The organism is Salegentibacter flavus, assembly GCF_900115145.1.
Taxonomy (GTDB): domain Bacteria; phylum Bacteroidota; class Bacteroidia; order Flavobacteriales; family Flavobacteriaceae; genus Salegentibacter; species Salegentibacter flavus.
Genome location: NZ_FOVL01000013.1, coordinates 1 through 57671, shown reverse-complemented (window position 1 = coordinate 57671; position 57671 = coordinate 1). Strand labels below are relative to the sequence as shown.

Here is a 57671-nt window from a genome sequence, read left to right as displayed (position 1 = left end):
CTTCAGCATTGATGATCTCCTCTTCCTTCATCAGAATATCCAAATCCAGGCTACGATTCTGGTAATCTTTGGAATCACTACGCAATCTCCCTGCTTCGGTTTCAATTTTTAGCAGTTTTTGTAGCACTTTTTTTGCAGAAAAACGGGTGGAAACAGCGATACAGGCATTAAGAAAGTCTTCCCCTTCAAAACCCCAGGCAGGAGTTCGGTAAATTTTCGAGATCTGGTGTACGTCACCAATCTCTTCATAAATTCTGTTTACCGCTTGTTGAAGCAGGCCTAAACGGTCGCCAAGATTGCTTCCCAGCGCTATATATACTAACTTAGGGGATTTCAAACTGAATTAAGAAAAATTTAATAAGGGTTTAGCTGTAAATTTCACAGCAAATTAAGCAAAACAAAACCACATACCCGTAAATTTGTTAGAAGACTTAACAAAAAAATTTGGCAGAACTTTATCCCAAAAACAGGCTTGCAGCACAACGTATTTATTTGATTTTGGGGGGATTGTTTATCGCATCCCTGGTGGTTTCCAACCTGATTTTCCAGAAATTTTTTTCCTGGGATTTTTTCGGGTTGTACACATTTGAGATCTCTGTAGGAATTCTGTCCTATCCCCTCATCATCGATATCATCAGTCATCAGTGAGGTTTATGGGAAAGCAAGGGCAAACCGGGTGGTAACTACAGGCATTTTCGCATCGTTCTTTTCATTATTGATAATCTATACGGCTGATGCAGTATCCGCCACCGAGTGGTCTCCTATAGGCGACGCTCTTTTCAGCCAAGTTTTTGGAGCCACAGCAATCGCATTCCTGGCGTCTATGATCGACTACCTGTTGGCCCAGTATATAGACTGGAAGCGGTTGACCAAAGGCAGGTATTTATGGCTTCGGAATAACTTTTTGACATTTCTGTCTCAGTTTGTAGATACATTTGCGGTCCTGTTTTTGCTTAGCAGCTTTGGAAAGATCGAATGGGAACTATTTGACGCTCTGCTCCTTAGCGGATTTCTTTTTAAGGTGATTATAGCTTTACTTGACACTCCGCTGCTCTATGCCTCCGTATATTTGCTTAGAAGACGTTTTGGGATGAAGTGGAGAGAAGAATTTAAAGAATTAGAATTTTAGTTTAGATAAATATTCAACTATGAAAAAAGTATTCAAAATAATCGGGATAGTCATTTTGGTTCTCCTGGTGATCCTTATCGCTGCGCCTTTTGTATTTGAGGCACAGATCAAGGATTACGTGAAAAAGACCATTAATCAGAATGTTGATGCACAGGTGGAATTCTCTGACATCAACCTCAGCCTGTTGCGGAGTTTTCCCCAGGCCACGGTTGTGATCAAAGATATCAGTGTGATTAACAACGAACCTTTTGAGGGCGACACGCTTGCCTTAGGAGAAGAATTACTGCTGGAAATGTCTATTAATGAATTATTCAAAGGCAGTGGAGAAGCCAAACGCCTCGAGCAGCTTAAACTGAATGAGGGTTATATCAACATCCTGATAGATTCACTGGGCAATAACAATTACGATATCGCTATAGAAGATACCACCGGCACTTCAGATTCTAGTGCGGATTTCAGCTTTGACCTGCAACATTACGAGATCAATAACAGCCGCATCAAATACTGGGATGAAGGGCAAAACCTGCTGCTGGATATAGAAGATCTTAATCACGAAGGAACGGGAGATTTTTCTCTTGCTGAAAGCGAGCTGGACACTAAATCTGATGCCCTGGTCTCGCTCGATTATGACGGGGTGAATTATTTAAACCGAAACAAAGTTGCCCTGGATGCGGTGATCCAAATGGACCTGGAGAATATGCGCTATACTTTTCTGGAAAATGAAGCCACCGTGAATCAGTTGCCTCTAAGCCTTGACGGTTGGGTGCAGGTAAACGAAGACTATAACGAGATGGATATCAGTTTCAAGACCCCATCTTCAGACTTTAAAAACTTCCTGGCGGTAATGCCTGAAAGCTACGCAAAGAATATAGAAGACGTAGAAACCTCGGGGGATTTTATAGTTAACGGAAGGATAAATGGAATCGTTGATGATACTTATATTCCAAAAATAGACATCAGAGCCCAATCCAATAACGCTGGATTTAAATATCCCGACCTACCAAAGAGCGTAGACGACATCAACATAGACCTGAAGGTATTAAATGAAACCGGCCTGGTTGACGACACTTATCTCACTTTCGATAATGTAACCTTTAGAATAGACCAGGACAGGTTCAGCACAAATGGGAGCATAAAAAACCTGATGGGCAATATGTTGGTAGATATGGCCCTAAAAGGAACGATCAACCTGGCCAATCTGGAACAGGCTTATCCGTTAGATTTGGAACAGGACCTTAACGGAATCCTTACAACCGATCTGACCACCCAATTTGATATGAATTCCATAGAAAAAGAACAGTATCAGAATGTGAACAGTCAGGGTACCGCCAATATCAGGGAATTCAGTTATAAATCTCCAGAAATCCCCAACGAAGTGAAGATCGCCAATGCCAATATGAACTTCAACCAGGGAAATGTAAATGTACCTGAACTGAAGCTCACCACCGGTCGCACCGATCTTACGGCATCGGGAGAGATCCAAAATTTGATGGGCTTTCTATTTACCGAGCAAAACCTTAAGGGTAATTTCAGGGTGAACTCAAACACCTTTGCGATCAACGATTTTGTAGTGGCAGAGACTGAGGAAGTCCAAACCGAAGATCCGGAAACCTCAGCCAAAAAAACTCAAAAAGTCCAGACAGGCCGGGAAGCTGTAAAGATCCCCTCATTTTTGGATACCGAGCTTGCCTTTAATATAGGCACGCTTATCTATGACGATCTGGAGTTGAAAAATGCAAAAGGAAAGATCATCCTGAGAGATGAAACAGCCACCCTTCAGAATATTTCTACGGAAATCTTTGACGGAACTATTGGTCTTAACGGAAATGTTTCCACCAGAGAAGCCACGCCTAGCTTCGAGATGGACCTGGATTTAAATGCACTTAATATAGCCGAATCTTTTGCCAGCCTGGATATGTTGCAGGCCCTGGCTCCGGTAGCCCAGGCCTTGCAGGGAAAACTACAAACCAATTTGAAATTGAAAGGTAATCTATACGACGATCTCACCCCGCAGTTACAAACAATTGCCGGAAACGCTCTTGCAGAAATACTAACCGCCGATGTTGATCCAGAAAAATTACCGCTGCTTTCCAGGCTCGACCAGCAACTGGAATTCATTGACCTGGATAACATCGATCTGAGCAAACTGAAAACCTATCTAACCTTTAAAGACGGAATGGTAGAAATTCAACCTTTCGATTTTGATATTAAAGGGATAAATGTTCGGGTTGATGGAAGTCACGGATTTGATATGAGTATGAACTATAACCTCAACCTGGATATTCCTGCCCAACTACTTGGCGGTCAAATAAGCCAAAGCCTGAGCAGTTTAAGCGGAGAGGAACTTAGGGATATGGTAGTAGCCCTGCCAATCGGGTTAAAGGGAACATTCCAGAATCCGCAAATCAATATTAATATGGAACAGGCTGTTAGTCAGTTGACCCAACGCATAGTAGAAAAACAGAAAGACGATCTAAGACAACGCGGAGAGCAGGCGATTAGGGATGTAATTAGCGGTAAAACCGGACAGGAAAAACAAACCGACACCACGACCACCGGGGACACCACGACAACTCCTACAGAAACACCAAGAACGAGGGACACCACGGCCACTCAGGAGCAAAAAGTGAAAGATGCCGCAAGAGACATCCTCGGCGGAATCCTGAAGAAAAAGGACACTAAAAAGGACACTACTAATCAGTAGTATTTAGTTGCACAACCTAAACAGGCCGGCATTTCATTGCCGGCCTGTTTGTTTTTATAAAAAATTATTGGTGTCCGGTAAAAATTAAAATAGTTGCCTGAATCCTTGCAATCACCTGACTTATATATTTCGTCCCGACGGGGCTTCTCTTTTCGATGACAAATTTTTCTATCCAAATATCCTCCCGATGGGACTAAAAACAGCCCCGTTAGGGGCGAAATATGATAGGCATTCTATTTTTATCGGACAATAGTAATATAAAATAAAGGCTATTTCACCTGCAGCTCTATCACAAAACCTTCATGGCCGCGAACATTGAAAACGGTACCATCCTCAAAAAGCAAGTACTGCCCCTTAATCCCCTTAAGCACCCCTTCATAAAACGGAGTTTTACCAAGATTCAGGGTCTTTATTTTTTTAGGAAATTCCAGAACCGGAAATTCAATTTCGGTTTCCTTATTGTTGGCCAGGTAGTATTCCCGGGCTTCTTCAGGGATATATTGTTTCAGGTTTTCACGAATCTCTGCCAGATCAAGGTCCAGCACATCATTGGTGAGCATTTTGCGCCAGTTAGTCTTATCGGAAACATGGCTTTTTAAGGCAACTTCTGTGATTCCTGCAAGGTAACGGTTAGGAACTTCCACGATCTCAATAGCCTCGTGAGCTCCCTGGTCTATCCACCTTGTTGGGATTTGAGACCTACGGGTTACACCTACTTTCACATCGCTGGAATTTGCCAGGTAAACCACGTGAGGCTGCAATTGCGCCCTCTTCTCAAATTCGAGGTCGCGATCTTCTTCGTCGAGATGGGCTTTACTCAGTTCCGGACTTATTACCCAGTCCCCCGCCTGCGGAATGGAGTTAAAACAATCGTAGCAATACCCCTGGCGGAAGATCTTTTTTTGCAGACCACAGTTAAGGCACTGATACCTAAGAAAATTAATGCTTAAGGTCTTCCCGAGTAGTTGATTCATATTGATAAAATCGTCTTCAAAAATGAGGTAATACTGTACCTTATCGGTAATTTCTGTTCTCATTTTTGTAAGCACACCTTCGTATCTCATATATTTTTCTGTATTTTTAACCGAAGTTGATTTGCAGGCTACTCAGTTTAGACTAAATTTAGCCGGCCAACCCCCGCTGATGCTTTGTTCAGCGTATAAAGATATAAAGAATAATGCCAATCCCATTAGTAAACTCCGTTGCTTCCTGGTTTTTAAAGAAGCGTATCCATCAGATGGAGTTATTCATAAAGTACCCTAACGAGGTACAGGAGGAGCTCCTTAAAAACCTTATTTACAAAGCTAAGAATACCGAATTTGGAAAAAAATATGATTTCAGCAGTATTAAAAGCTACGCGGAATTTGCCAGCAGGGTACCTATTCAGCAGTATGAAGATTACCAAGCCTGCATAGAACGCAGCCGGCAGGGAGAAAATAATATCTTCTGGCCTACACCTATTAAATGGTTTGCCAAGTCCAGCGGCACAACCAATGCTAAAAGCAAATTCATCCCGGTAAGTGAAGATTCTCTGGAACTCTGCCATTATAATGCGGGGAAGGACCTGCTTTGCATATACCTCAGTAATAATCCGCAGTCACAGCTATTCACAGGAAAGAGTCTGCGGTTGGGGGGTAGTAAGAAAATTTACCGGACTAACGGCACTTCCTACGGCGATCTTTCAGCCATTTTGATAGACAATATGCCGTTTTGGGCAGAATACAGCAGCACCCCCAGTAACGATGTATCCTTGTTACACGACTGGGAAGTAAAAATGCCCGCTATAGTGAACGAAACTAAAAAAGAAAAGGTTACCAGCCTTGCAGGAGTTCCCAGCTGGATGCTGGTTTTACTTAACAATGTCCTGGAGGCAACCGGAAAGCAAAGTCTTTTTGAGGTGTGGCCAAACCTTGAGGTTTACTTCCATGGGGGGGTTAGTTTTGAACCCTATGGACCTCAATACAACAAGATTCTTCCCAGGGAAGATTTCAGGTTCTATGAGATCTATAACGCTTCGGAAGGATTCTTCGCCTGCCAGGACCGGAATGATTCTAAAGATTTACTCTTAATGCTGGATTACGGCATTTTTTATGAGTTTATTACTATGGACACCTACGGAAGCGAGAGCGAAAAAGTGGTTCCTCTTTCTGAAGTTGAAACAGGAAAAAACTACGCCGTTGTGATCACCACCAATGCCGGGCTTTGGCGTTATAAAATTGGAGACACCGTGCGTTTTACTTCCACAAGCCCCTACCGCATAAAAGTTTCTGGCAGGACCAAACATCATATAAACGTTTTTGGGGAAGAACTCATCATAGAAAACGCTGAAGAAGCCCTGAAAAAAGTTTCTCTGGTTACCAATTGCGAGATCGTGGATTATACCGTAGCCCCTATCTTTATGGAAGGCAGGGAAAAAGGCGCTCACGAATGGATTATCGAGTTCAAGAATGAACCCCGGGACTTTGAGCAGTTTAAGACCGAACTGGATTTGGCCCTGCAAAGCGTAAACAGCGATTACGAGGCCAAACGCTACAACAATATGACCCTGAATATGCCTAGAATTCACCAGGCCCGTGAAAAACTTTTTTACGACTGGCTGAAGAAAAATGGGAAACTTGGCGGCCAGCATAAAATCCCGAGACTTTCTAATTCCAGGTGTTATCTTGAAGAGTTACTTGAGATGAATAAATAAAAAAACCGCCATTTTAGACGGTTTGATTGGTTAAATAAAGAAATAATTTTCTATAAAGAAGTCAATTCTTCTATATTAACGGGAGTACTACGTTTCTCACTACCACCTAAATCTATACTCAGAGAAAGTTTCCAACCTTTATCTTGCCTAAAACTTACATTATTGGCAATTGGGGATTGATAAGCAAAATCAAATATAAACCTATCATAAACTGCACCGGCACCAACGGTAATATGGTTGAGATAACCTTTATCTCTATGTTGGGTAATATAACCTGCTCGAAGTTTAAAATTATCATTAAAATTAAATTCGGACCCCAGAGATAAAATCACTTCCTTCATTTCTTCTGAAAATCCATCGGGAGCATCTCCAAAAGAATTAAACCAGCCTCCTACTACACTTTTCTCAGGAATATTTTTTTGATCATCAGTTGCTGGAACAAGAAACTTTAGCGCTTCAAGATAAAAAGAGATAACATCATTCTGCCCACTCGCTATATGATAACCTCCCCCAATCTCAAGGGAAGTTGGTAACGGATAATCATAATCTTCATTGTCTGCATACTTCAGTTTAGAACCAAGGTTCTTTAAGTTGAAACCTAAAGTCCACTTATTGACTCTTTTATACAGTGGTTCTGAAATATAATAACCAGAAACATCTGCGCTAATGGCATTTCCTGTTCGTAACTGTACTCCGGTTTGATTTTGATTATCGGTAATATCAGATCTAATATATCTTCCCGAAACCGCCATTCCAAAGTTTTCATTCAGTTTTAATCCATAAGAAAGATCAAATGCAAGTTCGTTGGGAACAAAGCTTCCCTGGTTTATAATTTCATTCCCCATTTGCTCTTCAACTTCAACATTCCCAAAGCTAAAATAAGTGAGTGATCCACTTATAGCCGATCTCTCATTGAGACTTTGGTAATAAGCTACATTTGCGTGAAAAATGTCATTAGCATATCCCACAAATCGTGGAATATAAGATAAGCCTACTCCTGCACTTTCTTCTGCTTGAAAAAGAAATTTGGCAGGATTATGAAATTGAGAAAAAGCATCGGGTAATGTTGACACTCCGGTTTCTCCCATCGCTCCAGACCTGGCATCTGGTGTAACCTGCAGGAAAGGCGCACCGGTTATTACCGGTCGCACTAATTCCTGGCTATCTACTGTAAAACCTACAAAAACTAAAATTAGACTTATGAATATATTCTTTGTTATCATTATGTTTTAATTTAAAGCGCTATTAATTTTTTCAGGTAAACATTACCTTCCTGATCGATAATTCTTACCAGAAGAGTTCCTTTAAAAGGAGCTACTTCAATCTCTTGTTCATTGCTTTGATTACCTTTTATAATTTTATACTTGCCGGTTTCACTTTCTAATATTTGAATTTCAACAATTTTAGTTCTAAAAGGAACAATGACTTTCGCTGAAGTACTTTGTTTTAAAATTGTAGGCACTACGTGCGCTTCTAAAGTTTCAGGGTGATTAGTAATCACATCTACCTGGGCCATAGCTTGAGCGGTATTACCATTAGTATCTGTAACTGTCAAAATAACTTCATAGACACCTGGTTCGGTAAAGGTATCCTGATCTAAACTTAGGCTAACTTCACCGCATTCGTCGTAACTACCATCATTTATATCCTCCACAGAAATACTCACATTTTCTTCGGGATCTAAAACAACGGTAATATCCTTGGTAGATACAATAGGTGCAGTAATATCATTTACAATTACCTGTTGTTCCTGTGTAGCGATGTTTCCATTACCATCATCAAAAACCCAGGTAATCATATAATTACCCTGTGTACTATACTCCAATTCATCTGAGCTAGTTCCAACTATAGTTCCTTTACAATCATCGGTAGCAGTTGGAGCTGATATGTTTGCTACATTACAGTCTACGGTTATAGTTTCAAGTTCTGTTATATCAGGAACCGGAGCTGTTGTATCTTCAATTATTAATTTCTGTTGCTGATAAGCTATATTTCCACTCGCATCTTTATATTTCCAGGTTATTATGGTAGTGCCCTGCGCTGTTATTGGGAAGGCAACATCTGCTACCGCAACAATTTCGGTATCGCAATTATCTATAGCAAGCGGTTTAACCAAATCTGTCTCCTCAATTATACATTCAGCATATACCACATCTAATACATCCATAACCGGCATTGGGGCTGTAACATCCTGTATTGTCACCACAGCAGTTGCTGAAGATTCATTGCCGCTATCATCAACAACAGTTAATGTTAGCGTGCTTTCACCTACATCTTCACAGGTGAAATCCGTAACATCCAGACTTAGGCTTGCAATTCCACAGGCATCGTTTGATCCATTATCGATCATTTCCGGGGTAATGGAAGTCATTCCCATTTCATCCAATTGTACGGTGATGTTTTGAGTCAATACCTCGGCAGCGATATTATCTTCTACGGTTACTATTGCAGTAGCTGAAGATTCATTGCCGTTTACATCGGTAGCGGTTAATGTTAGCGTGTTTTCACCTACATCTTCACAGGTGAAATCCGTAACATCTAAAATCAGACTTTCAATTCCACAGGCATCGTTTGATCCATTATCGATCATCGCTGGAGTAATGGAAGTCATTCCCATTTCATCCAATTGAACCGTAATATTTTGAGTCAATACTTCGGCAGCGATATTATCTTCTACAGTAACCACAGTAGTTGCTGAAGATTCATTGCCGTTAACATCAATAGCGGTTAATGTTAGCGTGTTTTCACCTACATCTTCACAGGTGAAATCCGTAACATCCAGACTTAGGCTTGCAATTCCACAGGCATCGTTTGATCCATTATCGATCATTTCCGGGGTAATGGAAGTCATTCCCATTTCATCCAATTGTACGGTGATGTTTTGAGTCAATACTTCGGTAGCGATATTATCTTCTACGGTCACCACAGAAGTTGCTGAAGATTCATTGCCATTTACATCGGTAGCTGTTAGCGTTACAGTATTCCCACCTATATTTTCACAGGTGAAATCTGTAACATCTAATCCCAGGCTTTCAATTCCACAGGCATCGTTTGACCCGTTATCGATCATCTCCGGGGTAATGGAAGTCATTCCAAGTTCATCCAGTTGAACGGTGATGTTTTGAGTCAATACTTCGGCAGCGATATTATCTTCTACGGTCACCACAGCAGTTGCTGAAGATTCATTGCCATTTACATCGGTAGCTGTTAGCGTTACAGTATTCTCACCTATATTTTCACAGGTAAAATCCGTAACATCTAAAATCAGACTTTCAATTCCACAGGCATCGTTTGACCCGTTATCGATCATCTCCGGAGTAATAGAAGCCATTCCAAGTTCATCCAGTTGAACGGTGATGTTTTGAGTCAATACTTCGGCAGCGATATTATCTTCTACCGTTACTATTGCAGTAGCTACAGAGGAATTCCCGTTTTGATCGGTAACTGTAAGTGTTACCTGGGTTTGCTTTGTTATACCTTCAACAAAATTGTCTCCATTAGAGCCAAAAAGAGTTCCATTGTTATTTCCTTCTTCGTCATCTATATCTGTTCCATTTGTATCATCAAAAGTATAGTTACTAACCACTCCATTTAAGGGGGCTTGACTTGCTTTATCCTCTTCAACTTCTAACTCCTTTAATGCTCTATTGTAAATTCTGATCTCATCTATTTGTCCATCAAAATTACTTCTAAAACTAGCACCGTTATTTACTGTTTCCCTACCTACGAACAATTTGCTGCTTGTGGTATTTATATTGGGCTTAGAAAATGATTCAGACTCTCCGTTTGCGTATAGAGTAACCAATCCATTTTTAAAGGTAACTGCAATGTAAGTCCAGGTATCATTTGGAATGGATAAATTAGAAATATAATCATCACATCCACCCCAGAAAACCAATTTATTATTTTCACTCATTCCCAGTCCAAACATTTTACTGGTGCAATCACCATTACCTTGCTGAATTAAACATCCCCAACAAAATTTAGAAACGTCTGGGTTAACCCATAAACTTATGGTTCTTTCTTGAGCACCTATAGGAATATTAGCTGTTGCATCTGTAGAAAAGTAGGAGTTATTTTCAGTGGAAAAATCAATAGCCGAAGGGTTATTCGATTCAATATTTTCACAATTAAATTCAGTCTTATCTAAACTAAAGCTAAGAGCATCAGGATCAGTACAATTATCACTACTCCCAAAATCGATCATTTCCGGAGTAATAGAAGCCATCCCATACTCATCTAATTGAACAGTTATGTCTTTAGCAATTGCCGTGGGAGCAGTATTATCTTCTACGGTTACTATAGCAGTAGAAGAAGATTCATTACCATTAATATCGGTCACTGTTAGCGTTACGGTGTTTGCACCAATATCTTCGCAGGTAAAATCGTAAACATCTGCGGAGATAGAGGCGATTTCACAATTATCAGATGATGCATTATTTATGCTTAACAAAGCATTTATTGGGGCGTACTTAAAACTTACCGATGACGAATATCCGGAAGTTTGATTTACAGACATCCCAACAATGGCCTGACCAGCTGGAGCAAATTTAGTAGTAGTATTTAAGTTTGATGTTGCTGTTCCGGAACCACTTATGGCCCCTAAAACAGTATTTTCAATATCATTAAGGCTTCCTCTTGCTACTTCATTTAAAGACTTAGCATATCCCTGAATACTTACGTGAGTTCTCGACGATTGCTGGTATTGATAATCTCCATCTATAACCTGGAATCCAACCAGAATTTCATTCCCATTTAAAACTTTAGTGTTTCCTAAACTGGTTTGAGAGCCACTGAAACAGGTTTCAATTATCTCTGTTCCCAGGCTACCATCTGCCAATACTTCTTTACACATCAACCTGAAATCATCTAAAATCCAACCTGAAGAGCCTTCGTAACCAACGGTCACATAACCTTCGGGGCAATCACAATCAACAGTAGTAGTTGTACTAAGACTATTTTGAGGCTCAAGTTGACCAGCAACAGGTCCCACAGTATAATCACCGCTAATTGAAGCCTTGCCATTCTCATCTAATACCAGACTTACATCCTGGGTATTAACGATAGGAGCGATATTATCTTCTACGGTTACCGTTGTGGTACAGGTATCTTTTACCCCATCTGAATCGGTTATTGTTAATTCTACCGTATTCTCTCCTATATTAGAACAATCAAAAGTTTCTTGATCTATTGATAAAATAAACCCGGTTTTATCATCACTGGATCCGCCATCAACATCATTTGGAGAAATAGTAACATTGCCAGAAGAATCTAACTGAGCAGTAAATGCTTTACATACTGCAACAGGAGCTTGATTAACTTTTGTCCCCAATAATTGAGTTTCAGCAATTTGCAAACTATTATCTGGGCCACATTGAGTAGTAAATATTATTCTATAATATTTATAGGCATTTGTATTGGAAAAAGAAAATGACCTCTTTGTAAATCTTGAAGAGATACAAGGAATACTTCCCGAAGCAACGCTTGTAAAGGCACTCCCATCATTAGATCCCGAAATTTGAAAATTACGGGGATCTCGATTGGGCGAATCATTGGCGGTTGTAATCTCTATACTGGTCGCTACGTAAGCAGCTCCTCCCATAAAAACCGTAAAACCCATGCCATCTGAATAGTTAAAATCCAGAAACTTTGTATAGTTATTAGCATCAATTATTTTACTAACGTCTTCTCCGTTAGGCGAATTCACACTACCAGTAGTGGAAATATTCATGCCGGGAGTAAAAATGGGCGACTGTCCCATCGCTTCGCCAAAAGCTACACTAATAAAGATTAACAATAAAAATTTAAAGGAGTAATTTTGTTTCATTTAGAACGGTTTGGTTAAAATTAGGATACCCGATATGCTACGCTATTAAACAGCGATTGACAATACATTTGAGTAATCCCGTAATTTGAAAATTGGATAATTCCAGACTGGTACGCCTGATAGGAATTTGTAGGGGGCATTAAGAAAGTTTAATTAAACAGTTTTTAGTATTTATCTTAAAATAAGAGCAAATATATATTTTTTTAATGTTTCCTTAACTGTTTTCCAATAGGGGAAAAATCCCCCTTTTTTGCATAGAAAAGTATTATAACAGAATGCTATAAGGGATGATGGATAATTTTAAAATAATTCAGCTCCTCTAAAATTCGACGAAAAACACTTTTAATCGTCAAAATGAAGTTTATTTCTGAATTATGCCCCAATTACTTGTATTTATAAAAGAGATTTCCTGGCCCCAACTTTAATAGGCTTCAGTTTGGCCCATAAAAAAAGCCCTGGAAATTTCCGGGGCTTTTTTTATTTAATTGGCCTTTCTAAAATTCCTTAGTGACTTTTGCTACTGTCTCAATAGTTTTATCAAGATCTTCATACGAAAGCGCCTCGCTGATAAACCAGGTTTCATAGGCACTGGGGGCAATGTATATGCCATTTTCCAGCATTCCGTGGAAAAATTTATTGAAAACACCAAGATTTGCAGATCTGGCTGCAGAATCAAAATCGGTTACGGGTTCTTTCCCAAAATGAACCGAGATCATAGAGCCTACACGATTAATCGTATGTGGCACCTTATTGTTTTTTAGCACTTTTTCGATGCCTTCATGCAGGTATTCTGTTTTCTTGTCTATGCTTTGAAATATCTCCCGGTTCTGGTCGAGCTCGTTCAGCATAGCCAGGCCAGCAGCCATAGCTAACGGGTTTCCGCTAAGAGTTCCCGCCTGATAAACAGGACCTACCGGCGCCAGATAATCCATGATTTCGTTTCGCGCGGCAAAGGCCCCTACCGGAAGTCCGCCTCCTATCACCTTTCCGAAGCAAAGGATATCGGCTTTAACCCCAAGTCTTTCCTGCACTCCCCCGGGCGCAAGTCTGAAACCGCTCATCACCTCATCGAAGATCAGCAGGATATCATTGGCATCACATAAATCCCTTAAGCCTTCCAGGAAACCATCTTTTGGTGGGATACATCCCATATTCCCGGGAACGGGCTCAATGATAAGGCAGGCGATCTCATCCCTATTAGCTTCGATCACCTCTTTAACATTCTCCAGGTCGTTATAATTAGCAAGCAAGGTATCTTTCGCAGTACCCTGGGTAACTCCGGGACTGTTTGGCGTTCCGAAAGTAACCGCACCACTGCCCGCCTGGATCAGAAAGGAATCGCTGTGCCCATGGTAGCAACCGGCAAATTTGATGATCTTTTCCTTTCCGGTAAATCCGCGGGCCAGGCGCACTGCACTCATCGTAGCCTCGGTGCCCGAATTCACAAATCTTATTTTATCGATATTCGGGACCATCTTTACAGCCAGTTCTGCGATTTTTGTCTCAATTTCTGTAGGGGTACCAAAAGAGGTTCCGCTTTGAGCTTTTTCAACCACGGCATCAACTACCGGTTTATGAGCGTGGCCAAGGATAAGTGGTCCCCAGGAATTGATGTAATCTATAAGTTTATTTCCGTCTTCATCAAAGAGGTAGGCCCCTTCGGCTTTTTTAACGAAAATCGGGTCGCCTCCAACAGCTTTAAAAGCTCGTACAGGGGAATTAACCCCACCGGGGATTACTTTTTGGGCGGCGGCAAAGAGCTCACTGCTTCTTTTATAAATCATATTTTTAAAATTCTGAAGATGAAATTATATATAATATCTGCCCTACAGCAAGGCTTTCGTCTTTTAAGTCGTTGTAACGCTGTAAATCTTCCACTGAAATATTGTGTCGTTTTGCGATCCCGTAAAGGGTGTCCCCCTTTTCAACACGGTAAGTTAATTCTGAAGGTTCCGGATTATGGGTATAGCTGGGCGAAGGTCTTTTTAGAACATCGGCATCGTAGCGATATAGCTCGTAGCGCTCAATGATACCGATCAGTTTTTCAGGATATTTCCTATCAGTTGCATACCCGGCCTTTCTGAGACCGCGGGCCCAGGCCTTATAATCATCGGTACTCAGATCAAAGAGTGTAGCATAACGAGCTCTTTCAGTAAGAAACAACGAATGATCCCTATAGGAATACCTTGCATCTTTATATTTTCTAAAACATTCCCCACGGGCGTCATCGTCGTGATAAACCCTGGGACCATCCCAGTCATGACATTTTATTCCGAAGTGATTATTAGCGCGGCGGGAGAGATCCCCTTGTCCTGCACCAGATTCCAGTATCCCCTGAGCCAGAGTGATACTGGCAGGAATATTATACAAGCGCATTTCCTCCTGAGCGATACCCGAAAAATCCTTGATATAGTCTTCTACGCTATAACGTCGCGGTGAGGGCTCCAGGGTTTCTATTTTCTGAATACGGGAATCCTGGTTAGTATTTTCGCGAGGTGACGGAAGCTCTACGCGCGGTCCGGAATCATTCTTCTTTTTAGTTATCACTTTTTTCTTGCTCCCGCAGGAAACAGCAAAAGCCGAAGCTAAAATCAATAAAAGTATGTACTTTATCCTCATCTTATTAATTGATTAGGGGCAGATTCTTTTTCCTTAAGACTTTATTAACACCTTCAATTCCCTGGAGTCCGCCTGTATGAATAGCAAGGATCTTAGACCCGGCAGGGAATTTCCCTCTTTTTATTTGGTCAAAAATACCAAAAACTAATTTTCCCGTATATATAGGATCGAGTTGAATTTGATATTTTTTTTTGAATTTATTAATAAAATTTATCAATTCCGAATTCACCTTAGCATAACCGCTAAAATGATAGTTTAGTATTAGCTCCCAATTGTTTTTTTCGCTGTATTTACGTATTTCTTCAGCAAGAAAATCACCTTTCAGGGCCGGGAATCCCAAAATAAGTTGATGTATGCCCGAGGCATTAATTATTCCGGAAATTGTTCCCCCGGTTCCGACTGCGCAACAGATATAGTTGAATTCTTCGTCGCCGGGCCCTAGAATTTCCTTACAGCCATTTACAGCCAGGTCATTTGTTCCTCCTTCGGGAAGCAGATAAAAGTCACCAAATTCTTCCCGTAATTTTTGCTGAAAAACAAGGGTAGTTTTTTCACGGTATTCTTTCCGGCTTATGAAATGAAGTCGCATTCCGCAGGAATGTGCGAATTTAAGGCTGGGATTCCCATCGAGGGTTTTTAAAAGATCTTCCCCAAGTTCTTCACCGCGAATCACCCCGATGGTTTTTATACCGGCAATTTTTCCGGCAGCAGCCGTGGCTGTGATATGATTCGAAAAAGCGCCTCCAAAAGTGAGCAATGTTCCTTTGTTTTGGCGAAGAGCCTCCTTCAGGTTATATTTTATCTTTCTGAACTTATTGCCGGAGACCTCTGGATGCAATAAATCTTCGCGTTTCAGGTAGAGAGATATGTTCTGAGGAAATTCAGCAATAAACTGATTTTCAGAAGATACAGAAATATCAAAATTCAGTGGTTCCGGCATTCTGCAAATATCTCAAAATCTGAATCGCCCTGCTATAAAAACTGCAAAAAAGCCCAGAATTTTCGTTCAGAAAGATAATCCTCTTTCATTTCCTGGGTATAGGCTTCCCGCTCAAAACTAATATTTTTATATGCCAGAAAAGTATCCTTGTATTGAAAAAGTCTGTAGAAATATTCTAATAGATACCAGATATAAAAAGGGAGGATAAAAAGTTCAATCTGTTGCCGGAGGTGAATTTTTTCGTGATTTATAAAATATTGATCATCTTTAAGCTCCCTGGTTCTGAGGATTACAAAAGGCCAGATGCTTACCCCTTTAAACTGCTTCCCGAGCAGATATTTGTTGACGATCAAAATCACGCATTCAAGTTAAGAAATTGTATTTTTGTGGTATGAGTTTTTTAAAGAAAAGAATTCCGTTGGAAGAAGGGGATTACTATCTTACCCCAGAAGGTTACCGCTGCTTTACCGAACAATATCATCTTAAACGTGGTTATTGTTGCGAAAGCGGTTGCCGTCACTGCCCTTACGGATACAATAAAAAAACCAACACCCAAAAATGACAAAGCTAAGTTTCAAAGAGCAAATACTACAGGGAATACCCGAAATCTTACCGGCAAAGAAAGCCTATAATAACACCGTGAACCACGCACCAAAGCGCAAGGAAATACTCACGGAAGAAGAAAAGAAGCTGGCCTTAAAAAATGCGCTCCGGTATTTTAAACCAAGGCATCACGAGGAGCTTTTAGCCGAGTTCAAGGAAGAACTGGAAAAATACGGGCGCATTTATATGCACAGGTTTAAACCTGATTATGAAATTTACGCCCGTTCTATTGAAGATTATCCCGGAAAAACCCCTCAGGCAAGAGGGATCATGCTGATGATACAAAACAATTTGGACCCAAAGGTAGCTCAGCACCCCGAAGAGCTTATCACCTATGGCGGAAACGGAGCTGTTTTTCAGAATTGGGCTCAATACCTGCTTACTATGCAGTACCTGGCGCAAATGGATGATGAACAGACTTTGGTAATGTACAGCGGACATCCAATGGGCTTATTTCCTTCACATAATAAAGCACCCAGGGTGGTAGTCACCAACGGTATGATGATTCCGAACTATTCTAAACCTGATGACTGGGAGAAATTTAATGCGCTGGGCGTTACCCAGTATGGGCAAATGACTGCGGGAAGCTATATGTATATAGGGCCGCAAGGGATTGTGCACGGCACCACCATCACAGTTCTGAATGCCGGCAGGAAGATCGCCAAATCGGGAGAAGACCTGGAAGGAAAATTATTCGTCACCTCCGGCCTTGGAGGTATGAGTGGAGCGCAACCCAAGGCTGGAAACATAGCCGGTTGCATAACAGTTTGTGCAGAAGTAAATCCTAAAGCAACGCAAACCCGTCACAGTCAGGGGTGGGTTGATGAAGTGATTAGTGATCTTTCGGAATTAGGGATAAGAGTAAAGCAGGCAAAAGAAAACAAAGAAATAGTTTCCATCGCCTATCAGGGGAATATCGTGGAGGTATGGGAACATTTCGACAGGGAAAACATTTATATTGATTTGGGTAGCGATCAAACTTCCTTACATAATCCCTGGGCCGGAGGTTACTATCCTGCAGACCTGAGCCTGGAAGAGGCCAATAAAATGATGGCGGAAGATCCGGAGGAATTCAAAAAGAAAGTTCAGGAGAGTCTGCGCAGGCAGGTGAAAGCCATCAACGCCCACACGGCGAAAGGCACCTACTTTTTCGATTACGGAAACGCCTTTTTGCTGGAAGCAGGTCGTGCCGGAGCCGATATCTTTGCTGATAACGGCAGGGATTTTAAATACTCCAGTTATGTACAGGATATCATGGGGCCAATGTGTTTCGATTTTGGATTCGGTCCTTTTCGCTGGGTTTGTGCCAGCGGTAATGAAAAAGATCTGGAAAAAACCGATGCCATAGCCGCAAAGGTGCTGGAGGAACTCAAAGAAAATTCTCCCCAGGAAATCCAACAGCAAATGGCCGACAATATTAAATGGATTAAAGGAGCGAGAGAAAATAAACTGGTAGTTGGGTCCCAGGCCAGGATCCTTTATGCTGATGCTGAAGGAAGAATAAAAATTGCTAAAGCCTTTAACGATGCCATAGCCCGGGGAGAGATCGGGCCGGTGATTTTAGGACGAGACCATCACGATGTTTCGGGAACCGATTCGCCGTACCGGGAGACCTCCAATATCTATGATGGCTCCCAATTCACAGCCGATATGGCTATACAAAATGTTATTGGAGATAGCTTTAGAGGCGCCACCTGGGTAAGCATTCATAATGGCGGTGGTGTAGGTTGGGGAGAGGTTATTAACGGTGGATTTGGTATGATTCTTGAGGGTAATAAGGAGTCGGAAGAGCGCTTAAAATCTATGCTTTTCTGGGATGTGAATAACGGAATTGCAAGACGAAGCTGGGCCAGAAATGAGGGTGCGGTTTTTACTGCAAAACGCGCTATGGAAATGGAGCCCCGTTTACAACTCAGCATCCCGAATATGGTAGACTCCCGCTTATTAGACTAAATTTAAAAACTACACCTATGAGATTCTTAAAAATTACTCCGATTTTACTGCTACTTGCAGTTTTTCTTACCTCCTGTAGCAGCGTAAGGGTTGCTTCAGATTACGATCGTGAAGCCGATTTCAATTCTTACCAGACCTACGCCTTTTTTAAGCCCGGAATCGATAAAGCTGAAATTTCAGATCTTGACAAAAAGCGTATTTTAAGAGCCATTGAATCAGAAATGCAGGCGAAAGGTTTTACCAAATCTGATAATCCTGATATGCTGGTAAGTATTTTCACCAAAACCAACGAGAACATTAACATCTACCAGAACAATATGATGGGCTGGGGATACGGTTGGGGATGGCATCCGTGGTACTGGGGTTCAGGCTATAACACCGTAAGCCGTACCAGCGAAGGCACTCTTTATATTGACCTAATTGATGCTGAAGACAAAGAACTCGTATGGCAGGGAATGGGTACCGCCGCTCTTGCCCGCGAAGTGAATAAAAAACAGGAAAGAATTAACGAAATTGTTCAAAAGATCCTGGAGAAATACCCTCCCGGCTCAGACCGATAGAACTGGAAATAATATCATAAATGCCCCTCCAAAAGGGGCATTTATAATTTACAGGGGTTTTCATTGACTTATTCTTAATTTCAGGCATAATTCTTTATATTTAGATCAAAATTAAGGCTTGCGATTATGTTAGATAAAATTGAATCCAATGAAATTCTGGACAGGCTTCCTGCCCATCTTCAGCAATACATAAAACCACAAAACCATGAAGATTACACCCCTGTAAATCAGGCGGTATGGCGCTATGTAATGCGGAAAAATGTAGACTACCTGAGCAAGGTGGCCCACGAATCTTACCTGGAGGGACTTCGGCAAACTGGGATTTCTATAGACAGCATTCCGAATATGTACGGAATGAACCGTATTTTAAAGGAAATTGGTTGGGCAGCAGTGGCGGTAGACGGATTTATTCCGCCGGCGGCTTTTATGGAATTTCAGGCCTATAATGTGCTGGTTATTGCCAGCGAAATCCGCCAACTGGAACATATAGAATACACCCCGGCCCCCGATATTATTCACGAAGGCGCCGGCCACGCTCCTATCATAGCTAACCCTGAATACGCAGAGTACCTAAGACGTTTTGGAGAGATTGGCTGCAAGGCCATTTCCAGCGCGAAAGATTATGAGATGTATGAGGCGATAAGACATTTATCGATTATAAAAGAAGCCGAAGATACTCCCCAGGAGGAAATCGAGGCAGCAGAGAAAAAAGTGGATGAGCTGCAAAATAATATGGAAAAACCCAGTGAAATGGCCCAGATAAGGAACCTGCATTGGTGGACCGTTGAATACGGCCTGATAGGAACCCCGGAAGACCCCAAGATCTACGGCGCCGGCCTGCTGTCTTCTATAGGAGAGAGCACCTGGTGTATGACCGATAAAGTGAAGAAGATCCCTTATACTCTTGAAGCCAGCAAACAGGACTTCGATATTACCAAACCTCAACCTCAGCTTTACGTCACTCCCGATTTTGCCCATTTAAGTTCGGTGCTGGAAGAGTTTGCCAATAAAATGGCACTTAGACGTGGAGGCCTTTCAGGGATCCAGAAATTAATAGAATCAAAAAACATAGGCACTGTAGAGCTAAGTACAGGACTTCAGATCTCCGGTGATTTCTCAAGGGTCATTGAATTTGAGGGGAAACCGATTTATGTACAAACAACCGGAAAAACCGCCCTTTCACACCGGGAAAAAGAATTGGTTGGCCACGGCACGAGCAATCACCCCGATGGTTTCGGCTCCCCGGTAGGAAGCCTTAAAGGCATCAACCTGGCTATTGAAGATATGAGCCCAAGAGATCTTCGGGCCTATGATATTTACGAAGGGGAAGAAATTGAACTCGAATTTGAAGGCGGGATAAAAGTTTCAGGAGAGATAATTACCGGAACCCGTAATTTGCAAGGAAAAATAATCCTGATAAGCTTTAAAAACTGCACCGTCAATTATGGAAAGGAAATTCTCTTTAAACCCGAGTGGGGAAAATTCGATATGGCGGTAGGAAAAGAAATAATCTCGGCATTTGCTGGCCCGGCCGATGCAGAGTCTTTTGATCTCATAACCCACACCCCGTCGAGCACCACGATTAAAAGCAAGAAAACCCCTGAACGCCAGGAATTAGAAGAACTCTATGCTTCGGTTAGAAACATAAGAGAAGGGAAAAATGCAAAATTCTCTTTACAGGCCGTGCTGGACCTTTTGGTTAAATACCATCCAAACGACTGGCTGCTGAGTGTGGAAATCTATGAACTCACCGCAGGAAAAGACGAAGATTTGGCCAAAGAAGCATTACAGAACCTGGAAAAAGTCAAAATAAGACGTCCGGACATAAGCCATCTCATCGAAGGCGGTTTGGAGCTTATCGACGAAAAACTTGTTAGCGGATAGCTTAAAGTTTTATTTCTTCTAGATCTTCAGAGTTTGAAAAGCGCTGGTCTTTATATTCCAGAGTCCAGCCCATAGTGTTGGTGAGAATATAAATCTTTTGAAGCTCGCTAATCAGGCGGTTTTGCGCATTGGATTTCAGCGTAGAGCTATCTACTTTTTTCCTGATGGAGGCTTCAATACGTTTTCTGATCTTATTATGATCTTCAGCCTTAAACTGGTTCAGGTAATCCTGGGTAACATCATAATATTTTATCTCTGGATTTATCGTGATCTCTTCTTCAGGAATACTCAGAATACGTACGATTTTATTTTCTTCATCGATTTCGGTCTCCAGTTTGCTTAGATCGTAAGCAACCGTGGCCGTAGCGTTAACCACAATCAAAGCTTTTTTCCGTGCTGAAAAGATATCAAGATAGAATTTACGGGAATCCTTATAGCTATAAACCTGGGAGAAAGTCCCTTCGGTAACCACCAGTTTTCCCACATTTTTTATCTGTTCCTGAAGCAAGCTGGTATCGGCTTCGAGCCGGTCCTGCTCATCATCGCGATTTTCACAATACCTTACCCCAAATACGACAAGGAGCACTAAAATTGCACCGATAAGAAAATTTCTCATAAAGCCTTAATTAGAAGAAAGAAGGGATTGTTTTCGCAGGATCGCACAAAATTGAAAGTTTAGGTGGTTCTATAAAATACTTATGGACGGCCCCACCCGTCCATAAGCTAAAACTTCTAAAATCTACCCCAACAAATTTTAGAAAACAAATCTTAATTCCAGCACCTTAAACCGGAAACCGGTTTAAAATTCTGAAGTTTAAAATCTTATATAAAAATACAAAATAAAATCTCACTCAAAAGATTTTATGATGAATTTAAAGTTTGTAGAAAGTAAATAAAATATTAAAATTTTAGGTGAGGATGCTTCTCACGGAGTCTGGCTTCCTGAATCTTCAGTTTTTTAAGAAAACTGCTATGGGCCTCAGATTCCGGATTGAAAGGACGATGAGCAAGACCTTTTTGTATATTTTCTACTTCAGCAAGCGTAATCATCGCATCTTCAGAAAACCAGGTTTCAATGAATCTTTTCCAGATATAGTCTATAGCAACCGGAGATGGATGCAACATATCTTCAGCATAAAACCGGTAATCCCGAAGCTCATCCATCATGATCTCGTAAGATGGAAAATATGTCCCCTTTCCAGCAGAATGCACAGCACTGATGAGATTAGATTTACTATGCTGGTTCTCTACAAAACCATCCCTGAGATGCCTGATAGGCGAGATGGTAAAGATTAGCTCTGCTTTGGAATTCAGTTGCTCAAGATGGCCTGAGATCTTTTTCAGATCATGAATAATACTTGCGACAGAAGATAATTCCTTTCTAAAGTTTTTCTGTGGAAGTTTATGACAATTAGCCACTGACAATCCGGTTTCAAGAAAAGTATAATTCCAGGCAGTACCCAGAGTAATCACTACGTGACTGGTTTCCTTTAAAAAACCCCGGGTTTCGTCAAGCTTCTGATTCAATGTATCAAGGATTCTATCCTTATCAGGATCACTCAGGGCAGAGTGCGCCTCGAAACAGTGCCAGCGCTCGTTATAAAAGAAAACATCCTCCTCGAAATATCGATAGCCAGAAACCACACGTTCAAGAAAAGTTTCGATAGCCTGTGGATGGAAAAAGATCCCAAAAGGATTCTGAAATTTTCTGATCTTATGGTACTCCAGTTTTGCTCCTATATTTTCCACAAAACAAGATCCCAACAGCAGCAACTTCGAATCGTAACCGATCTTTGGCTGTTCTTCCTTTATCGGAATGCTGGTTCTGAATTCCATAGTATTTTTTAATAACTCCCTGGATTCCTAAAATAATCCGGAAATAAGCTTATTCGATATAGGATTTTGCCTTCTGAAGAGCTTCATTAAGTCCGGCTGGGTTTTTACCACCTGCGGTAGCGAAAAACGGCTGGCCGCCTCCGCCTCCCTGTATGTATTTCCCAAGTTCTCTAACAATTTGTCCTGCATTCAGGTCTTTTTTCTTTACCAGGTTCTTGGAAATATAACAACTTAGAAGTGCTTTCCCATTTTGCTCTGTTCCAAATAACAGGAACAGATTGTCCTTCTCGTCCCCCAGCTGATAAGCCAGGTCCTTAAGGCCACCGGCATCAAGATCCACCATTTTGGCGAGGAAATTCACCCCGTTGATTTCTTCTATTTCAGCCTTAAATTCAGTTTTGAGATTTTTGGCTTTATCTTTCAGCAAGGCTTCCACCTGTTTCTTCAAGGCTGAATTCTCTTCCTGCAAACCACTTACCGCTTTAACAGGATCATTTGCATTTTTCAGCTCATTTTTAATTTGCTCCAGCACTTGGGTCTGTTCAGCAAAATAATCGCGAACAGCATCGCCGGTTATCGCTTCTATCCTTCTTATTCCACTGGCCACAGCAGTTTCAGAAGTAATCTTGAAATGCCAGATATCTCCCGTATTCATCACGTGAGTTCCCCCGCAAAGCTCCATAGACTCCCCAAAACCGATGGCTCTAACAGATTCGCCGTATTTTTCTCCGAAAAGTGCTATGGCACCCTGGTCTAAGGCTTCCTGAAAGGCAATATTTCGTTGCTCGTTTAAGGCAATTCTTTCGGCAATCCTTTTATTTACAAATTCCTCTACCTGCTCCAGTTCCTCCTTACTCAGCTTACTGAAATGAGAAAAATCAAAGCGCAGATAATCGCTTTTTACCAGCGACCCTTTCTGTTCTACGTGAGTACCCAAAACATAACGAAGCGCCTGGTGCAACAGGTGAGTGGCAGAATGGTTTGCAGCAGTAGCCTCACGCTGAGTTTTACTCACCACTGCCATTAAACTCCCTTGCGGATTCTTTGGAAGGTTCTTAGCAAAATGAACGATAAGGTTATTTTCCTTTTTGGTGTCGAAGATGGAGATCTTATTTCCATCGGCCTCTTCCAGGTAACCCTTATCCCCTACCTGGCCACCCCCTTCAGGATAGAATGGGGTTCGTGTTAGCACGAGCTGATAGACCTCGCCCTGTTTCTTTGTTTCCACCTTGCGGTATCTGGCAAGCTGAACATCGGCTTCAAGTGCATCATAACCTATGAAGGCTTCCTCGGCAACGGGATTTAATTCATGCCAGTCGCCGGCGGTGATTTGCGTCGCCGCCCGGGAACGGTCTTTTTGCTGCTTGAGTTCGGCTTCAAATTCCTTTTCATCCAGGTCAAAGCCGCGCTCCCTTAAGATAAGGGCGGTAAGGTCTATCGGAAAACCGAAAGTGTCGTAAAGTTCAAAAGCTTTTTTTCCTGAAACCTTTTTGCCTCCGGTTTCAGCGATAATATTTTCCAGGCGAACCAAGCCTTGATCCAGGGTATGAAGAAAAGACTGCTCTTCTTCCCTAATTACATTCTCAATAAGCTTTTTTTGCGAGACAAGCTCGGGAAAAGCCTCTCCCATCTGCTTGCTCAATGTTGAAATCAGTTTATAGATAAAGGGTTCTTTGGTGTCGAGAAAGGTAAAACCGTAACGAATTGCTCTTCTTAAGATTCGACGTATAACATAACCAGCACCGGTGTTTGAGGGCAACTGGCCATCGGCAATTGAAAAAGCAACGGCCCGAACGTGATCGGCGATCACCCTGATGGCGATATCAGATTTTTCAGAAGTCCCATAAGGGGTATTGGTGATTTTCTCTATCTCACTGATAAGCGGAGTAAAAACATCGGTATCGTAGTTAGATTGTTTTCCCTGTAAAACCATACAGAGGCGTTCAAAGCCCATCCCGGTATCGATGTGTTTTGCCGGTAATTCTTCCAGAGAACCATCAGCTTTGCGGTTATATTGCATAAAAACCAGGTTCCAGATCTCTACAACCTGTGGGTGATCTTCATTTACAAGTTCACGGCCGGGTTGCTTCGCTTTATCGGCCTCAGAACGGATATCAATATGGATTTCAGAACAGGGCCCGCAGGGTCCCTGATCGCCCATTTCCCAGAAATTATCCTTTTTATCTCCGTAGATAATGCGGTCTTCAGAAATGATCTTCTTCCATATTTCCAGGGCTTCAGTATCGAGTCCCAGACCATCTTCCTCACTGCCTTCAAAAACCGAAATATACAGGTTCTCCTTATTGATTTTGAATACATCGGTAAGCAGTTCCCAGGCCCAATTAATAGCTTCTTCCTTGAAATAATCACCAAAACTCCAGTTCCCCAGCATCTCGAACATAGTATGGTGGTAAGTATCCATCCCTACTTCTTCCAGATCATTGTGTTTTCCGCTTACGCGAAGGCATTTTTGGGTATCGGTAACCCGGGTATATTTTGGCACGGTATTGCCCAGAAAGTATTCCTTAAACTGGTTCATCCCCGCGTTGGTAAACATAAGGGTGGGATCGTCTTTTATCACCATTGGTGCTGAGGGCACTATCTGGTGAGATTTCGACTTAAAAAATTCTAAGAATTGGTTGCGTATTTCCTGAGATTTCATCAAAACGTTCTAATCTAAAATTTATTAAATTGTGACGGCGTTGAAACAATTTTTATATTTGCTCGTTAAGCCTTTACAGTTTGCACGGTAATTGCTCGTATTGAAGGCAAAAATAGCATAAATTTGACTCATGTCGAAGGTTAAATATTATTACGATAGCGAGACGCTTTCCTATAAAAAAATCGAAAGCCGAAAAGGCAGGCGCATAGGCATTCTATTTCTAAGCATTTTGGGTTCTTTCCTGGCCGGTTTTCTGCTTTTGGTGTTATATCTCAATATCCCTCAGATTGAAACCCCAAAGGAGAAGGCTTTAAAACGAGAGCTCCAGAATATGCAATTGCAATACAGCCTGCTAAATAAAAAAATGGACCAGATACAAGATGTGCTGGCCAATGTGGAAGACCGCGACAACAATATTTACAGAATGTATTTTGAGGCCAACCCTATTCCCGAGGAACAGCGACGGGCAGGTTTTGGTGGTATTAACCGGTACCGCAACCTGGAAGGTTTTGATAATTCCAGGCTCATAATTGAAACCAATAAACGAATGGATATCCTCACCAAGCAGATTGTGGTTCAATCTAAATCTTTAGATGAGATCGCAGAGCTTGCCAGGGAAAAAGAGGAACTTCTTTCTGCTGTACCGGCAATCCAGCCTGTAAAGAATGAAGACCTAAGCAGGATTGCTTCGGGTTACGGATGGAGAACAGATCCCTTTACCAAGGTTAGAAAATTCCATTATGGAATGGATTTTACCGCCCCACGAGGAACGCCCATTTATGCCACAGGAAACGGGAGAATAGAGCGCGCAGACAATCGCTCTACGGGTTACGGGAATCACATAAGAATAGATCACGGGTATGGGTACACCAGCCTATATGCCCACCTGCACAAATACAATGTTAGAGTAGGCCAACGCGTATTGCGCGGGGATGTTATAGGCTATGTTGGAAGCACAGGAAGATCACAGGCCCCGCATCTGCATTACGAGATCTTTAAAGACGACAGACGAATAAATCCCATTAATTTCTACTATGGACATCTGTCTCCGGAAGAATTTGACGAGGTACTGAAAAAAGCACAACAGGAAAACCAATCTCTGGATTAATGCACCTTAACCTACCCGACAAAAGATATTATAGTATTGGTGAAGTAGCCACCGCATTTAAGGTGAACACCTCGCTAATTCGTTTTTGGGAAAAGGAATTTGATGTTATCAAGCCAAAGAAAAATGCCAAGGGGAACCGAAAGTTCACTCCTGAAGACATCAAAAATCTGGAACTTATCTTTCATCTTGTCAAGGAAAGAGGGTTTACCCTGGAGGGAGCTAAGATCCACCTGAAAGAAGAAGGGCATAAAACCCTTAATAATTTTGAAATAATCCGTAAGTTGGAAGGAATAAAAGCAAGACTAACCGACCTTAAAAACCAAATGTAAATATGAAAAAGTGGCTTATCCCGGCAATTATTATTGCCATTGTAGTTTTTGTTATTTATAGTTTTACTGCGGGTGTTAACAACACCTCCGTAGAAAAAGAGGAAAACGCCAAGATGGCCTGGGCCAATGTAGAGAGTTCATACCAACGCCGGAATGACCTTATTGGAAACCTGGTGCAAACCGTAGAAGGTGCTGCCGATTTTGAAAGAGGAACGCTAACCGATGTTATCGAAGCCCGTTCCCGAGCCACTTCTGTGAATGTTGATGCCGACAATCTTAGTGCAGAACAGATTCAGCAATTCCAACAGGCGCAAAGCGGAGTAAGTTCAGCTTTATCACGATTATTGGTAACCGTGGAGCGTTATCCAGACATCAAAGCCAACCAGAATTTTCTGCAGTTACAATCGCAGCTGGAAGGCACCGAAAACAGGATTAATGTTGCCCGGGACAGGTATAATGAAGCAGTAGCCGATTACAATACTTATATCAGGGTTTTCCCGAACAATATTTTTGCGGGAATGTTCGGTTTTGAAAGAATGGAACGTTTCCAGGCAGATGCAGGAGCAGAAGACGCACCGGATGTAGAATTTGATTTTTAGAAAATGAGCAAGGTAGAAGATTTCTTAAGCAAAAAGGACGAAGAGGAGATAGTTGAAGCTATTAGGACCGCCGAGGGTCATACCTCTGGTGAAATCAGGGTTCATCTGGAAAAATCCTGTGGGGAGAAAGATATCTTCGAGCGGGCCATGGAGGTCTTTCACCAACTGAAGATGGATAACACAAAAGAAGAAAACGGAGTACTTATCTATGTAGCGGTGGAAGATCATAAATTCGTTATCTATGGAGATCGCGGTATCAATGATGTAGTCCCATCTGATTTTTGGGAAAGCACAAAAGATGCCATCGTAAATCAGTTCAAAGAAGGAAAGTTTAAACAAGGTCTGGTAGACGGAATCCTCAAAGCCGGAAAACAGCTGGAAGAACACTTCCCCTGGTCACCCGATAACACGAATGAACTTTCCAACACCATTTCAAAAGAATAAATGTTACAAACCCAACTCAAGTCCATATTCACTGTTTTTTTTTCACTGGCTCTGGTATTTACGGGATACAGCCAACGCGATATTCCACCAAAACCATCTCAGGAGACCAGTGTTTATGATGATGCAGATGTTTTAAGCAGCACAGAAGAACAGCAACTTGAACAAAAACTCATCAATTACGCCGATACTACTTCTACCCAGATAGTAGTGGTTACCATTGAATCTTTACAGGGTGAATATGAGGGCACCTATGCTGCCCACTGGGCTGAGGAATGGGGAATAGGACAATCCAAGGAAGATAACGGACTTTTAATTCTACTGGCTGAAAATGACAGGAAGATCTGGATCACTACCGGCTACGGCCTGGAGGAATATCTCACCGATGCCCGAACCAAACAAATTATAGAACAGATCATCCTTCCTGAATTCAGACAAAATAATTATTACGGAGGTCTTGATAAAGGAACTACGGCCATCTTTCAGGTCCTGGAAGGCTCTTTCCAGGGGACACCTCAAACCAAAGAAAAATCTGGAGGCATCCCGGTGCAGCTTCTAATTCTGGGAATTATCTTCCTTATCATTATAGTCTCGCTTGTTAATAAGAACAAGGGCGGCCGCAATGGTGGCCGAAGAAGTACAGGAGGCACCTTATTGGATGCTATTATCCTAAGCTCCCTGGGGCGCGGCACTTTTGGAGGTGGAAGTTCTTCGGGTGGTGGCTTTGGAGGCGGCGGTGGCTTCGGTGGAGGTTTTGGAGGCGGAGGCTTTGGCGGCGGAGGCGCCGGCGGAAGCTGGTAGTTTCTTCGGGAAACATTCTTCCATCGACTTTAATTTCAGCAAAAAAATAGCCCGGCAAAATTACTGCCGGGCTTCTTTATAAATAATTTTTTAATCCTAAAATCTTCTTCTGTTCCGGTTGGGATCTTTGCCCCCAAATTTACTGATCTTGTAAGTGAAGCTTAGCATTGCGTAGCGCCTTAGGATAAGATTGCTGGTATCCTGGATAAAATCGTCTCCAATCATTCTTCTGGTATCAACATTTTGATTCAGCATATCATAGACTTTCACTTTTATGGTAGCGTCATCATCAAGGAACTGATATCCCAGACTTATATTCCAGAGCAAGGCCGAGTTATCAAAACCCGGGGCAACATTTCCGAAGTAATTATAGGAAATATCGTTACCCAACACAATATTTTCAGGCCAGTAGGTAGTAGCATCAAGAGAGACCGTATGATTCATAAAATTTTCGTTACGGGCAGGGTTGATATCGTATTTTGATTCATTATAACTCAGGTTATAAGATGGGTTGATATCCACCAAATCTTCTATGGTATAAGTTAGCCGCACACTAGGTCTTATCCCGTAGTTCTTAGAATTGAACTTTACGGCATTGGTAAATCCAACATTTTTGCTGTAGCTCCCGTTTAATCCAAATCGATATCCCAGGGTTCTGGCTTCCTTTTTAAAGGTTTTGCTGTAATTCATTCCCGCATTGGCATTCATAGCACCATCAACATTAGTATAAGTGGTTGTTCGCACGAGATCATCATCGGTTGTGGTATAAGCCACTACATTGTTATCGGTAAAACTGGCCGAAAAATGGCCGAAGAATCCGCTGCGAGTTGCAAAATCGAAATTTCGATAGTACAGGCGGAAATCCTGGCTGAAGGCGGGATCGAGACTTGGGTTTCCTACCAATATATTCAAAGGGTTGGTGCGATCGGCCACCGGCTGCAGCTGCCGGATTGAAGGTACATTGGCATCGGTGCGGTAATTGAAATAAATATTTTGAGACTTACTTATCTCATAACGAACATTCGCCCGTAGATAAAGATTATTGAATGTGTTGTCAAATGAGACATCATCCCTGAAATTATTTGTTTTCAGCCTGGTGTTTAAGAGTCCGGCCTCTGTGCTCCATCGCAGCGATTCCCCTTCATAATTCAATCCAAGATTAGGTATATTCTTCTGACTGTTCACCTCAAAATCGTTGCTAAGCTGTTCATTAATATTGGTGTAGGCATTGTTTTCAGCATCAAATACATTTCTGACATTAGTAGATTTGGCGGTAGAAAAATCATAGGAAAGGTCAAGAAATAAATTATCGGTAAGTACGCTGCGCTGACTTATCCCTGCTGAAAAGCTATTTTCTTTCTGCTCTTCATCAATATACTGGTCCTGGATCTGTGTTTCCCCGGCCTGATCCCCTCGGAAAATATTGGTTTCAGAATAATAAACATTTTCATTTTTCTGATCGTTGTGGCTCTGGGAAAGATCTACCTGCAAATAAGCTCCCCTGCTCCCAAAACGCCTGATAAAATCTATGTTATTGCTGAAATAATTGCTTTCTATCTCCTCATTATTAGAGGTTTGGGTATTGTTGATCAATTCCCGATCTTCATTAAGGGACTCAGAAGTATTTGTTCTGGCTGAAAATCCGCGGTTGGCATTTAATCTTGGTCTAATCGATAAACGGGTAAGCGTATCGAATTCTATCTCAAACCTGGCATTGGCCCGGTGACTATCGTTTACAAGATTTCCGGTATTTTCGGAATTGGAATAATAGCGCGAATCGGGCAGGATATTCTCTCTTTCGGTGATGGTCATGGTTTCGGTGTCATTTCTTCCGAAGAAATAATCGGTGCTTAGTTCAAGCTTATCATTCCATTCATTCACAAAGTTGAAACCGGCAGTTTCAGATTTGGTGATCCCACCGCTGCTCCCAAAGCTGTTCCCGTTAATGCTAAAGCCACCTCCGCGGTTAAAGCTCATCATCCTGGCATTACGCCCCATCATATCAAAAACCTCATCAAAGCTAAAGCCCGAGCTGTTGATATTATTGGAACTGGCCAGCGCACTTATACGCATATCATCTTTAAAATAGTTGCCAATTCCGCTAAGTTCATAGCGATCGTCTGTTCCGCCGCCGGCAGTGGCCCTGGCGAAATAGCCTTTATTTTTATCTTCCTGAAGTTTAATGTTTATGGTCTGGTTTTCAGAATCGCCTGCCTTTCCGGTAAATTCCTCCGACTTGGTCTTAGTATCGGTCACCTGGATCTTATCTATGATCTCCTTCGGAAGATTCTTGGTCGCGATCTTGGGGTCGTCCCCGAAGAATTCTTTTCCGTTGACCAGAATTCGTTGAACTGGCTTGCCGTTTACCGTAATATTGCCTTCGGTGTCCACTTCTACCCCCGGAATGTTTTTGAGCAATTCCTCCAGGTTGGCATCGGGCCTGGTGGCGAAAGAAGCCGCATTGAACTCCAAGGTATCTCTCTTTACCGAAATTGGTGCACGGGTTCCGGTTACCAAAATCTCATCCAGGGCATCCTGAATTTCCATTTCTATAGTCCCAAGATTTGTATTCTCCTTAAGCTTTATATTTTGCTTATAAGGTCTAAACCCGGCGAAGGAAATCAGAAAATTTAAATTTTCAGCGGAAGTGTTTCCCTTCAATAGAAAACTCCCGTCTCTTTCTGAAATAGTATAGGTTACCAGACTGCTGTCTGAAGGTTTTTCGGTATATATAGTAGCAGATTCCAACGGAGATCCGTCGGGTGCGACAACTTTTCCTGAAATTTCAAAATTTTGCGCGGCTAAGGTCCCGGCAAAACAAAAGAAAGCCAGGAATAAGAAAATTCTCATTAAGGGAGGTCGTTAAAATTGATGAATAAGGACATTACGTCCTATCTGACTACATTGGTAGTTAGACCTCCTAAATGTTACATAGGTTAACGCCTTTTTATTTTTTCCTGAAATAAACAGCTACCGGAACACCATTAAAATCAAAGTTCTCACGCAGTTTATTCTCTACGAACCTCTTATAAGGATCGCGCACATACTGCGGCAGGTTACAGAAAAAAGCGAACTGAGGCTGCGGCGTTGGCAATTGTGTACAAAATTTTATCTTAACATATTTACCTTTATAGGCAGGGGGCGGAGTATGTTCCAGGATAGGCAACATGACATCGTTAAGTTCGCGGGTTTTTATCTTTTTACTTCGGTTTTCATAAACCTTTACGGCGGTTTCTATAGCTTTAAAGATACGTTGTTTGGTTAGCACCGAAATAAATACGATCGGCACATCGGTAAAAGGCTCTATTTCTTTTCTTATCATGGCCTCGTATTCCTTCATCGTATTGGTTTCCTTGTCCTCTACCAGGTCCCATTTATTTACGAGGATCACTATTCCTTTACGGTTTCTTTCTGCCAGCCAGAAGATATTCTGTACCTGCCCGTCAAATCCGCGGGTTGCATCCAGCACGATCAAACAAACATCACAGTTCTCTATGGCACGCACCGAGCGCATCACCGAATAAAACTCAAGGTTTTCTTTAACCTTGGATTTTCGCCTGATTCCGGCGGTGTCCACCAGGTTAAATTCAAAACCGAAACGATTATATTTTGTATCCATAGAATCGCGGGTAGTCCCGGCGATATCGGTTACTATGTAGCGTTCTTCCCCGATAAGGGCATTAATAAAGGAAGACTTTCCGGCATTGGGACGTCCCACCACGGCAAAGCGCGGAAGTTCAGACTCCTCATCGGCTTCCTGTTCGGGCAGGGCCTCGATTAAAGCATCCAGCAGATCTCCCGTACCACTACCATTAGTACTGGCAATTGGGAAATATTCTCCCAGTCCCAGGGAATAAAATTCTACGGCGTTCTCAAGGCGTTTATTGTTATCTACCTTGTTTACGGCAAGAAGTATGGGTTTATCAACTTTTCTAAGCAATTTGGCAACATCTTCATCCATTGGAGTTACCCCACTTTCAACATCTACCATAAAAATAATGGCATCGGCTTCGTCTATGGCAAGTTCCACTTGCTTATCGATCTCGGACTCAAAGATATCGTCGCTACCTATTACATAACCACCGGTATCGATGAGTGAAAATTTCCTTCCATTCCAGTCAGATTTCCCGTAATGACGGTCACGGGTCACCCCGCTTACCGAATCAACGATCGCCTCCCGGCGTTGAATGAGTCGGTTGAAAAAGGTTGATTTCCCTACATTTGGCCTTCCCACGATAGCAACAATATTGCTCATAGCTTATTCTTTTATTAAAATGCAAAATTAGTGTAAAAAATCGGGTTTGACTGAAAAGTCTAAACCGCATATTTTTTAGTCTGAAAAACGGCCTTTAGGACAAACTGGGTTCTGATTTAATCGTTATATCCAAAACGTTTAAGCTGTCTCTGGTCGCTGCGCCAGTTTTTGTTAACCTTTACATATAGTTCAAGATGCACCTGTTTCCCGAAGAATTTCTCCAGGTCTTTTCGGGCTTCCACTCCTACCCTTTTCAAGGCCGCACCTTTATGGCCAATGATAATTCCCTTCTGAGTATCACGCTCAACCATTATCACGCTGCGCATCCTGATGATTTTCTCTTCCTCAAAGAATTCCTGGGTATCGATTTCTACGGAATAAGGTATCTCCTTTTTATAATGCATTAAAATTTTCTCGCGAATGATCTCATTTACGAAAAAACGCTCTGGTTTATCGGTAAGCGTGTCCTTTGGGTAAAATGGCGGAGCTTCAGGTAATAGTTCTATAATACGGTTAAAGACCTCGGCAACATTAAAACCTTCCAGAGCAGAGATCGGGAATATTTCAGCATTAGGCACTTTTTCTGTCCATAATGCTACCTGGGATTCCAATTCTTCCTGATTGGATTTATCGATCTTATTCAGCAGTAATAAAACAGGAATTTTAGCCTGGATGATCTGATCGAAAAAAGCTTCATCTTTAAGTTCCTGTTCGCCAATTTCAACCATATAGATCAACACATCGGCATCCTCGAAGGCCGATTTCACAAAACTCATCATCGATTCCTGAAGCTGATAAGCCGGTTTTATTATTCCCGGGGTATCGCTAAGGATCATCTGGAAATCCTCCCCGTTTACGATCCCAAGAATACGGTGTCGGGTGGTTTGTGCTTTGGAGGTGATGATAGAGAGTTTCTCGCCCACAAAAGCATTCATCAGCGTTGATTTTCCCACATTGGGGTTTCCTATAATATTTACAAATCCTGCTTTATGTGCCATTTTACTAGAAATTTCTTTTTGCAAAAATAGCAAGAGTTGTGGCAACCACATCGCAATAAAGTGGTTTAAATTTTAAAATATCCTGAAAATCAGTTAAATTTAAGTTAGTAAACCTCAGTATTTAAGGAGTTTAAACCTCGAAAACATAGTTTATATGGCAAAAACAGACTACAAAACCGCCGTACAAAATTTATTGCAGGAGGCCGGAATAGAGATCAACGGCAAGCAGTCCTGGGACATTTTGGTGAAAAATGAAAATTTTTATCAAGCTGTTTTTAGCCGTGGCTCCCTGGGATTTGGAGAATCCTACATGGAAGGCTGGTGGGAATGCCGGGCATTAGATAAAATGTTTCACCGCCTCTTCAGGGCTAATCTGGAGGAAAAGATCAAATCAAATTTCCGGCTAAAATTACTGTGGCTAAAATCAAAGATTTTCAATCAGCAAACCAAGAGCAAAGCACTTAGATCTGTTGGGAGCCACTATAATATCGGCAATGATCTTTATAAGAAAATGCTGGACCCCCTTATGGTTTACTCCTGTGGTTATTGGAAAGATGCCAAAGACCTGGCAGAAGCCCAGCGCCACAAACTGGAACTCATTTGCCAAAAACTTAAATTAAAAAAAGGACAAACATTACTGGATATTGGTTGTGGCTGGGGAGGTTTTGCCAAATATGCCGCTGAAAATTACGGCGTAACAGTTACCGGAATCACGATCTCTGAAGAACAACAAAAACTAGCTACTGAGCGTTGCCAGGGATTACCGGTAGAGATTAGATTTCAGGATTACCGGGATGTGGATGAAAAATATGACCGCATAGTTTCTATAGGAATGCTGGAGCATGTAGGGCATAAAAATTTTGAAAGTTTTATGCAGGTAATTAAAAGAGCTTTAAAAACAGACGGCATCAGCCTGGTGCATTTTATCGGCGGGAATTTCACAAAATACCATACCGATCCCTGGATCAACAAATACATTTTTCCGCAGGGTTTAATTCCTTCAGTCAGACAGATAGGACAGGCAATGGAGCGCAAACTCATTCTTGAAGATTGGCATAATTTCGGTTTATACTACGACCACACCCTTATGGCCTGGATGGAAAACTTTAAACAAGCCTGGCCGGAGCTAAAACCAGATTACAGCGATATTTTTTACAGGATGTGGGAATTTTACCTGAATTCCAGTGCGGCAGCTTTCCGGGCAAAAAAATTAAATTTATGGCAGCTGGTACTCACCCATCCTCATTCTTCAGAAATATATCAATCTTTACGCCCGGAAACATTTTCAGCTTCCCCGAAGGTTTTCAGCAATGAACGTTTAAATTGAATTATTGTCGATCTCGCATTTTAACCCACTATAAATTAAGAGTATAACAAAAAGCAGAAGTTAATCGGGCCGGAGCTTTTCTGTTAAAAATAATTAACTAATTTTGCCGGCTCTTATGACACACGGAAGAAACATACAATCATCTCCGATTACTCCGCCCTAAACAGGTCTTAGCTTCCCCATTTTGCAATTATTCTGCGAGAAAAAACTTTCGCCAATCACTATATACTAAATTTCTATTCTGATGAAAAAGATTTTCAACCTTTTTGATTTTTCACAAAAAGTAGATTACAAAACAGAAGTCCTGGCCGGATTAACCGTTGCCCTGGCTTTAATTCCCGAAGCGGTTGCTTTTGCGCTTATCGCTGGCTTATCACCCCTTACCGGTTTATATGCGGCTTTTGTAATGGGCCTTATCACTTCAATCTTTGGGGGACGCCCCGGTATGATTTCCGGAGCAACCGGCGCCGTAGCTGTGGTTATTGTAGCCCTGTCTATTTCTCATGGTCCCGAATATGTTTTCGCTACGGTAATTTTGGCCGGTTTGATCCAGATTCTGGCAGGAGTACTGCGTCTCGGTAAGCTTATCAGGCTGGTACCGCATTCGGTAATCTTCGGATTTGTTAATGGTTTGGCAATTATTATTTTCATGTCTCAGCTCGACCAGTTTAAAACGCCCAATGCGGCCGGCGAACTGGAATGGATGACCGGTGCCCCACTTTACACCTACCTAGGTCTTGTGATTACCGCTATTTTGATCATCTGGCTATTACCAAAATTAACCAAAGTAGTACCGGCCACCCTGGTAGCTATCCTGGTGGTATTTGGTATAGTTGCTGCCATGGGCATAGACACCAAGACCGTAGGAGATATCGCCTCAATTAAAGGTGGGTTTCCTCCATTCCACATCCCGATGGTTCCCTTCACTTTAGACAGCATCATGTTAATATTTCCTTACGCCGCAATTATGGCGGGAGTAGGTTTGATAGAGAGTTTACTTACCCTTAATATTATCGACGAGATTACTGAAACCCGTGGTAGTGGTAATAAGGAATGTGTAGCACAGGGCGGGGCCAACATTCTATCCGGTTTCTTTTCCGGAATGGGAGGTTGTGCCATGCTAGGACAAAGTCTTATTAACGTATCATCAGGCGCACGAGCCCGGTTATCAGGGATTGTTGCGGCGGTGAGCTTGCTTATCTTTATTATGTTTGGTTCAAGTGTGATTGAACTTCTGCCGATGGCAGCGCTTACCGGACTTATGATTATGGTTGCCGTGGGTACTTTTGAATGGGCCAGCTTAAGAACTTTCAGAAGAATGCCAAAATCTGATATTCTGGTAATGGTACTGGTTACCGGAGTAACTGTTGTGCTCCACAATCTGGCATTGGCGGTATTAATCGGGGTTATTATTTCAGCACTTGTTTTTGCCTGGGATAACGCCAAACGAATTAGAGCCAGAAAAAGAGTAGACGAAGAAGGTGTTAAACATTACGAGATCTACGGGCCTCTTTTCTTCGGATCGGTGCAGGCGTTTAACGATAAATTTGATGTTTTAAATGACCCCGAACATGTGGTTATTGACTTTTCAGAAAGCCGTATCGTAGATATGAGTGGGATTGAAGCGGTTAACAAACTAACCGAAAGATACCACAAACAAGGTAAGAAACTTCATTTAAGACACTTAAGCAGTGACTGCCGGGCACTTTTAAATAAAGCCGATGCCATTATTGAAGTTAACATTCTTGAAGATCCAACCTATAAAGTAGTAGCAGATAAGATTTAAGTTTAGTAAATTTATGGGGCAACTATAAATCTAAGGATATGTCTGTAATTGATGAGGGAGACCTGGAATTTGAGAACATTACTTCAATAGAGAATAAGACCCTAAGAATAAATCTAAACAAGAATATCTATGGCACCTTTGCTGAAATTGGCGCTGGCCAGGAAACTGTGCGAAACTTTTTCCGGGCCGGGAGTCCCTCCGGTACTATTGCCAAAACCATTAGCGCCTACGATAAGGATTTTAGTGACGCGATATATGGTTTGGAATCAACTGGAAGATATGTAACCGAATCCAGGTTGAAGAGCATGCTTGATTATGAAAGCAAGCTCATAGAAGAACGCATATCCCGGGAAAAACATCCGGACAAATTATTCTTCAGTTACGCTAATACAGTGGCTACCATTGACTGGGCAAAAAAATATAAGGGTCACGGATGGCTTGGAATAAATTTCCAAACAAAACCCAGGGAGGAATACAGCAGTATAATCCTGCATGTCCAGTTTCACGAAAACAGCGCGGTTCACCAGCAAATAAGTCTGGGAATCCTGGGTGTAAATCTAATTTACGGTGCTTTTTATCAATATGATGATCCCAAGGAATTGCTCAAGCATCTTTTTGATCACCTTTCTAATGACAAGATAGAGATAGATGCCGTAAATTTTACAGGACCTGTCTTTAAAGAGGTTGACAACCGCCTGATGAGCCTCCAACTTATTAAGAATGGTATTACCGAGGCCGTAATGTTCAACCCTGAAGGAAATAATATTCTCCCGGCGAATGTCTTGTATAAGAAGAATATTCTAACCCTGCGCGGAAGTTTCCGTCCGGTGACCAATGTGAATATGAACATGTACGAGAAAGCGCTGGAATTATTCAGAAAAGAAAAGAGAGTAGATCCGGAAAAAACCGTAGTTATTTTCGAAATAACGCTTTCCAACTTGAAGTCTGAAGGAGAAATAGACGAAAAAGATTTCCTTGACCGTGCCGACCTGCTCTGCAGTCTTGGACACTTTGTCATGATCTCCAATTTCCAGGAATATTACAAGGTAGTAGAATATTTCTCCCAGCACACCAAGGAACAGATGGGGCTTTCTATGGGTGTTAACACCCTGATCGACATTTTTGACGAGAAATACTACCGGCATTTAAGCGGGGGAATTCTGGAAGCCTTTGGAAAACTCTTCTTTAAAAACCTGAAGATCTATCTCTATCCGCTTAAAAATCAGGAAACCGGGGAGATCGTCACCAGCAAAAATCTGAAAGTGCATCCTCGTATCAAGGAGCTATATAAGTTCTTCCTGGATAACAACCGGGTGGTAGACATCACAGACTATGAGCCAAAAGTTTTGGACATCCATTCCCGAGAGGTGCATCAAATGATAGTAGATGGCGAAGAAGGATGGGAAAAAATGATTCCAGAGAAAACCGCCAAAATGATCAAGGAGAAAAATCTTTTCAGAGATAAGGAGTCTTAAAACCTGGAAATATTTTATAAAAAATCCCGGCAGGAAATTGCCGGGATTTTTTACTGTAGAGACTGTTCCAGAGCTGTAAAAGCTTTTATGGCAGCATTGGGTTCAATAATATCATAGCCATCCCAGAACCCGGCATTATAGGTTTTGAAGGTTTCATACTCAAAATTGCTTGTTGGTTTTAGTCCCTCAAAATCTTTAGCTGTTAATGGCCGGTTCTCATAGACCAGCATCTGGTATTTTCTTAGCTGGCCCGAATGTATCTTTATATCCAGATCAAGTTCATTTTGCTTTCTTCGGCCGGCCACAAATTTATTTTTTTCAATTACCTTAAGTGGGCGCTCTATTCCAAAGCTTTCTCCTTGTTCCTGTTCTATATATTTTGGTTGATATTTTCCGGTTTCATCCTTAGAGAAAATCATCATGCCCCGGTAAACATCCTCCAGCGTGCTAATTCCGAAAAGGCGGAATTTCTTTAAGGGCTTTACATTCTCATATTCCAACCGGTAGACACCATAATCTACCGTATTCACGTATATTTTTCCTTTAAAATCGGCACCGCGTTTAGGTTCGAAAGAAATTATATAAACCACGGCATCTTCCATTTGAGCATATCCCTCGAGCTTAAAATTATATTTCCTGGATTTTTCGAAAAAGTCTAATGTTATATCCTCTTTCCAGAATATATTCTGGAGCAGCCTTTCTATTCTGGAGTCAGCGAAAGTTCCCAGGTCCTTCTGTTTCTGAAAGCGTGCCTTTTGTAATTCATCTGCGCTTTTCTCACTATCCGGTTTTTCCTCTTTCATATCCTCAGCAAACTCTTCGGCATCTACTTTCACCCCTACTATCCCCGATTTGATCTTGAGAAACGAATTGCTTTTTATGTTTTGCTGAAAAATATTTTCCAATTTACCGCTCAATTCCTTAAGATCAGCCAGATTCTGTGGGTTATGAAGATTTGCAGCCTTAATCAGCTGAATTTTCTGAGTATCGTAATTCCCGTAAAAATCGCCTAAAACCTCTTTATAAGAATCTGTTACTCTGGGAATACTGGAGGTGATCTTATTCATCAATTCCTGGTTAAGCTCAGGTATAGTGCTTTCTTCAACTTTAAGATCAAATTGCCGGATCTTATTGATCTGGGATTCCCTGAAAAAGAATCTTTTTTGGGTCAGGTTAAGATTATAATTATTACTGATATTGCTTTTCACCCGCTCCATGATCTCTTCACCCGAAAGGTTTTTATTGCTAAGAAAAACATCACTCAGTTTTATACTCTGTGGTTTTAAAAAAATTACCGAGTCCTTAAAATGGAGTGCCACAGTTTCAAAAGCTTCATAGCCCAGGGAAGAAATTTTAATTGTATCAGTTTCTTCCAGCTTAGCGGTAAAAGCAAACTTGCCTTCCTCATTTGTGATCACTCCTTTATGAGCGGCATATTGCACGGTAGCAAAGGGAATAGCTTCCCGAGACTTTTCATCCAGAACCCGCGCGGTATATTGCTGTGCGATTACTGTTGAAACCGGGGCAATGATCAAAATTGCTAAAACAAATAATAAACGCATAGGTTCTTTCTTATAGAAGACGAAAACAGCAAGGTATTGTTACACCAATTGCTAAACAGAATACGATTTATGCAGCGCAATTCACACAAAGCAGACTTTCCGGCCTTATCATAAGCCTTCCAACCGGAATTGGTTTTTTGCATTTCACACATATTCCAAAATCCTTACTCCCGGCCTTCTCCAGGACCCTGTTAAGATCTTTAAGCTTTTGTTCTACCTGACGTAAAGCCGATTCATTTACGCTTTTATTATTTATAGCATCCATCCGGGAAACACGCCCAATAGCGTTTTCCGGAGAGATTGGTTTGGTGAGTTCCCTGTATTTGATAATCCGGGCTTCGGTTTTAGCGATCTCTTCCTTAATCTTATTTATTAATTCTGAATTATCCATTTTGGTGAATTTTCAGTTTAAATATCGGGAATTACAGATTAATTTCCGAAGTAATAATTTTAAAATAAAAAAGGCTGCCCCAAACACAGGGCAGCCTTATAGCAAAATTTATTTACTCTTTAATTCCTATAAAATGGCTGTGGCCAGGCATCATTAGAGAAATTGACGTCCGGTAACAATTTGTCGGGATCAAGTTCAATACTTTTCACAGTTTTATCGGTTCTGTGAAGGTAATTCCAGGTATCCCCGCGCTGCCAGATTTCTACCGGAAGCTTTATTTCTTCTGAAGAATTATCTTCGTAGGTTATTACCATCAAAACCGGCATTGGTATCTCTCCCCGATTAGCCAGGCTCACCACATAATTCCCCTGATATTCCTGAACGCCGGTTAGAGCGATATCTATATTTCCGGTGCCGTAGAACCAGCCTTTAAAGAACCAGGACAAATTCTCCCCGGCTACATTTTCCATATGGTTAAAGAAATCGGCGGGTTGTGGGTGTTTGTAGGCCCAGGTCTCAATGTAGGATTTGAAAGCATTGTCAAAACGCTCTTCACCAAGAATGTATTCGCGCATCAGCAGTAAACCTATCGCCGGCTTGTAGTATGCCGTCATACCAAGATTTCTCAGGTTGGTAACATCGGGATAAGTGTCTATGCCTTCTCTTTGTTCACTATTAAACCAGCCGGTCATATTCCTGGTCTGGTTTAATCTCGAAGGGTATTCCCCATCATTGAATTCCAGAGTACTGTAATGGTTTATAAAAGTATTGAAACCTTCATCCATCCACGCGTAGCGTCTCTCGTTAGAACCAACGATCATCGGGAACCAGTTATGCCCGAATTCGTGATCGGTTACCCCCCACAGGGATGCTCCTTCGCTTTGCCAGCTACAGAAATTTAGTCCCGGATATTCCATTCCGCCAATATGTGCGGCCACATTTACTGCGCCTCCGTAAGGATATTCAAACCATCTTTCAGAATAATATTCTATCGAAGCTTTTGAATATTCAGTAGAACGGGACCAGGCTCCTTCCCCATCGCTTTCTTTAGGATAAGCCGACTGTGCCAAAGCTTTCTTTCCGTCAGACAAATTGATTCTTGCTGCATCCCAGATAAAGGCTTTAGAAGACCCAAAAGCCACATCGCGGGCGTTTTCAATCTTATAATGCCAGGTAAGCGTACCTTCCTGTTTTGCTCTTAAAGACATATCGTTCACCTCTTCAGGCTTAATCAGGTAAACCGTAGAATCGCTTTTCGCGGCGTGATCCCATCTGTCTTTCACGGTTGAAGAAAGCACTTGTCGCGGGTTTTGTAAGGTACCCGAACCTACCACTATATGGCTGGCCGGGGCGGTGATTTTATAATCGTAGTCTCCATAGTCGAGGTAAAACTCTCCCGCACCAAGGTAAGGCTCTATATTCCAACCTTCCACATCATCTAATACTGCTGCCCTTGGAAACCACTGTGCCAGGGCGTAAATCGTCCCGTCTTCCACATCAAGGCGGCCCATCCGGTCCATGCCTTCAACAGGAATTTTGTATTTAAAGTTCATAGAAACCGTAGCTTTTCCTCCTTTTGCCGGGATTGGCTCTTCAAAGAAAACCTGCATCCTGGTATCGTTGATTAAGTATTCATTCGAGCTACTTCTTCTCACCTTCGCTTCCAGATTGGAGATGGTATAGCCACCATCGGTATCGCCATTATAACGATTTCCCTGGATAGGAGTGGTTAAAGTTCCGCGGGAATCTTCGGTGAAACGGTTTTGCTCCAGGTGCATCCAGATAAAATCCAGAGGCTCGGGGCTGTTATTGGTATAGGTAAGCGTAATCTTACCGGTAATGGTGTGTTCCTGGTCGTCAAGGGTAGCTTCTATATCATAATCGGCTTCATTTTGCCAGTAATCGGGGCCAGGTTTCCCGGTAGCCGACCTGTAGCGGTTACCGCTACGATCCATAAATTCATCAAAATCGGCCTGGTTGTTTTCCACAACCTCCTGGGCCGTAGCCGTAATACCGAACATTCCAGCAACAGCAAAAGACAACATCAGTCTTGAAAAGATCTTCATTATTTTTAGTTTAGTTTTAAATCCCTGCTAATTTAATGAAAGCTCTAAAATTTCCAATTTTAACTTAAGAAAAGACTTCAAGGATCAGGTAGAAAATTCGGTTTTCATTCCGCGGTCATACATCACGATGCTGCCTGCCACAGAAACATTCAGGCTAAGCCTGGATTTGAATTTCACTAAATGATGAGCTCTTTCAACGGCCTGATTGGAAAGTCCGTGGTCTTCGGCTCCAAGCAGATAAACGCAGCGGCGCGGATGCTTAAAATTTTCCAGTGACACGGCATTATCGACCAATTCTACGCCCACCAACATAGCACCTTTGGGCAAATGTGCATAAAAATTTTCAAAAGTCTCATAATGGAAATAAGGCATAGCCCCTACGGCCTTATGGGTATCGCAGGCCTGTTTTTCATAACGGTTTCCGATAGTGAAAATAAAACTCGCACCCATATTTTGAGCAGACCGCCAAAGCACGCCGAGATTTTCGGGGGTCTTACCATTCTGAATCCCTATTCCAAAAAAGCCTTGTTCCAGATTATCTGTTTCCATAAGAATGCAAAAATACCGTTTTTAGTATATCGTCAAAAATGAAATCTGCAAGAAGGTGGTCCAGGATCTAAAAATGATTTAAATCATTTTAAAAAGCCAATCCAGGCCTTAACTTTATCTATGTTCACCGTTTGGTTTAATTTAAAAATTTCTGTTTATGAAACGTGTTCTTATACCCACCGACTTTTCCGATTGTGCCAATCATGCTTCCAATATTGGTTTAGAACTTGCCAAAAAGCTTAATGCTGAAGTTAGTTTTTTACATCTTATCAATACTCCGGTAGACTGGGTTAAGCTTTCGCTTGAAAAGGAAGCACTTTACCCTGAAACCAAGACGGCTATCGGGGATGCCAAGGACGCTTTGTTAAAGCTCGAACGTCGAGCCGAAAAACTTGGTGTAGAAGCAAATTCCCTGCTTCTATTCAACCAGGGGGTCGAGGAGATCCAGAATTATATCAGCAAAGAAAAATACAGTCTCGTGGTTATGGGGACACACGGCGAAAAAGGAATGGAAAAACTTATGGGCAGCAATACTCAACGGGTTTTAAAACACTCTCCGGTTCCTGTACTTTCCGTAAAACAATCAGACAGGCCTGCTCCCCTGAGAAAAATAGGCATTGCTTCCGACTTCCAGGAAGATTCGAAAAAGAGTTTTTTAGACATTCTGGAACTGATAAAAAGGTTTGGTCTGGAAATAGATGTAGTATACGTTAACACTCCTTATACCTTTATGGAAAGCAACCAGATAGAAAAAGCAATGGACGCATTCCTGAGCGAACAAACCAATGTAAAAGAAAAACGCTTCGTTTATAACGCCAAAAATGAAGAGCGCGGCATCGGCATGTATATCGCTTCAGAAAATCCCGATATGCTTGCCACCATAACCCATCAACATTCCAATTTAGGCAAAATATTCAATCCAGGAGTTACAGAAAATATAATCAATCACTTCGATCTTCCGGTACTAAGCATTAATTTAAAAAAGTGAGATTAAACAAAAATTAAAGGTTTTACCTTATTTATTCTTTAGGTTATTTTATTGAAACTTTGGGTTTCCCCAAAGTACCAGGCTTCCTATTTTGATTTTGAACAGTTTAACTAACCAAAATTCAATATTATGAAGTCAATTTTCAAAAGCTTTCTTATCTTCTCTGCATACTTCCTGTTTAGTTGCTTTATGAGCTGCAAGGAGGCTGAAGCAAAAAAAGATTACCAGCCCGCTTCTGAATCAACTAAAAAAGATACGATAAACAAGAAAGACCTGGTAAAACGCGGGGAATACCTCGTTAACGCTATAGGATGCCAGGACTGCCACAGTCCAAAACGTATGGGAGAACGGGGTCCGGAATACATTAAAGAACTGGCGTTTTCCGGCTACCAGGCCACCAATGATCTACCCCCAATAAGCCAGGACGCCCTAGAAAAAGGCTGGATGCTTATGAACCCCGATCTTACTGCGGCAGTTGGTCCATGGGGAGTTTCCTTTGCGGCAAATCTCACCTCTGATGATACCGGAATAGGAACCTGGAGTTTTGAGCAGTTTAAGCGCTCTCTAACCGAAGGAAAACTAAAAGGCCAGCCAAACGGCCGAATGTTATTACCCCCAATGCCCTGGGAAAATTTCAAAAATCTTAAAGAAGAAGATCTACGTGCTATGTATGAATATTTCCTGAGCACTGAGCCGGTGAATAATCCTGTACCTATGCCAATTCCGCCTCAAAAATTAACCAGTTTATAAAAGCAATTATACAAGGCAAAATAGCTTCTAAAACCCCTGTATCTGCTCTGGTACAAGGGTTTATTTTATTACAAAGCTGAACTTTTCAAATTTAGCATCAGTTTAACAATAGTTCAACTTGCGTATATAATAGATTTACTATTATTTTTGCGCAAATTTATATTATGAAAAATTTCCTTTCTAACATTTCCATTCAGGTTAACCCTCACAGTTATCTGAAGGATCCGGAATCCAGTCCCCTTGGCAAGCGAATTATAGCCGGAAGCATAGACTTGATCGAGGAGATTGGTTTCGAGAATTTCACCTTTCAAAAACTGGCAAAAACCATTAAATCTACAGAAGCCTCGGTTTACAGGTATTTTGAAAGTAAACATAAGCTGTTGCGATACCTAACCATATGGTATTGGGGTTGGTTGGAGTATCATTTTATTTTTAAAACAGCCAATATCGATTCACCGGAAGAGAAACTCAAAAGAGCAATTCTTCTGCTTACAAAACCCCTTGATGAAGACAGTAGCTTCTCCCATATTAACGAGATAAAGCTTCAGAATATCATAATTTCAGAATCCTCAAAAGTTTTTTTAACCAAAGAGGTCGATCAGGAAAACAAAGCTGGGGTGTATGCCGGTTATAAAAAGCTGGTCGGCCGGGTGAGCGATATTATCCTGGAAATTAACCCACAATACAAATATCCCCACATGTTGGTTTCAACCATTATTGAAGGGGCTCATAACCAGCACTTTTTTGCAGACCACTTGCCGGGGCTAACTAATAAATTTAAAGGAAAGGATACAATCACCGAATTTTATAAGGAAATGGTGTTCCGTACAATCCAGGAATAACAGATGAGCAAAGACGACATGACAAATATCGAAAAACCAAGCCCATTAAAGAGACTTCTACGGTTATTAAAACCAGACCAGTCAGAAATTATCAATATCTATATTTATTCAATTTTTAACGGGCTTGTTTATTTATCTGTACCCTTGGGAATACAAGCAATTGTTAACCTCATCATTGGTGGAGAGATCACCACCTCTTGGATATTGCTCATTATTTTTGTAGTAATGGGTGTAGCAGCTACAGGAATTTTGCGCCTCTTTCAATTCAGAATTACTGAAAACCTTCAGCAAAAAATATTTACAAAAGCAGCTTTTGAATTTTCCTATCGCCTTCCGAAGGTTAGAATGGAAGCTCTTTATAAGCATTATGTTCCTGAATTAATGAACCGGTTTTTCGATGTTATGACGGTCCAAAAAGGACTACCAAAATTGCTTATCGACTTTTCTGTGGCGGTCTTACAGGTGGTTTTTGGACTAATACTATTATCGCTCTACCATCCCTTATTTATCATTTTCAGTGTACTCCTGGTATTTTTGCTTTATATCATTTTTCATTTTACCGTAAAAAAGGGCCTTTCCACCAGTTTAGAGGAATCCAAATACAAGTATAAAGTAGCACACTGGCTGGAAGAGATAGGACGCAACAACACTTCCTTCAAACTGGCGGGAGATACCGAGCTACCTCTGGAAAGGACAAATACAAACGTGGATTCCTATCTAAAATCCAGGGAGAGCCATTTTAAACTCCTGATGCGGCAATATTCCTTTATGGTAGTTTTTAAAGTGATTGTAGCAGCAAGTTTGTTAATCCTGGGTGGATTCCTTGTGATGGAACAAACCATCAATATCGGGCAATTCGTTGCGGCCGAGATCATTATTCTTTTAGTAATGGAATCGGTAGAGAAACTAATTGTAAGCCTGGAAACAATTTATGACGTGCTCACAGGCCTGGAAAAAATCGGGGAGGTAACCGACCTAAAACTGGAAAGGTCTGAAGGAATAAGCCTAAAAGATGAAATGACTTCACCGGGAATGAAAATAAGAGCTGAAGGCCTTAGCTTTAAATATCCTGGGAGTGACACCAATATTCTGGAGAGTATTTCCTTCGCAGTAAAAAGGAAGGAAAAATTCCTGATCGCCGGTAAAAACAATTCAGGAAAAGCAACTTTACTTAAGCTTATTGCAGGCTTATATGAAGTAAAAGAAGGGGTGGTTTCCTACAACGGAATTTCCCTCACCAATTTAAATATTAACGATATGAGATCGGTGATAGGAGAATGTTTTGCACAGGGAACCCTGTTTGAAGGCACAGTTTTGCAAAACATCACTATGGGAAGAAAAAATATTCCTTTTGAAAATGTAAAATGGGCGGTGAATCACCTAAAGCTAAAAAGTTTTATCAGGAACCTTCCAAATGGCTACGATACTTTTGTAGAACCACAGGGATATAAATTCTCCCGTAGTATAATCACCAAACTTCTAATTGCCAGAAGCATTGTAAGCAAGCCCAATTTATTGCTGATTGAAGATATTCTTGATAATCTGGATCGACAGGAACGAATTGAGATCATGGATTTCCTAACTTCTGAAGAACAGGACTGGACCTTGATAGCTGTTTCTTCTGAAGCACATTTTGCGAAACGCTGTGATCAAATTGCCATTGTTTCGAAAGGAAGAATTACCAAAACCGGCACCTATGAGGAACTGAAATTATCAGAAGAATTTAAAAACGCGGAAGATGCTTAATATTTCATCAAATAAAATAACCGATAAGGTGAACCATACTTCCTATAGCAGCCTTAAAAAGGTGGAAAGCCGGAAATCGGGAAAATGGGTAAAACGCCTCATTACAATCTTTTTCCTGCTCATTTTCATAAGCATGTTTCTTCCCTGGACCCAAAACATCAGAAGCAAAGGAGAGGTAACCGCGCTTCAGCCGGAACACCGCCCGCAAAGCATTCAATCGATCATCGCAGGAAGAATAGAAAAATGGTTCGTAATGGAAGGCGATTACGTTGAAAAAGGAGATACCATAATGTTTGTTTCCGAAATAAAAGACGAATATTTTGACCCTGATCTTTTGGAAAGAACCCGGGCACAGCTTAACGCTAAAGAAATGGCAGTTGGTTCATACAGGGAAAAAGTAAAAGCCCTGGACAACAGGATCGAGGCTCTTCTGGAAACCAATCAGTTAAAATTACAGCAGGCGAGAAATAAAGCTCAACAGGCACGACTGAAGGTGGAAAGCGATAGCATGGATTACCAGGCCGCTATAATCAATTATGAAATTGCTCAAGAACAACATGACCGAATTTTAGATTTGTATGAAGAAGGTTTAAAATCCCTTACCGACCTTGAAAATCGCAGACTTAGCATGCGGAAGGAAGAAGCAGAAATGATTTCTGCCCAAAACAAATTGCTCACCAGCCAAAATGAAGTGATCAATGCTGAAGTAGAACTGAGTTCTATCCAGGCACAGTATCGGGATGCCGTTGCAAAAGCTGAATCTGATAAATACACCACCCTTAGCGGCCTGTATGAATCGGAAGCGGAAATCACCAAACTGGAGAATCAATACACCAATTACTCTGTGAGACAGGGAATGTATTATATCACGGCCCCAATTAACGGGTATATTACCCAAGCCATCCAGTCTGGGATTGGGGAAACCTTAAAAGAAGGCGACCAAATTGTGAGCATTATGCCTGCCGATTATGAATTGGCTGTTGAAATGTATGTGCGCCCCCTTGACCTGCCGCTGCTGCAGAAAGGCCAGGATGTGCGTATTCAGTTTGATGGATGGCCGGCTATTGTTTTTTCGGGTTGGCCTGAACAAAGTTATGGTACATATGGGGGAGAGATCTTTGCCATAGACAGGTTTATCACCAGAAACGGAAAGTACCGGGTTCTGGTCGCTCCCGATCCTGAAGAACCGGAATGGCCTGAAGTCTTGCGTTTGGGCGCAGGGACTTCAAATATGGTGTTGCTTAAAGATGTGCCTGTTTGGTATGAGCTGTGGAGAAATATTAACGGCTTCCCACCCGATTTTTATGCTCCTGCAAAAGATGAAAATAATACAGAAAAGAAGTAGACAAAACACTTTCTGCTAATCATGAAATGAGGATGAGTTTTTTAAAAAATATATTTCTGTTAATGCTGATATTTTCACAGGTTGGTCCATCGTGGGCACAGGAATTTGAGACTAAAAAAATTCTCACTTTTGAGGAATATATCGATCTGGTAAAAGCAAATCATCCCGTAGCCCGCCAGGCGGAGAATCAGCTGGAGATTGGCGATGCCGATGTTCAGCAAGCAAGAGGTGCTTTTGATCCTAAGATCTTTAATAATACCAAACAGAAGAATTTTAAAGGCACCAAATATTACAGCATAATTGAAAGCGGATTAAAGATCCCAACCTGGTTTGGGATCGAACTGCAGGGTGGTTACGACCTCAATGAAGGTGCTTACCTCAACCCACAGAATGTAACTCCTGCAGACGGCCTCTGGTATGGCGGGATTTCGGTTTCACTGGGAGAAGGGCTATTTATCGATGAAAGACGGGCCGAACTCAGGAAAGCACAGTTATTTCGGAAAATGACCGAAATGGAACGCGAGCTAATGCTTAGCGAACTCATCTATGAAGCGGGCAAGGCTTACTGGAAATGGTTTGAAAGTTATTCGGTGATGCAGACTTATGAGGAAGCCATCGAGATCGCTGAAGAGCGCTATGAAGGTGTTCGCCGAAGCAGCCTGGCGGGAGAGGTTGCGGCGATAGACACCACCGAAGCAAGAATACAGGTACAGAACAACCGCATAGGCTTTAATGAAGCCAGGCTGGAGTTTGAAAATGCTTCAGAACTGATTTCGGTTTATCTCTGGCTGGAGGGCGTTACTCCGCTGGAAATTGCCGAGGGCACGATCCCGGCCTACCAGGAAGCTACAGGAGTGCCTATTGATGAACAATTTCTCGGTGAAACTGAAGCGCTTATCGAGCAACACCCCAAGTTGCGCCGAAGCGGTTTTAAAGTAGACCAGCTGGAAATAGACCGCCGCTGGAGCAGGGAACAATTAAAGCCCGAGCTCAACTTAAAATACAATATATTAACCGAAAGCATAGACGAGATTCCAAGCGCCGAATATTCCATGAACAACTACAATTTTGGGCTTGAATTTGAAATGCCGCTTTTTTTAAGAAAAGAACGTGGAAAATTAAAGCTCGCGAATCTAAAGATTGCCGATGCCCGGCTGGACCTGGAAAATTATCGGGCTAACCTGAAATATAAAGCCAAGGCCGCCTTAAACGAATGGAAAACCAGTAACGAACAGTTAAATATCTACAGGGAAACAGTAGAAAACACAAGGAGACTTCTGGAAGGAGAAAGACGTATGTTCATGGCCGGGGAAAGTTCACTTTTTATGGTGAATTCCAGGCAGATGAGCTATATAAACGCTCAGATTAAATTCTTTGAATATATTTCTAAAAACCGGATCGCCCGCTTAAAAACTTTTTACCGGTTTGGATTGATCGGGGAATGAAAGGGAACCTGGATTAAAATGGATCATTTTCCGGAAAAAGCTAACTAATGATCGTTGGCACCAGCTTTAAGATGGTAATTAGCCACCTTGTTATTTGCTAAAACTATGTTTAAATAGCCGGGGCAAAGAAGTTAGCTCTTATTAAAAGTGTAATTTAGGAGTCTCAAATATTCAGCTGGATTTAGTACCGATGCAAAAAAGATACTGGTTACTTTTAGTTTTTCTTCTGGTTGTGGTTGTAACCTACTTTTCCGGCCCAAAACCTATCAATCCAGTTTATACATCAAAACTACCAGAAATACCTTCTTCTAATTTAAAAGTTCTGAAAGATCACATTAAAAAGACAGAGGCTAAACACGCTCTTAGAGAAGATAATCAGGCTAGAATCAAGTGGCAAGATGAATCACCGCAAATAACCGAATACAGTATTGTGTATCTGCACGGATTCGCAGGGAGTTATCGGGATGGCTATCCCGTGAACGTAAATATTGCAGATAGCCTGAATGCTAATATTTATCTTGCACGTTGGGCAGGACATGGCTTGAAACCTGAGGTGGCACTCCAAGATTTTACGCCCGAAACCGCATGGAATTCCGCAAAAGAGGCATTGGTAATAGGGAAGAGGATTGGGAAAAAGGTAATTATTATGAGCACTTCTACAGGAGGCACCCTGGCTTTAAAACTGGCTGCAGAATACCCCGACAAGGTTCACGCCCTTATTAACCTGGCACCCAATACTAAAGATGACCAAACCGGCTCGTTTATTTTAAATTCTCCCTGGGGTTACGAACTTGCTCATCTGATTTCGTTTGGGGAACATAAAATAATTGAGCACGAACAGGAAATCGCAGAGAAATACTGGGATACCATTTACCCCTCTAAGGCCCTGGTAGATCTACAAATATTAGTGGGGTCTACAATGAAGCCGGAAACTTTTTCTGAGGTGAACTGCCCGGTTCTGACGCTTTATTACAAAGAGAATTACTTCCAGAAAGACGCTCATGTAGAGGTGAGCTCTTATCCTAAAGTTCACGAAGCCTTTTCAACAGCAGATTCTTTAAAAAAACTTGTTGCGCTTAGCACTCCTAAGACACACTTTATTGGGAGCGATATTAAATCCAAGGACATTAAAAGCGTGGAAAAAGAAATCATGATTTTTCTAAAAGAGGATTTAAATATTTCTATTCCTTAAATATAGCCCGCTTTTAACTTCTTTTTCATTTCAAAAAAGGGATTATTAAGCGTTCATTGGAAATTATTATTAACCGATATTTAGTGACGCTATTTAAATTTATTAACCAGACTTTCTTCTTTACTTAAGATTTTATAAACTTGATATGCAAATTCCGATAAATGTTTTTGAACCTTATCAAGTTGCTTATAGTCTAGTTTAATTAATAGAGTTTCATCTTCTAATTTTTCATAATCAAACAAGTATTCAAAGGTTGCAAAATGATCAGCAGACTTTTTGATTTTTTTAATTTTTATTCTACAACTGGAATGTACAATCGCGTGTCTAGACTCTGAAACCGTGCTCCAGAATTGTTTGAAATGAAGATTTTTATTATTCGTTTTAGAAGATTTTATAAAATTTTCCCCGCAAGCCTTTTTCACCAATTTAAACAAGTTGTCACCGCCTTGAATTTCCTCCCTTTCAATTGGAGATATATGTATTAAAAAGTTTTGGTATACGCAATCTTTTAAAAAGGTTTCTAGAGCCTCAAATGATTGAGCAAATGCTAAACAACATTCTCTTGAGACAATTTTATCTACTTCTTTGGCATAATTTTCTTTCTCTGTTTTTATAGAAACTCCAGTGTGGAAATTTAATTCCCATCCGTTATCAGTGTTGCCAGTCCAATCGCTAATAATCAGTGAGGAACCGGAAAAAAAACTGGCTTCTTCTTTTGTATATTTCTCGACATCCTTTCTTAGGACAGAATTTATACGATTGCTTGAATGTCGGAGCTCAACAATCTTCTGAAATAGCTGAATTAAAGGGTTTTCGTATGGATTTTTCATTTAAGATTTTGCACATAACTAAATACATTCACAAATATATCCTTTTATAAATATATGTTTCGGGACAACAACATCTTAATTATTCAGTAAATTTTCAATAAAGTAAATTTTTAATCCCACCCCTGAAACCTAAAAAAGCCCCACAAACACAATGTTTGTAGAGCTTTAGGTTGCTTTTTGTGGGTGATACTGGGTTCGAACCAGTGACCCCTACCTTGTCGAGGTAGTGCTCTGAACCAACTGAGCTAATCACCCTTTTTTATTCAGCAGTAAAAGTAAGATTTAAAATCTTTTTAGCAGCACTTTTTTACAATGGTGCTTTTGAAAAATATTTCTTCTGTACTAAAACTTTAATGGCAGCATACATTATTTCCGGCTGGAGTCTCTATAAAGCTCCCTGAAGACCAGCTCGCCAAAGTCTCTTACTCTTTTCCAGTCCGTGTATTCTATGGTAGTATCAGTCCTTGTGGGGCCTTGGGTGAGTTTCATAATGAGTTTTATCATGATCCTGTCCAGCAAGGAATAGGCCCGGTAATCGAGTTTACCCGCGAACACAGCCAGCATATCGGGATTCCAGTTAACATCTTTTAAAAATTTGATCAGGTAGGGATTGGTTTCGGGGGAATTCTTGTCGCTTTTGCGGGCCACCAGGTTAACGGAGAAGAAGGCGGTGCTAATCCGGCTAAGGCTTTCTTTATTATTTAAAACAAATTGCCGCACCTTGAGATTGTGCTTTCCGTAGCGTATTCCTGCACCTATGACCAGGAGATCAAAATCAGTCACCTCCTCTTCAAAATCCTCGATGGAGTATAATTTTACTGCTATTTGCTGCCGGTGTAACTGTTGCAGCAAGGCTTGAGAAATCTTTCTAGTCTGCCCATCCACACTGGAATAAATGATACCAAGTTTTTTTTCCATTGGACTCTGACTTTGAGTGAATAAAAATATACAACTCCTGAAACAAGCACCTCTTATTTCTACCAAACAGGAGGGATTGACATGTTTAATTTACTTAACCTCTCAGAAATACTTTTGCGACCAGATTTTTATGTTATACCAATTCAGGTTCCTGTTCTCCAACAAGATCTTCTTTCTTATTCTGAGATGCTCTTTTCAATCTTTTAATTTCTCTCTGAGTCAGCAAAGACAGGCCAAAAGCAATTACCAGGAGTCCGGCGAAAAAATAAAGGGTTCCATTATAGCTGTTGGTAACGCTGCGTGACCAGGCGGCGAACAAAGGTCCGGCCATTCCGGCGGCAGCCCAGGCGGTAAGCATATAACCGTGGATCGCCCCAAGCTGTTTGGTTCCAAAAACATCGCCTATGTAGGCCGGGATGGTGGCAAACCCTCCCCCATAGCAGGACATGATAATGAAGATGACTGCCTGGAAAAGCAATGCATTGGTAATTCCGGGAAGCGTGAAAAAGGCAATAATCTGGATAGCGAAAAAGACAGTATACATTGCAGGTCGGCCTATTTTATCAGAAAAAGTAGCCCAGCCGATCCGTCCTACTCCGTTGAACAATCCCATGATACCTACCATAGTGGCTGCTGAAATCACCGTAAGTCCGGCATATTCCTGGGCCATTGGAGATGCTACAGAAATGATAGCGATTCCGCAGGAGATATTTATAAAAAGCATCAGCCATAGATACCAAAAGCGTCTGGTCTTTACAGCCTGGTTTGCTGTTAGTTGTGACAAATCGCCTATGATCTTTTTCTTTCCAGAAGCTATTGTAGCCTTAAAACCTGCCGGCAACCAGTTTTTGGGTGGAGGAGCCAGGTAAAGAGACGAAACGAATATGATAATAAAATAGGCTGAGCCCATAATGAAGAAGGTATTGGCTATGCCTACGGCAGAGATAAGATAGACAATGATGGGGCTACTGATGAGCGCCGCGAATCCGAAGCCCATAATGGCAAGGCCTGTAGCCAGTCCGCGGCGATCAGGAAACCATTTTATAAGGGTAGATACCGGGGTAATATAACCCAGGCCTAAACCTATTCCTCCGAAGATCCCATAAAAAAGGTAAAGCAGATAGATTGACTCCAGGTAAACGGCGAGTCCGGATCCTGCGATTCCTATTCCGAAAAAGATAGCTGCAAGTATTCCTGATTTTCGTGGTCCTTTCTTTTCCAAGAAGTGCCCTAAAAAGGCAGCAGAGATGCCCAGGAAAAATATCGCAAGGCTAAAGGTAAACTGAGTATCACTAAGTTCCCATCCAAACTGCTCGATTAAAGGTTTTGTGTAAACACTCCAGGCATAAACCGAGCCTATAGAAATATGAATCCCTACAGCAGAGGCAGCGATCAACCAACGGTTTTTTTCTTTTCTCATGATTTCTTTATTAGAGGTTTACTTTTTCTGATTTTGGTTAATGAGCCTAAATCTATGAACAAAATAACAGCAGAAAAAGAGATAGAAATATGAGGATGGTCAGGTTAGGTGAAGCAAGTTGTAATAGTTATTACCTATAAGGTCTTCAGCACGAAAGAAATTTTAGTTCCTATTTCCCCTTTGATATCAAAGGCTAATAAAAGCTCAATTCAGTTAACTTTTTGATGAAAGCAGAAATTTAATCTTAGAATAAAGCAGCCCATGTGGAACAATACTTCTTCGTCTTAGAATTTTACATATTTTGCCTTATGCCCAACAATTGTTCTTGATCCCTTGATCCACAATTAGGTTTGATTCAATGTGTTACCCACATAAAAAAAGCCGACTCCAAAAGTCGGCTTTTCTCTTTCTGTGCGGGCGGAGAGACTCGAACTCTCACACCTCGCGGCACTAGATCCTAAGTTCCTTTAGAGGGGATATCAAATAAAAACAAATAATGTTATTTGATTGATAATCAGAATATTTACATATTTTACAGATACATATAATATCATTTAAATTCAGTAAATGTGTTACCTATGTGTTACCCAGAATAATTATCTTAGTATTCTTAAACTAAGAATTATGGCTCATATTAAAGTAATATTACACCCGAAAAAGATTGATGAAAATGAAAAAATTTTCCGGCTTGCCATAAGAGTAACTTCATTTCGGAAACGCAGCTATTATCATTTAGGTTATAACCTCGATCCAGACGATTGGGATGAGCAAGCTGAGAAAGTAAAAAAGTCCCACCCTAAATATCAACATTTAAATCGTCTAATTCGTAAAAAGTATGATCAGATAGATGATATTATTTATGAGGCAGAACGCAATAAGAGGCAGTTATCAGCAAAGCAAATTATGGATAAAATAAAGCAATCCAGGAAAACTATTTCTTTCTTTGACTTTGCTGATGAACATGTTGCTGATTTAGAAAGATCAAAAAAATTTAATCGTGCTATTTCAGACCGATCTAAAGCAAAAATCATCAAAGATTTCACTAAAGGACGTGACATCCTCTTTCAGGAAATTGATGAGAACTTCCTAAAACGTTTTAAAGTTTACCTTATAAATGAAAAAAAAAATTCAGAAAGGACTGTTATGAACTCCTATGTGTTTATAAGGTTATTATATAACCGTGCAATCAGAAAAGGGATAATTGACCGAAATTTTTATCCTTTTGGAAGGGATAAAATACTTATTAAATATCCGGATTCATTAAAAATTGGTTTAACTGAGCAGGAAATTCTAAAAATTGAACAAGTAAGTTTAAAGAAGCATTCTTCGTTATGGCATTCAAGAAACATTTTTTTATTCTCCTTCTATTTAGCAGGAATTAGAATCACCGATCTTCTTCATCTAAGATGGAACGATATCATAGAGGATCGATTATTTTATAGAATGAAGAAAAATTCCAAACTTGATTCATTAAAATTACCAGGAAAAGCAATTGAAATTCTGGATTTTTACCGGAATGATAAAAAGTCGCATTCAGATTTTATTTTTCCCGAATTGAAAAAAGTCGGAGATGTAGAAACCAAAGAAAAATATAGTTTAATAAAGGGAGCTATAAAAAAACATAATTCAAATCTAAAGGATATTGCAAAACTTGCAGGAATTAATAAGAAAATAACCAATCACATTGCGAGACATTCCTTTGGCAATATTGCCGGAGATAAAGTTTCTCCTCAAATGTTACAAAAGCTATATCGACATAGTAGTCTTCAGACCACAATTGGATACCAAAGGAATTTCATTCATAAAAGTTCAGATGAGGCTTTGCACGAAATTTTAAAATTTTCCAATAGTGACGTGGGGAATTGATTCAAAATTACATTGACATTTAATTCGCATATAAGGAAGCTCAAAATACCCTAAATTAGGCTATGGATTTCTTCGAAAACATAAAAAAAATAATATTCTCAAATATCCAACACTCTCATTAGGCTCAAGTATAAGATCTATCAAAGAAACTTATACTTTCTTTTCGTTATCTTTAAGTAGAGAATAGCAAGCTTTATAATATGTTTTTGGAACGGTTCGCAGTTTTTACTCTTCGGTTAAGGGCAAAACTCCTGGATTTTTATAACTACCTGCTTAGGGAAACAGATTCCCAACTTGGGCAAATCTTTTTTACGTGTTGTCTTATCTTATTGACCGGACTTCTTTTTTATATCTGGATCACCCCTTATTCTCTGTGGTTTAAGTTCAGTTTTACTGTTATTTACCTGCTATCCGCTTTGTTCTGTATTTCAGCAATTTATTTTATTCTCACCAGAAAGAGAATTAGGAAAAGGTCTGATACTCTGGAAGTATATACCGTAAATAATCCTGAAATAGCAAAAATTAAGCAGTTAAACCTGAAGCCTATCCCACTAACACTTGGTCAAACCAATGCTGTCTTTAAAGCGTTCTCCAGGAAATATCTCACCGGCGATTACCAAACCTTCCAATCTTTAATTTTAATGGAACCCGTGCCAGCGAGGAGTCGATTAAAATGGCAAGATCTATCTCCTAAAAGACCAAAGCAAGTAAACCGACAAACATTATTAGAATTTTTAAGCCATTTATTAATCGGTTTTGAAAACCTGGATAATCATCAAATGATTCTGTTTGTTGAGCATTATTTCATTCTTAAAAACACCGCAGGAACCGAGCAACACTTATCCAGCAAGAATATTTCCGACTGGCGAAATAACAAATCCTCTTATCTTAAAGAAATCTCCAGTATTTTCAAAGCCATCTTATAGGTAATTACCACTTGGTTACCTGTTACCATATTGATTTACAAGGATTTTAATTAGTCATTTGTTTCTATAACCAGAAGACAACTGCAGTGTTGTTTTTGTAAATAATAGAACCTATGAGTAAATTAGAATTAGAAGATCGATTGCTGCGCATTGAACAAATGCTCGGTGCAACCAAGGAAGTACTAACATTTGATGAAGCCTGCCTGTATTCTGGGATTTCCAGAAGCTATATGTACAAGCTCACCTCTAAGGAACTAATTCCCCATTCTAAACCCAGGGGGAAGTTTATCTATTTTGAGAGGAGTAA

The 57671-nt window shown here is 41.1% G+C and carries 45 protein-coding genes, 1 tRNA gene and 1 pseudogene (1 of these 47 running past the window's edge); 25 read left to right on the top strand and 22 right to left on the bottom strand.

What is annotated here, in order from left to right:
• Positions 1–337, bottom strand: partial view of a 2-amino-4-hydroxy-6-hydroxymethyldihydropteridine diphosphokinase gene (gene folK / locus BM266_RS10985; RefSeq protein WP_093409528.1) — the beginning only. The gene continues 797 nt to the left of window position 1, outside the view; only the first 337 of its 1134 coding nucleotides appear in the window; its start codon is at positions 335–337; its stop codon lies off the left edge, out of view.
• Positions 338–444: 107 nt separating this feature from the next.
• On the opposite strand from folK, the pseudogene BM266_RS10980 reads away from it, so the two are divergent.
• Together BM266_RS10980 and BM266_RS10975 are read left to right on the top strand one after the other, a co-directional pair.
• Positions 445–1129, top strand: a pseudogene (locus BM266_RS10980) (queuosine precursor transporter).
• A 19-nt stretch (positions 1130–1148) separates the two neighbouring features.
• Entirely contained in the window at positions 1149–3833 is a 2685-nt protein-coding gene (locus BM266_RS10975) for an AsmA-like C-terminal region-containing protein (protein ID WP_093409525.1), read from the top strand.
• 269 nt (positions 3834–4102) lie between these two features.
• On the opposite strand, the gene BM266_RS10970 is transcribed toward BM266_RS10975, so the two are convergent.
• Positions 4103–4897, bottom strand: a complete 795-nt coding sequence (locus tag BM266_RS10970; protein ID WP_093409523.1) for a DUF2797 domain-containing protein — start codon at positions 4895–4897, stop codon at positions 4103–4105.
• Between the two features lie 113 nt (positions 4898–5010).
• On the opposite strand from BM266_RS10970, the gene BM266_RS10965 reads away from it, so the two are divergent.
• A complete protein-coding gene (locus BM266_RS10965; protein ID WP_093409520.1) occupies positions 5011–6525 on the top strand; it encodes a GH3 auxin-responsive promoter family protein in 1515 nt (504 codons plus the stop codon).
• Positions 6526–6575: 50 nt separating this feature from the next.
• Here the strand turns inward: BM266_RS10965 and porV are convergent, their stop codons facing one another.
• The 6 genes from porV to BM266_RS10935 all read right to left on the bottom strand — a co-directional run bounded on the left by porV (position 6576) and on the right by BM266_RS10935 (position 16270).
• Positions 6576–7748 (bottom strand): type IX secretion system outer membrane channel protein PorV, encoded by a 1173-nt coding sequence (gene porV / locus BM266_RS10960; RefSeq protein WP_093409518.1) that lies wholly within the window; start codon positions 7746–7748, stop codon positions 6576–6578.
• A gap of 11 nt (positions 7749–7759) precedes the next feature.
• Positions 7760–12352, bottom strand: a complete 4593-nt coding sequence (locus tag BM266_RS10955) for a LamG-like jellyroll fold domain-containing protein (protein WP_093409515.1) — start codon at positions 12350–12352, stop codon at positions 7760–7762.
• 494 nt (positions 12353–12846) lie between these two features.
• A complete protein-coding gene (hemL, locus tag BM266_RS10950) occupies positions 12847–14136 on the bottom strand; it encodes a glutamate-1-semialdehyde 2,1-aminomutase (protein WP_093409513.1) in 1290 nt (429 codons plus the stop codon).
• 4 nt (positions 14137–14140) lie between these two features.
• Positions 14141–14971: a glucosaminidase domain-containing protein gene (locus BM266_RS10945; protein WP_093409510.1), complete on the bottom strand. Its 831-nt coding sequence runs from the start codon at positions 14969–14971 to the stop codon at positions 14141–14143.
• 4 nt (positions 14972–14975) lie between these two features.
• Positions 14976–15911, bottom strand: a complete 936-nt coding sequence (locus BM266_RS10940) for a 1-aminocyclopropane-1-carboxylate deaminase/D-cysteine desulfhydrase (protein WP_093409508.1) — start codon at positions 15909–15911, stop codon at positions 14976–14978.
• 32 nt (positions 15912–15943) lie between these two features.
• Positions 15944–16270 (bottom strand): hypothetical protein, encoded by a 327-nt coding sequence (locus BM266_RS10935; protein WP_093409505.1) that lies wholly within the window; start codon positions 16268–16270, stop codon positions 15944–15946.
• Positions 16271–16302: 32 nt separating this feature from the next.
• Here BM266_RS10935 and BM266_RS17100 point away from each other — a divergent pair, with 32 nt between their 5' ends.
• From BM266_RS17100 to BM266_RS10920, 4 genes are all read left to right on the top strand, one after another.
• Positions 16303–16473, top strand: coding sequence for a C1orf53 family protein (locus tag BM266_RS17100; RefSeq protein WP_175494794.1), 171 nt, complete (start codon positions 16303–16305; stop codon positions 16471–16473).
• Entirely contained in the window at positions 16470–18467 is a 1998-nt protein-coding gene (locus BM266_RS10930; RefSeq protein ID WP_093409503.1) for a urocanate hydratase, read from the top strand. Before BM266_RS17100 ends, BM266_RS10930 begins: the two co-directional genes overlap by 4 nt.
• A gap of 17 nt (positions 18468–18484) precedes the next feature.
• Positions 18485–19027, top strand: a complete 543-nt coding sequence (locus tag BM266_RS10925; RefSeq protein ID WP_093409500.1) for a DUF4136 domain-containing protein — start codon at positions 18485–18487, stop codon at positions 19025–19027.
• Between the two features lie 126 nt (positions 19028–19153).
• Positions 19154–20911, top strand: a complete 1758-nt coding sequence (locus BM266_RS10920) for an aromatic amino acid hydroxylase (RefSeq protein WP_093409498.1) — start codon at positions 19154–19156, stop codon at positions 20909–20911.
• Between the two features lies 1 nt (position 20912).
• On the opposite strand, the gene BM266_RS10915 is transcribed toward BM266_RS10920, so the two are convergent.
• From BM266_RS10915 to alaS, 3 genes are all read right to left on the bottom strand, one after another.
• Positions 20913–21527 (bottom strand): DUF4230 domain-containing protein, encoded by a 615-nt coding sequence (locus BM266_RS10915; protein WP_093409495.1) that lies wholly within the window; start codon positions 21525–21527, stop codon positions 20913–20915.
• 284 nt (positions 21528–21811) lie between these two features.
• On the bottom strand, positions 21812–22747 hold the full coding sequence (locus tag BM266_RS10910; protein WP_093409493.1) for a GSCFA domain-containing protein: 936 nt from the start codon (positions 22745–22747) through the stop codon (positions 21812–21814).
• A gap of 49 nt (positions 22748–22796) precedes the next feature.
• Entirely contained in the window at positions 22797–25409 is a 2613-nt protein-coding gene (gene alaS, locus BM266_RS10905; RefSeq protein WP_093409491.1) for an alanine--tRNA ligase, read from the bottom strand.
• 130 nt (positions 25410–25539) lie between these two features.
• Between alaS and BM266_RS10900 the strand changes: the two genes are divergently transcribed.
• Genes BM266_RS10900 through BM266_RS10880 form a run of 5 tightly spaced genes read left to right on the top strand, consistent with a single transcriptional unit; the run spans position 25540 to position 28687 of the window.
• Positions 25540–26517: a M23 family metallopeptidase gene (locus BM266_RS10900; protein ID WP_093409488.1), complete on the top strand. Its 978-nt coding sequence runs from the start codon at positions 25540–25542 to the stop codon at positions 26515–26517.
• Complete coding sequence (locus BM266_RS10895; protein WP_093409486.1) at positions 26517–26846, top strand: MerR family transcriptional regulator; 330 nt, start codon at positions 26517–26519, stop codon at positions 26844–26846. Before BM266_RS10900 ends, BM266_RS10895 begins: the two co-directional genes overlap by 1 nt.
• 2 nt (positions 26847–26848) lie before the next feature.
• Positions 26849–27445: a LemA family protein gene (locus tag BM266_RS10890; protein WP_093409484.1), complete on the top strand. Its 597-nt coding sequence runs from the start codon at positions 26849–26851 to the stop codon at positions 27443–27445.
• Positions 27446–27448: 3 nt separating this feature from the next.
• Entirely contained in the window at positions 27449–27889 is a 441-nt protein-coding gene (locus BM266_RS10885) for a TPM domain-containing protein (RefSeq protein WP_093409482.1), read from the top strand.
• Positions 27890–28687 carry a TPM domain-containing protein gene (locus BM266_RS10880; protein WP_093409479.1) on the top strand — a complete coding sequence of 266 codons (798 nt, stop codon included), beginning with the start codon at positions 27890–27892 and terminating at the stop codon, positions 28685–28687. It abuts the gene before it with no gap.
• A 96-nt stretch (positions 28688–28783) separates the two neighbouring features.
• On the opposite strand, the gene BM266_RS10875 is transcribed toward BM266_RS10880, so the two are convergent.
• The 3 genes from BM266_RS10875 to era all read right to left on the bottom strand — a co-directional run bounded on the left by BM266_RS10875 (position 28784) and on the right by era (position 33940).
• Positions 28784–31537: an outer membrane beta-barrel protein gene (locus BM266_RS10875; RefSeq protein ID WP_093409477.1), complete on the bottom strand. Its 2754-nt coding sequence runs from the start codon at positions 31535–31537 to the stop codon at positions 28784–28786.
• A gap of 97 nt (positions 31538–31634) precedes the next feature.
• On the bottom strand, positions 31635–32942 hold the full coding sequence (gene der / locus BM266_RS10870; protein WP_093409474.1) for a ribosome biogenesis GTPase Der: 1308 nt from the start codon (positions 32940–32942) through the stop codon (positions 31635–31637).
• Between the two features lie 116 nt (positions 32943–33058).
• Positions 33059–33940 (bottom strand): GTPase Era, encoded by an 882-nt coding sequence (gene era, locus BM266_RS10865; protein WP_093409472.1) that lies wholly within the window; start codon positions 33938–33940, stop codon positions 33059–33061.
• Between the two features lie 154 nt (positions 33941–34094).
• Here era and cfa point away from each other — a divergent pair, with 154 nt between their 5' ends.
• The 3 genes from cfa (at position 34095) to BM266_RS10850 (ending at position 38528) form a co-directional block, all read left to right on the top strand.
• Positions 34095–35267, top strand: coding sequence for a cyclopropane fatty acyl phospholipid synthase (gene cfa, locus BM266_RS10860; protein ID WP_093409469.1), 1173 nt, complete (start codon positions 34095–34097; stop codon positions 35265–35267).
• 244 nt (positions 35268–35511) lie between these two features.
• Positions 35512–37053, top strand: coding sequence for a SulP family inorganic anion transporter (locus BM266_RS10855; RefSeq protein ID WP_093409466.1), 1542 nt, complete (start codon positions 35512–35514; stop codon positions 37051–37053).
• Between the two features lie 38 nt (positions 37054–37091).
• On the top strand, positions 37092–38528 hold the full coding sequence (locus BM266_RS10850; protein ID WP_093409464.1) for a nicotinate-nucleotide adenylyltransferase: 1437 nt from the start codon (positions 37092–37094) through the stop codon (positions 38526–38528).
• Between the two features lie 50 nt (positions 38529–38578).
• Here the strand turns inward: BM266_RS10850 and BM266_RS10845 are convergent, their stop codons facing one another.
• The 4 genes from BM266_RS10845 to BM266_RS10830 all read right to left on the bottom strand — a co-directional run bounded on the left by BM266_RS10845 (position 38579) and on the right by BM266_RS10830 (position 43096).
• On the bottom strand, positions 38579–40090 hold the full coding sequence (locus tag BM266_RS10845; RefSeq protein ID WP_093409461.1) for a carboxypeptidase-like regulatory domain-containing protein: 1512 nt from the start codon (positions 40088–40090) through the stop codon (positions 38579–38581).
• Between the two features lie 67 nt (positions 40091–40157).
• Positions 40158–40481 (bottom strand): TraR/DksA family transcriptional regulator, encoded by a 324-nt coding sequence (locus tag BM266_RS10840; protein ID WP_093409459.1) that lies wholly within the window; start codon positions 40479–40481, stop codon positions 40158–40160.
• A gap of 119 nt (positions 40482–40600) precedes the next feature.
• On the bottom strand, positions 40601–42547 hold the full coding sequence (locus tag BM266_RS10835; protein ID WP_093409456.1) for a M1 family metallopeptidase: 1947 nt from the start codon (positions 42545–42547) through the stop codon (positions 40601–40603).
• Positions 42548–42631: 84 nt separating this feature from the next.
• Complete coding sequence (locus tag BM266_RS10830; RefSeq protein WP_093409454.1) at positions 42632–43096, bottom strand: RNA methyltransferase; 465 nt, start codon at positions 43094–43096, stop codon at positions 42632–42634.
• A gap of 157 nt (positions 43097–43253) precedes the next feature.
• On the opposite strand from BM266_RS10830, the gene BM266_RS10825 reads away from it, so the two are divergent.
• From BM266_RS10825 to BM266_RS10795, 7 genes are all read left to right on the top strand, one after another.
• Positions 43254–44084 (top strand): universal stress protein, encoded by an 831-nt coding sequence (locus tag BM266_RS10825; protein WP_093409451.1) that lies wholly within the window; start codon positions 43254–43256, stop codon positions 44082–44084.
• A 129-nt stretch (positions 44085–44213) separates the two neighbouring features.
• Entirely contained in the window at positions 44214–44834 is a 621-nt protein-coding gene (locus BM266_RS10820; RefSeq protein ID WP_139220628.1) for a diheme cytochrome c-553, read from the top strand.
• 164 nt (positions 44835–44998) lie between these two features.
• Complete coding sequence (locus tag BM266_RS10815; RefSeq protein WP_093409447.1) at positions 44999–45676, top strand: TetR/AcrR family transcriptional regulator; 678 nt, start codon at positions 44999–45001, stop codon at positions 45674–45676.
• 3 nt (positions 45677–45679) lie between these two features.
• Positions 45680–47422 (top strand): peptidase domain-containing ABC transporter, encoded by a 1743-nt coding sequence (locus BM266_RS10810; protein ID WP_245760425.1) that lies wholly within the window; start codon positions 45680–45682, stop codon positions 47420–47422.
• Positions 47415–48767 (top strand): HlyD family secretion protein, encoded by a 1353-nt coding sequence (locus BM266_RS10805; protein ID WP_093409444.1) that lies wholly within the window; start codon positions 47415–47417, stop codon positions 48765–48767. Before BM266_RS10810 ends, BM266_RS10805 begins: the two co-directional genes overlap by 8 nt.
• Before the next feature lie 62 nt (positions 48768–48829).
• Entirely contained in the window at positions 48830–50212 is a 1383-nt protein-coding gene (locus tag BM266_RS10800) for a TolC family protein (RefSeq protein WP_175494793.1), read from the top strand.
• Positions 50213–50402: 190 nt separating this feature from the next.
• Positions 50403–51404 (top strand): alpha/beta hydrolase, encoded by a 1002-nt coding sequence (locus BM266_RS10795; protein WP_093409439.1) that lies wholly within the window; start codon positions 50403–50405, stop codon positions 51402–51404.
• An 89-nt stretch (positions 51405–51493) separates the two neighbouring features.
• Here BM266_RS10795 and BM266_RS10790 read toward each other — a convergent pair whose 3' ends face one another.
• The 4 genes from BM266_RS10790 to BM266_RS10775 all read right to left on the bottom strand — a co-directional run bounded on the left by BM266_RS10790 (position 51494) and on the right by BM266_RS10775 (position 54572).
• Positions 51494–52234 (bottom strand): hypothetical protein, encoded by a 741-nt coding sequence (locus BM266_RS10790; RefSeq protein ID WP_093409437.1) that lies wholly within the window; start codon positions 52232–52234, stop codon positions 51494–51496.
• Between the two features lie 180 nt (positions 52235–52414).
• Positions 52415–52489: transfer RNA gene (locus BM266_RS10785), tRNA-Val, on the bottom strand.
• 111 nt (positions 52490–52600) lie between these two features.
• The gene (gene hemG / locus BM266_RS10780) at positions 52601–53152 is read right to left on the bottom strand and encodes a menaquinone-dependent protoporphyrinogen IX dehydrogenase (protein ID WP_093409434.1); all 552 of its coding nucleotides are present in this window, start codon (positions 53150–53152) and stop codon (positions 52601–52603) included.
• Between the two features lie 133 nt (positions 53153–53285).
• Complete coding sequence (locus tag BM266_RS10775) at positions 53286–54572, bottom strand: L-lactate MFS transporter (RefSeq protein WP_175494792.1); 1287 nt, start codon at positions 54570–54572, stop codon at positions 53286–53288.
• Positions 54573–55196: 624 nt separating this feature from the next.
• Between BM266_RS10775 and BM266_RS10770 the strand changes: the two genes are divergently transcribed.
• The 3 genes from BM266_RS10770 to BM266_RS10760 form a co-directional block, all read left to right on the top strand.
• The gene (locus BM266_RS10770) at positions 55197–56438 is read left to right on the top strand and encodes a site-specific integrase (protein ID WP_093409626.1); all 1242 of its coding nucleotides are present in this window, start codon (positions 55197–55199) and stop codon (positions 56436–56438) included.
• A 416-nt stretch (positions 56439–56854) separates the two neighbouring features.
• A complete protein-coding gene (locus BM266_RS10765; protein ID WP_139220627.1) occupies positions 56855–57364 on the top strand; it encodes a hypothetical protein in 510 nt (169 codons plus the stop codon).
• 113 nt (positions 57365–57477) lie between these two features.
• A partial coding sequence (locus BM266_RS10760; RefSeq protein WP_139220626.1) for a helix-turn-helix domain-containing protein occupies positions 57478–57671 on the top strand: 194 nt, incomplete at its 3' end.

Bases quoted from the DNA above. Each gene is read 5' to 3' on its own strand.
- cfa (WP_093409469.1), top strand. From the start codon at position 34,095: ATGGCAAAAACAGACTACAAAACCGCCGTACAAAATTTATTGCAGGAG.
- BM266_RS10875 (WP_093409477.1), bottom strand. From the start codon at position 31,537: ATGAGAATTTTCTTATTCCTGGCTTTCTTTTGTTTTGCCGGGACCTTA.
- BM266_RS10825 (WP_093409451.1), top strand. From the start codon at position 43,254: ATGAAACGTGTTCTTATACCCACCGACTTTTCCGATTGTGCCAATCAT.
- BM266_RS10770 (WP_093409626.1), top strand. From the start codon at position 55,197: ATGGCTCATATTAAAGTAATATTACACCCGAAAAAGATTGATGAAAAT.
- BM266_RS10815 (WP_093409447.1), top strand. From the start codon at position 44,999: ATGAAAAATTTCCTTTCTAACATTTCCATTCAGGTTAACCCTCACAGT.
- BM266_RS10965 (WP_093409520.1), top strand. From the start codon at position 5,011: ATGCCAATCCCATTAGTAAACTCCGTTGCTTCCTGGTTTTTAAAGAAG.
- BM266_RS10885 (WP_093409482.1), top strand. From the start codon at position 27,449: ATGAGCAAGGTAGAAGATTTCTTAAGCAAAAAGGACGAAGAGGAGATA.
- BM266_RS10925 (WP_093409500.1), top strand. From the start codon at position 18,485: ATGAGATTCTTAAAAATTACTCCGATTTTACTGCTACTTGCAGTTTTT.
- alaS (WP_093409491.1), bottom strand. From the start codon at position 25,409: ATGAAATCTCAGGAAATACGCAACCAATTCTTAGAATTTTTTAAGTCG.
- BM266_RS10810 (WP_245760425.1), top strand. From the start codon at position 45,680: ATGAGCAAAGACGACATGACAAATATCGAAAAACCAAGCCCATTAAAG.
- BM266_RS10915 (WP_093409495.1), bottom strand. From the start codon at position 21,527: ATGAGAAATTTTCTTATCGGTGCAATTTTAGTGCTCCTTGTCGTATTT.
- BM266_RS10850 (WP_093409464.1), top strand. From the start codon at position 37,092: ATGTCTGTAATTGATGAGGGAGACCTGGAATTTGAGAACATTACTTCA.
- BM266_RS10800 (WP_175494793.1), top strand. From the start codon at position 48,830: ATGCTGATATTTTCACAGGTTGGTCCATCGTGGGCACAGGAATTTGAG.
- BM266_RS10955 (WP_093409515.1), bottom strand. From the start codon at position 12,352: ATGAAACAAAATTACTCCTTTAAATTTTTATTGTTAATCTTTATTAGT.
- BM266_RS10920 (WP_093409498.1), top strand. From the start codon at position 19,154: ATGTTAGATAAAATTGAATCCAATGAAATTCTGGACAGGCTTCCTGCC.
- hemL (WP_093409513.1), bottom strand. From the start codon at position 14,136: ATGATTTATAAAAGAAGCAGTGAGCTCTTTGCCGCCGCCCAAAAAGTA.
- BM266_RS10910 (WP_093409493.1), bottom strand. From the start codon at position 22,747: ATGGAATTCAGAACCAGCATTCCGATAAAGGAAGAACAGCCAAAGATC.
- BM266_RS10895 (WP_093409486.1), top strand. From the start codon at position 26,517: ATGCACCTTAACCTACCCGACAAAAGATATTATAGTATTGGTGAAGTA.
- BM266_RS10790 (WP_093409437.1), bottom strand. From the start codon at position 52,234: ATGAAAAATCCATACGAAAACCCTTTAATTCAGCTATTTCAGAAGATT.
- era (WP_093409472.1), bottom strand. From the start codon at position 33,940: ATGGCACATAAAGCAGGATTTGTAAATATTATAGGAAACCCCAATGTG.
- BM266_RS10970 (WP_093409523.1), bottom strand. From the start codon at position 4,897: ATGAGATACGAAGGTGTGCTTACAAAAATGAGAACAGAAATTACCGAT.
- der (WP_093409474.1), bottom strand. From the start codon at position 32,942: ATGAGCAATATTGTTGCTATCGTGGGAAGGCCAAATGTAGGGAAATCA.
- BM266_RS10795 (WP_093409439.1), top strand. From the start codon at position 50,403: ATGCAAAAAAGATACTGGTTACTTTTAGTTTTTCTTCTGGTTGTGGTT.
- BM266_RS10930 (WP_093409503.1), top strand. From the start codon at position 16,470: ATGACAAAGCTAAGTTTCAAAGAGCAAATACTACAGGGAATACCCGAA.
- BM266_RS10830 (WP_093409454.1), bottom strand. From the start codon at position 43,096: ATGGAAACAGATAATCTGGAACAAGGCTTTTTTGGAATAGGGATTCAG.
- BM266_RS10940 (WP_093409508.1), bottom strand. From the start codon at position 15,911: ATGCCGGAACCACTGAATTTTGATATTTCTGTATCTTCTGAAAATCAG.
- porV (WP_093409518.1), bottom strand. From the start codon at position 7,748: ATGATAACAAAGAATATATTCATAAGTCTAATTTTAGTTTTTGTAGGT.
- BM266_RS10775 (WP_175494792.1), bottom strand. From the start codon at position 54,572: ATGAGAAAAGAAAAAAACCGTTGGTTGATCGCTGCCTCTGCTGTAGGG.
- BM266_RS10880 (WP_093409479.1), top strand. From the start codon at position 27,890: ATGTTACAAACCCAACTCAAGTCCATATTCACTGTTTTTTTTTCACTG.
- BM266_RS10975 (WP_093409525.1), top strand. From the start codon at position 1,149: ATGAAAAAAGTATTCAAAATAATCGGGATAGTCATTTTGGTTCTCCTG.
- BM266_RS10945 (WP_093409510.1), bottom strand. From the start codon at position 14,971: ATGAGGATAAAGTACATACTTTTATTGATTTTAGCTTCGGCTTTTGCT.
- BM266_RS17100 (WP_175494794.1), top strand. From the start codon at position 16,303: ATGAGTTTTTTAAAGAAAAGAATTCCGTTGGAAGAAGGGGATTACTAT.
- BM266_RS10845 (WP_093409461.1), bottom strand. From the start codon at position 40,090: ATGCGTTTATTATTTGTTTTAGCAATTTTGATCATTGCCCCGGTTTCA.
- BM266_RS10855 (WP_093409466.1), top strand. From the start codon at position 35,512: ATGAAAAAGATTTTCAACCTTTTTGATTTTTCACAAAAAGTAGATTAC.
- BM266_RS10820 (WP_139220628.1), top strand. From the start codon at position 44,214: ATGAAGTCAATTTTCAAAAGCTTTCTTATCTTCTCTGCATACTTCCTG.
- BM266_RS10805 (WP_093409444.1), top strand. From the start codon at position 47,415: ATGCTTAATATTTCATCAAATAAAATAACCGATAAGGTGAACCATACT.
- BM266_RS10900 (WP_093409488.1), top strand. From the start codon at position 25,540: ATGTCGAAGGTTAAATATTATTACGATAGCGAGACGCTTTCCTATAAA.
- hemG (WP_093409434.1), bottom strand. From the start codon at position 53,152: ATGGAAAAAAAACTTGGTATCATTTATTCCAGTGTGGATGGGCAGACT.
- BM266_RS10840 (WP_093409459.1), bottom strand. From the start codon at position 40,481: ATGGATAATTCAGAATTAATAAATAAGATTAAGGAAGAGATCGCTAAA.
- BM266_RS10890 (WP_093409484.1), top strand. From the start codon at position 26,849: ATGAAAAAGTGGCTTATCCCGGCAATTATTATTGCCATTGTAGTTTTT.
- BM266_RS10835 (WP_093409456.1), bottom strand. From the start codon at position 42,547: ATGAAGATCTTTTCAAGACTGATGTTGTCTTTTGCTGTTGCTGGAATG.